The sequence below is a fragment of the Nocardia vaccinii NBRC 15922 genome (genome assembly GCF_001613305.1).
GTDB lineage: Bacteria > Actinomycetota > Actinomycetes > Mycobacteriales > Mycobacteriaceae > Nocardia > Nocardia vaccinii.
Map to the genome: position 1 here is coordinate 171545 of NZ_BDCC01000032.1, position 57671 is coordinate 229215.

General features: G+C 68.9%; 53 protein-coding genes (1 of these 53 cut by a window edge). 25 read left to right on the top strand and 28 right to left on the bottom strand.

Annotated features, from left to right (window positions below; translation table 11 throughout):
- Positions 1-250: 250 nt before the first annotated feature.
- On the top strand, positions 251-820 hold the full coding sequence (locus tag NV1_RS20795) for an LppP/LprE family lipoprotein (RefSeq protein WP_169813363.1): 570 nt from the start codon (positions 251-253) through the stop codon (positions 818-820).
- Positions 821-1070: 250 nt separating this feature from the next.
- On the opposite strand, the gene NV1_RS20800 is transcribed toward NV1_RS20795, so the two are convergent.
- Positions 1071-2192: an NAD(P)H-dependent flavin oxidoreductase gene (locus tag NV1_RS20800; protein WP_067893712.1), complete on the bottom strand. Its 1122-nt coding sequence runs from the start codon at positions 2190-2192 to the stop codon at positions 1071-1073.
- Positions 2193-2559: 367 nt separating this feature from the next.
- Positions 2560-2994 (bottom strand): NUDIX hydrolase, encoded by a 435-nt coding sequence (locus NV1_RS20805; RefSeq protein ID WP_067893714.1) that lies wholly within the window; start codon positions 2992-2994, stop codon positions 2560-2562.
- A 196-nt stretch (positions 2995-3190) separates the two neighbouring features.
- Here NV1_RS20805 and mtnA point away from each other — a divergent pair, with 196 nt between their 5' ends.
- Genes mtnA through mtnC form a run of 3 tightly spaced genes read left to right on the top strand, consistent with a single transcriptional unit; the run spans position 3191 to position 6434 of the window.
- Entirely contained in the window at positions 3191-5185 is a 1995-nt protein-coding gene (mtnA, locus tag NV1_RS42275; protein ID WP_084525569.1) for an S-methyl-5-thioribose-1-phosphate isomerase, read from the top strand.
- Positions 5182-5751 (top strand): 1,2-dihydroxy-3-keto-5-methylthiopentene dioxygenase, encoded by a 570-nt coding sequence (locus NV1_RS20820; protein WP_067893716.1) that lies wholly within the window; start codon positions 5182-5184, stop codon positions 5749-5751. The genes mtnA and NV1_RS20820 overlap by 4 nt, the downstream gene beginning before the upstream one ends.
- Positions 5748-6434: an acireductone synthase gene (gene mtnC, locus NV1_RS20825; protein WP_067893718.1), complete on the top strand. Its 687-nt coding sequence runs from the start codon at positions 5748-5750 to the stop codon at positions 6432-6434. The genes NV1_RS20820 and mtnC overlap by 4 nt, the downstream gene beginning before the upstream one ends.
- Positions 6435-6447: 13 nt before the next feature.
- Here mtnC and NV1_RS20830 read toward each other — a convergent pair whose 3' ends face one another.
- Positions 6448-7041: a GTP-binding protein gene (locus tag NV1_RS20830; protein ID WP_067893720.1), complete on the bottom strand. Its 594-nt coding sequence runs from the start codon at positions 7039-7041 to the stop codon at positions 6448-6450.
- Positions 7038-7457: a roadblock/LC7 domain-containing protein gene (locus NV1_RS20835; protein ID WP_067893722.1), complete on the bottom strand. Its 420-nt coding sequence runs from the start codon at positions 7455-7457 to the stop codon at positions 7038-7040. Before NV1_RS20835 ends, NV1_RS20830 begins: the two co-directional genes overlap by 4 nt.
- Before the next feature lie 164 nt (positions 7458-7621).
- Here NV1_RS20835 and NV1_RS20840 point away from each other — a divergent pair, with 164 nt between their 5' ends.
- Together NV1_RS20840 and NV1_RS20845 are read left to right on the top strand one after the other, a co-directional pair.
- Positions 7622-8251 carry a LysE family translocator gene (locus NV1_RS20840; RefSeq protein ID WP_067893724.1) on the top strand — a complete coding sequence of 210 codons (630 nt, stop codon included), beginning with the start codon at positions 7622-7624 and terminating at the stop codon, positions 8249-8251.
- Between the two features lie 128 nt (positions 8252-8379).
- Entirely contained in the window at positions 8380-9933 is a 1554-nt protein-coding gene (locus tag NV1_RS20845; RefSeq protein ID WP_067893726.1) for a succinic semialdehyde dehydrogenase, read from the top strand.
- 192 nt (positions 9934-10125) lie between these two features.
- Here the strand turns inward: NV1_RS20845 and NV1_RS20850 are convergent, their stop codons facing one another.
- The 3 genes from NV1_RS20850 to NV1_RS20860 all read right to left on the bottom strand — a co-directional run bounded on the left by NV1_RS20850 (position 10126) and on the right by NV1_RS20860 (position 13483).
- Positions 10126-10554, bottom strand: coding sequence for a DUF779 domain-containing protein (locus tag NV1_RS20850; protein WP_067893728.1), 429 nt, complete (start codon positions 10552-10554; stop codon positions 10126-10128).
- Entirely contained in the window at positions 10554-12074 is a 1521-nt protein-coding gene (exaC, locus tag NV1_RS20855) for an acetaldehyde dehydrogenase ExaC (RefSeq protein ID WP_281181863.1), read from the bottom strand. The genes NV1_RS20850 and exaC overlap by 1 nt, the downstream gene beginning before the upstream one ends.
- A 170-nt stretch (positions 12075-12244) precedes the next feature.
- Positions 12245-13483: a sigma-54-dependent transcriptional regulator family protein gene (locus NV1_RS20860; RefSeq protein WP_174557462.1), complete on the bottom strand. Its 1239-nt coding sequence runs from the start codon at positions 13481-13483 to the stop codon at positions 12245-12247.
- A gap of 108 nt (positions 13484-13591) precedes the next feature.
- On the opposite strand from NV1_RS20860, the gene NV1_RS20865 reads away from it, so the two are divergent.
- The gene (locus NV1_RS20865) at positions 13592-14467 is read left to right on the top strand and encodes a TIGR03621 family F420-dependent LLM class oxidoreductase (RefSeq protein ID WP_067893733.1); all 876 of its coding nucleotides are present in this window, start codon (positions 13592-13594) and stop codon (positions 14465-14467) included.
- A gap of 15 nt (positions 14468-14482) precedes the next feature.
- On the opposite strand, the gene NV1_RS20870 is transcribed toward NV1_RS20865, so the two are convergent.
- Positions 14483-14878, bottom strand: coding sequence for a hypothetical protein (locus tag NV1_RS20870; protein WP_245713827.1), 396 nt, complete (start codon positions 14876-14878; stop codon positions 14483-14485).
- Positions 14879-14907: 29 nt separating this feature from the next.
- Here NV1_RS20870 and NV1_RS20875 point away from each other — a divergent pair, with 29 nt between their 5' ends.
- Positions 14908-15645, top strand: a complete 738-nt coding sequence (locus NV1_RS20875) for a M50 family metallopeptidase (RefSeq protein ID WP_084525570.1) — start codon at positions 14908-14910, stop codon at positions 15643-15645.
- 59 nt (positions 15646-15704) lie between these two features.
- Here the strand turns inward: NV1_RS20875 and NV1_RS20880 are convergent, their stop codons facing one another.
- Positions 15705-16520: an SEL1-like repeat protein gene (locus NV1_RS20880; RefSeq protein ID WP_067893737.1), complete on the bottom strand. Its 816-nt coding sequence runs from the start codon at positions 16518-16520 to the stop codon at positions 15705-15707.
- A gap of 254 nt (positions 16521-16774) precedes the next feature.
- Between NV1_RS20880 and NV1_RS20885 the strand changes: the two genes are divergently transcribed.
- Together NV1_RS20885 and NV1_RS20890 are read left to right on the top strand one after the other, a co-directional pair.
- Positions 16775-18277, top strand: coding sequence for an FAD-dependent monooxygenase (locus NV1_RS20885; protein WP_067893916.1), 1503 nt, complete (start codon positions 16775-16777; stop codon positions 18275-18277).
- 122 nt (positions 18278-18399) lie between these two features.
- Positions 18400-18945: a carboxymuconolactone decarboxylase family protein gene (locus NV1_RS20890; protein ID WP_067893739.1), complete on the top strand. Its 546-nt coding sequence runs from the start codon at positions 18400-18402 to the stop codon at positions 18943-18945.
- A gap of 65 nt (positions 18946-19010) precedes the next feature.
- Here NV1_RS20890 and katG read toward each other — a convergent pair whose 3' ends face one another.
- The 3 genes from katG to NV1_RS20905 form a co-directional block, all read right to left on the bottom strand.
- Positions 19011-21242, bottom strand: coding sequence for a catalase/peroxidase HPI (gene katG, locus NV1_RS20895; protein ID WP_067893740.1), 2232 nt, complete (start codon positions 21240-21242; stop codon positions 19011-19013).
- 36 nt (positions 21243-21278) lie between these two features.
- Positions 21279-21698, bottom strand: a complete 420-nt coding sequence (locus tag NV1_RS20900; protein ID WP_373864637.1) for a Fur family transcriptional regulator — start codon at positions 21696-21698, stop codon at positions 21279-21281.
- Positions 21699-22635: 937 nt separating this feature from the next.
- A complete protein-coding gene (locus tag NV1_RS20905; RefSeq protein WP_245713828.1) occupies positions 22636-23202 on the bottom strand; it encodes a hypothetical protein in 567 nt (188 codons plus the stop codon).
- Positions 23203-23378: 176 nt separating this feature from the next.
- Here NV1_RS20905 and NV1_RS20910 point away from each other — a divergent pair, with 176 nt between their 5' ends.
- Positions 23379-24620 carry an alpha/beta hydrolase gene (locus NV1_RS20910; protein WP_245713829.1) on the top strand — a complete coding sequence of 414 codons (1242 nt, stop codon included), beginning with the start codon at positions 23379-23381 and terminating at the stop codon, positions 24618-24620.
- 141 nt (positions 24621-24761) lie between these two features.
- On the opposite strand, the gene NV1_RS20915 is transcribed toward NV1_RS20910, so the two are convergent.
- Positions 24762-26039, bottom strand: coding sequence for an MFS transporter (locus NV1_RS20915; RefSeq protein ID WP_067893747.1), 1278 nt, complete (start codon positions 26037-26039; stop codon positions 24762-24764).
- 544 nt (positions 26040-26583) lie between these two features.
- On the opposite strand from NV1_RS20915, the gene NV1_RS20920 reads away from it, so the two are divergent.
- On the top strand, positions 26584-28455 hold the full coding sequence (locus tag NV1_RS20920; protein ID WP_245713842.1) for an APC family permease: 1872 nt from the start codon (positions 26584-26586) through the stop codon (positions 28453-28455).
- A gap of 153 nt (positions 28456-28608) precedes the next feature.
- On the opposite strand, the gene NV1_RS20925 is transcribed toward NV1_RS20920, so the two are convergent.
- The 6 genes from NV1_RS20925 to NV1_RS20950 all read right to left on the bottom strand — a co-directional run bounded on the left by NV1_RS20925 (position 28609) and on the right by NV1_RS20950 (position 36411).
- Positions 28609-29355, bottom strand: a complete 747-nt coding sequence (locus tag NV1_RS20925) for a class I SAM-dependent methyltransferase (protein ID WP_067893751.1) — start codon at positions 29353-29355, stop codon at positions 28609-28611.
- A gap of 54 nt (positions 29356-29409) precedes the next feature.
- Entirely contained in the window at positions 29410-32403 is a 2994-nt protein-coding gene (locus NV1_RS20930; RefSeq protein WP_067893753.1) for a crotonase/enoyl-CoA hydratase family protein, read from the bottom strand.
- A gap of 377 nt (positions 32404-32780) precedes the next feature.
- Positions 32781-34019: a cysteine--1-D-myo-inosityl 2-amino-2-deoxy-alpha-D-glucopyranoside ligase gene (mshC, locus tag NV1_RS20935; protein WP_067893756.1), complete on the bottom strand. Its 1239-nt coding sequence runs from the start codon at positions 34017-34019 to the stop codon at positions 32781-32783.
- A gap of 158 nt (positions 34020-34177) precedes the next feature.
- Positions 34178-35017: an SCO1664 family protein gene (locus NV1_RS20940; RefSeq protein WP_174557463.1), complete on the bottom strand. Its 840-nt coding sequence runs from the start codon at positions 35015-35017 to the stop codon at positions 34178-34180.
- A 3-nt stretch (positions 35018-35020) separates the two neighbouring features.
- A complete protein-coding gene (locus tag NV1_RS20945; protein ID WP_067893922.1) occupies positions 35021-35605 on the bottom strand; it encodes a DUF3090 domain-containing protein in 585 nt (194 codons plus the stop codon).
- Positions 35606-35634: 29 nt separating this feature from the next.
- Positions 35635-36411: a histidine phosphatase family protein gene (locus NV1_RS20950; protein ID WP_067893760.1), complete on the bottom strand. Its 777-nt coding sequence runs from the start codon at positions 36409-36411 to the stop codon at positions 35635-35637.
- 276 nt (positions 36412-36687) lie between these two features.
- Between NV1_RS20950 and NV1_RS20955 the strand changes: the two genes are divergently transcribed.
- The 4 genes from NV1_RS20955 (at position 36688) to NV1_RS20970 (ending at position 41280) form a co-directional block, all read left to right on the top strand.
- Positions 36688-37647, top strand: a complete 960-nt coding sequence (locus NV1_RS20955; RefSeq protein ID WP_067893925.1) for an aldo/keto reductase — start codon at positions 36688-36690, stop codon at positions 37645-37647.
- Between the two features lie 320 nt (positions 37648-37967).
- Complete coding sequence (locus NV1_RS20960) at positions 37968-39029, top strand: heme/hemin ABC transporter substrate-binding protein (protein WP_067893762.1); 1062 nt, start codon at positions 37968-37970, stop codon at positions 39027-39029.
- Positions 39030-39412: 383 nt separating this feature from the next.
- A complete protein-coding gene (locus tag NV1_RS20965) occupies positions 39413-40435 on the top strand; it encodes a FecCD family ABC transporter permease (protein WP_067893763.1) in 1023 nt (340 codons plus the stop codon).
- The gene (locus tag NV1_RS20970; protein ID WP_084525571.1) at positions 40432-41280 is read left to right on the top strand and encodes a heme ABC transporter ATP-binding protein; all 849 of its coding nucleotides are present in this window, start codon (positions 40432-40434) and stop codon (positions 41278-41280) included. The genes NV1_RS20965 and NV1_RS20970 overlap by 4 nt, the downstream gene beginning before the upstream one ends.
- 18 nt (positions 41281-41298) lie before the next feature.
- Here the strand turns inward: NV1_RS20970 and NV1_RS20975 are convergent, their stop codons facing one another.
- From NV1_RS20975 to NV1_RS20985, 3 genes are all read right to left on the bottom strand, one after another.
- Positions 41299-43470 carry an MMPL family transporter gene (locus tag NV1_RS20975; RefSeq protein WP_245713830.1) on the bottom strand — a complete coding sequence of 724 codons (2172 nt, stop codon included), beginning with the start codon at positions 43468-43470 and terminating at the stop codon, positions 41299-41301.
- A gap of 40 nt (positions 43471-43510) precedes the next feature.
- A complete protein-coding gene (locus NV1_RS20980; RefSeq protein WP_067893931.1) occupies positions 43511-44053 on the bottom strand; it encodes a WKL family lipoprotein in 543 nt (180 codons plus the stop codon).
- A 243-nt stretch (positions 44054-44296) separates the two neighbouring features.
- Entirely contained in the window at positions 44297-44653 is a 357-nt protein-coding gene (locus NV1_RS20985; protein ID WP_067893934.1) for a hypothetical protein, read from the bottom strand.
- Positions 44654-44919: 266 nt separating this feature from the next.
- Between NV1_RS20985 and NV1_RS20990 the strand changes: the two genes are divergently transcribed.
- Genes NV1_RS20990 through NV1_RS21000 form a run of 3 tightly spaced genes read left to right on the top strand, consistent with a single transcriptional unit; the run spans position 44920 to position 47320 of the window.
- Positions 44920-45948, top strand: coding sequence for an NHL repeat-containing protein (locus NV1_RS20990; protein WP_067893767.1), 1029 nt, complete (start codon positions 44920-44922; stop codon positions 45946-45948).
- Positions 45948-46214, top strand: a complete 267-nt coding sequence (locus NV1_RS20995; protein WP_067893769.1) for a DUF5703 family protein — start codon at positions 45948-45950, stop codon at positions 46212-46214. The genes NV1_RS20990 and NV1_RS20995 overlap by 1 nt, the downstream gene beginning before the upstream one ends.
- Positions 46215-46219: 5 nt before the next feature.
- Positions 46220-47320, top strand: a complete 1101-nt coding sequence (locus NV1_RS21000; protein ID WP_067893772.1) for a quinone-dependent dihydroorotate dehydrogenase — start codon at positions 46220-46222, stop codon at positions 47318-47320.
- A gap of 42 nt (positions 47321-47362) precedes the next feature.
- Here NV1_RS21000 and NV1_RS21005 read toward each other — a convergent pair whose 3' ends face one another.
- A complete protein-coding gene (locus NV1_RS21005; RefSeq protein WP_067893774.1) occupies positions 47363-47725 on the bottom strand; it encodes a hypothetical protein in 363 nt (120 codons plus the stop codon).
- Positions 47726-48390: 665 nt separating this feature from the next.
- On the opposite strand from NV1_RS21005, the gene NV1_RS21010 reads away from it, so the two are divergent.
- From NV1_RS21010 to NV1_RS21020, 3 genes are read left to right on the top strand one after another with little or no spacing between them, the layout of a single operon-like run.
- The gene (locus tag NV1_RS21010; RefSeq protein WP_067893937.1) at positions 48391-49845 is read left to right on the top strand and encodes a PfkB family carbohydrate kinase; all 1455 of its coding nucleotides are present in this window, start codon (positions 48391-48393) and stop codon (positions 49843-49845) included.
- Positions 49842-50495, top strand: coding sequence for a GTP cyclohydrolase II (locus NV1_RS21015; RefSeq protein ID WP_245713831.1), 654 nt, complete (start codon positions 49842-49844; stop codon positions 50493-50495). The genes NV1_RS21010 and NV1_RS21015 overlap by 4 nt, the downstream gene beginning before the upstream one ends.
- 17 nt (positions 50496-50512) lie before the next feature.
- Positions 50513-50722: a hypothetical protein gene (locus NV1_RS21020; protein WP_157117180.1), complete on the top strand. Its 210-nt coding sequence runs from the start codon at positions 50513-50515 to the stop codon at positions 50720-50722.
- A gap of 59 nt (positions 50723-50781) precedes the next feature.
- Here NV1_RS21020 and NV1_RS21025 read toward each other — a convergent pair whose 3' ends face one another.
- The gene (locus NV1_RS21025; RefSeq protein WP_067893778.1) at positions 50782-51324 is read right to left on the bottom strand and encodes a YbhB/YbcL family Raf kinase inhibitor-like protein; all 543 of its coding nucleotides are present in this window, start codon (positions 51322-51324) and stop codon (positions 50782-50784) included.
- Between the two features lie 65 nt (positions 51325-51389).
- Positions 51390-52751 carry a M20/M25/M40 family metallo-hydrolase gene (locus tag NV1_RS21030; protein WP_084525572.1) on the bottom strand — a complete coding sequence of 454 codons (1362 nt, stop codon included), beginning with the start codon at positions 52749-52751 and terminating at the stop codon, positions 51390-51392.
- A gap of 380 nt (positions 52752-53131) precedes the next feature.
- Here NV1_RS21030 and NV1_RS21035 point away from each other — a divergent pair, with 380 nt between their 5' ends.
- The 3 genes from NV1_RS21035 (at position 53132) to NV1_RS21045 (ending at position 56200) form a co-directional block, all read left to right on the top strand.
- Positions 53132-54391, top strand: a complete 1260-nt coding sequence (locus NV1_RS21035; protein WP_245713832.1) for a sensor histidine kinase — start codon at positions 53132-53134, stop codon at positions 54389-54391.
- On the top strand, positions 54388-55047 hold the full coding sequence (locus NV1_RS21040) for a response regulator (RefSeq protein ID WP_067893781.1): 660 nt from the start codon (positions 54388-54390) through the stop codon (positions 55045-55047). The genes NV1_RS21035 and NV1_RS21040 overlap by 4 nt, the downstream gene beginning before the upstream one ends.
- 304 nt (positions 55048-55351) lie before the next feature.
- Complete coding sequence (locus NV1_RS21045) at positions 55352-56200, top strand: lysophospholipid acyltransferase family protein (protein ID WP_067893783.1); 849 nt, start codon at positions 55352-55354, stop codon at positions 56198-56200.
- 12 nt (positions 56201-56212) lie between these two features.
- On the opposite strand, the gene NV1_RS21050 is transcribed toward NV1_RS21045, so the two are convergent.
- The 3 genes in view from NV1_RS21050 to NV1_RS21060 are tightly spaced (at most 4 nt apart) and all read right to left on the bottom strand, a layout consistent with a single transcriptional unit that may run on beyond the window.
- Entirely contained in the window at positions 56213-56971 is a 759-nt protein-coding gene (locus NV1_RS21050) for an SDR family oxidoreductase (protein ID WP_067893785.1), read from the bottom strand.
- Between the two features lie 4 nt (positions 56972-56975).
- Positions 56976-57524 carry an alpha/beta-hydrolase N-terminal domain-containing protein gene (locus tag NV1_RS21055; protein WP_067893787.1) on the bottom strand — a complete coding sequence of 183 codons (549 nt, stop codon included), beginning with the start codon at positions 57522-57524 and terminating at the stop codon, positions 56976-56978.
- Positions 57524-57671, bottom strand: the end of a protein-coding gene (locus tag NV1_RS21060; RefSeq protein ID WP_157117181.1) for a hypothetical protein. The gene runs 668 nt beyond the window's last position; only the last 148 of its 816 coding nucleotides appear in the window; its start codon lies off the right edge, out of view; its stop codon occupies positions 57524-57526. Before NV1_RS21060 ends, NV1_RS21055 begins: the two co-directional genes overlap by 1 nt.

A 57671-nucleotide genomic window follows, 5' to 3' on the forward strand; every position in this document is an offset into this window, starting at 1 on the left:
CGAGTGCACCCGAAACGCATGCGGCGCAGTGGGTCTCATGCTCTCGCGGGTATGCGCACGGTCGAAGTGGCCTGCTCGCGGTGGGCTCCGAGGCTGTGCGATCCGAAGAGATCCGCCGCGCCTGCGAGGTGTCGTGGCGCTGGTGCGCCCCGGCGCCATCGGCTCTGTACGGTGTGGATGAGGCGCGGAATACTCTGCGACCGACGGGGTAATGACAACTGCACGCAGAACCGACGGAAGGTCACCGATAGTGTTCCGATCCACCGGCGTCGCCGCCCTTGTCAGTATCGTCTCCGCGGGTCTGCTGGCCGGTTGCGGGAGCAGCGGCAACCCGCAAGCCGATCACGCGGCCACCCCGTCCACTTCTGCTGTGGCGCAGGCGGATCCGCATGCTACGACCGCGGGAGCCCCGCTGATCGAGTGCGGGGTCGATCTGTCCGCGCCGACCGTTCGCGCCGCTATCGCGAAACAGCCCGCCGAACCGGTCACCCATGCGCAGTGGGATACGAATCCGGCCTCGATCGAGGGCAATTTCAATCCGTGCGCCACGTTGTCCACCGCGATCATCACGATCCAGGGCGCGACGGGCAGCTCACCGAATCAGGCACTGATGTTCCACTCGGGGCATTATCTGGGCACCGCGACGTCCAAGGCCTACGGGTTCACCTCCCTGGCCCCGGCCGGGACCACCGATGACACGGTGGCGTTGAACTACAAGACCCCGGGCAGTTGCAACGCCTGCTCCGACGGCACCACCACCCAGGTCAAGTTCCATTGGGACGGAACGCGTGTGGTGATGATCGGCAACCCGCCGCGGTAATCCGGGGCTCGACAGTCCCGAGGGCACGACACTTCCGGTGATTCGACTCTACGGCGCGCCGGTGTACGCCGGCCGGTGAGCGCATCCGAAGGTTGATCGGCTGCAAGCGAATCGGCGTACAGGGCGAGCCGAGAGGGACCTGTTCCAGTGCCGTCAGGGCGCGTCCGCGTCGGGCGTGAGTTCCCCGAATACAGCGAGTGCGCCGCCCCGGCGAGGGGGACGGCGCAATCACGCTGTGCGGGTGGTCGACTCAGCCGTTGTTGAGCTTGTTCAGCCGCTCGCAGGCCTCGAGGTACTCCTCGATGAGCCGCTGCATGACGTCCGCGGTGCGCTCGACCTTGTTCATCAGGCCGACGACCTGGCCGACGGGGTTGAAGTTGACGTCCTTGGCGGCCTCGGGGTAGCGGTGCCCGCGCTTGACCCCGTCCAGGGCGACCATCATCTGCAGCGGCATGGGCAGCGGGTCGGGGTTCGCCGGGTTCTCCCACGCCTCGGTCCAGTCGTTGCGCAGCATCCGCGCGGGCTTGCCGGTCCACGAGCGCGAGCGCACGGTGTCGTGGCTGGTGGCATCGATATAGGACTGCATCTGCGCGGGCGGCACATTGGCCTCCTCGACCGTGAGCCACAGCGAACCGGTCCAGGCGCCGGCCGCGCCCATCGCCATCGCGGCGGCGACCTGACGGCCGTTGCCGATGCCGCCGGCCGCGAGCGCGGGCAGGTCGCCGATCGCGTCGATGACCTGCGGCCACAGCACCAGCGAGGAGATCTCACCACAGTGGCCGCCGCCCTCGGTGCCCTGCACGACGACGAAGTCCAGGCCCGCGCGCTTGTGGTTGAGCGCGTGCTTGACCGAGCCGCACAGCGCTCCGATCAACCGGCCCGAGTCCTGGACCTGCTTGACGATGTCCTCGGGCGGGGTGCCCAGGGCGTTGGCCACGAGCTTTGCCTTGGGGTGGCGCAGGATGACCTCGACCTGCGGGGCGGCGGTGGTGGCGGTCCAGCCCAGCAGCTGGTGGTGGTGCTCGCCCTCGGGCAGGTGCGGGACGTTGTGGTCGTTGAGGAGTTTCTCGGCGAAGTCGCGGTGGCCCTGGGGAACCATCTCGGCGAGTTTGGCTTCCAGCTCGTCGGGGGACAGCCCGTCCGCGCCCTTGCCCTCGTACTTGGAGGGGATGACCAGGTCCACGCCGTAGACGCCCTGTACGTGCTCGTCGAGCCAAGCCAGTTCGACCTCGAGTTCCTCGGCGGTGAATCCGACCGCGCCCAGCACGCCGATCCCGCCGGCGTTGCTCACTGCGGCGGCGACGTCACGGCAGTGGGTGAAGGCGAAGATGGGGACGTCGATGCCCAGTCGTTCGCAGATCTCGGTACGCATGGCGTCAAGTACTCCTCTGGTTTTCCGGCGCTGGAAAGTCTCGCCGCATAACACTAGAACACGTTTCATATTCAGACTAGCGACTCGGAGTACACAAATCGAGAGGGGGATCGGATTACACGCGGTCAAACGCCTCTATAGACTAGTTATCCGCGGATTTCAGGAAACAATCGTGCACTGAAAAGTCTGCACAACTCGTTCTAGTTTGGCCGGTCGCGATGCGGCGCACACGAGTTGAGCGAATCTGTGCGAGGTAACTCCGCGATCGGTCGAAGCCGAATCCGGCCTCGACGATGTTCTTCGCGAACTCGAGGTCCGGTGGCTCGAGCGCGGAGTCGCTGATCGACCGGTGTGCGCCACGGGTGGGTCAATATGTGCGCGCCGGGTACGCGGGCAGCAGGCCGCGGGCGAGAAGATCATCGAACAGCAGCTGATCGACCGGCGGGACGCGATCGCGATCGCGGTAGCTGAACCATGCGATCTCGTCGATCTCACTGGACGGTGCGAGGGTACCGGTGTAGTCGGCGGTGTAGCAGGCCATGCGCACCGAACCCGGTGTGGCCCCAGGCAATTCGGCCTCGTAGGTGCCCACGTGGACGAGCGTGTGCGCCGCCAGCGCGACGGTGAGTTCCTCGTCGATCTCGCGCAGCAGGGTCTGCGAATCGGTTTCCGCGCCTTCGCGTTTGCCGCCCGGGATGTAGAATACGTCCTTGCCGCGCGGGCGAGCGCACAGGATCCGGCCGTCCTGGACCAGCACCCAGGCGACGGTGTCGATGAGCAGCTGGGTCGGCTCGGTGCGCATGCCGAGCACAGTACCGGTCGGCGCACCGCGTGCCGGGTCACGCGTCCCGACCCCGGAACGTCCACACCACCCGGGCCGAGGCAACGCGGGCAGTGGTGATCGGGGCGAGCGCAAACCTGGCGGTGCGTGGGCGGGGGCGGGTTCGATACGGTGACATCGAGGTTGTCGGGTTCAGGTGTGAAGGTGTTCTGCGCGGATGGGTGAAAGTTCGATCTCGTGGGATCGGGACGGGTTGGTCGTCGTCGATCAGCGGGCGTTGCCCAGGCGGCTCGAACTGCTGCGGATCACTACGGTCGATCAGGTCATCGACGCTATCGCCACGCTGGCGGTGCGGGGGGCTCCGGCGATCGGGGTGACCGGCGCGTTCGGGGTGGCGATCGCGGCCCGCGCGCATCCCGGTGACGAGGCGAGAGTGCGGGCCGAGGCGCAGCGGATCGCCGCCGCGCGCCCGACCGCGGTGAATCTGGCCTGGGGCGTGCGGCGTGCGCTGGCACAGCTCCCGCACGGCCCGCGCGCGGTCCTGGCCGAGGCGCGGGCGCTGCTCGAGCAGGACGGGCGGGTCAATCGGGCCGCGGCCGAGCATGCCGCGGATCTGGTGCAGCGGTTGTGCCCGGATCGGCCGTTGCGGGTGCTCACGCACTGCAATACCGGTCGGTTGGCCACGACCGCGTTCGGTACCGCACTGGGCGCGATCCAGGCGCTGGCCGCGCGCGAGGCGATCGAGTCGGTCCTGGTGGGCGAGACGCGCCCGCTGTTGCAGGGCGCGCGGCTGACCGCGTGGGAGCTGGCCGAGGCCGGTATCGCGCATCGGCTCACGATCGATTCCGCGGCGGCGTGGGCGATGGCGACCGGGCAGGTGGACTGTGTGCTGGTGGGCGCGGACCGCATCACCGCCGACGGCTCGGTGGCCAACAAGATCGGCACCTACGCCCTGGCGCTGGCGGCGCGGCGGCATCGCATCCCGTTCGTGGTGGTCGCGCCGGAGTCCACCCGCGATCCGGCGACCGCCACCGGCGCGCAGATCGTGGTGGAGCAACGCGCGGCCGCGGAAATCACCGAGATCGCCGGTGTGCCAACGGCTCCGGCGGGCACCGCGGTGTTCAACCCGGCGTTCGACGTGACGCCGCCGGACCTGATCACCGCCGTGGTCACCGAGAACGGCGTGGTCCATGCCGACGCCACCGTCGGTTGCCCGGTCGGCGCGGACCGCGGCGCAGCGGTCAGCGTCCCGGCCCACGGTGATCTCCCGGGTTCTCGCACTTGCGCTGATGCCGTGGGCGCCGGGAACGACGTGGCGCACACCGGTGAGCCGAACAGCCGCGCGGCCACCCGGTCCCTCGTCGCGCGAGGTGGGGACAAGGGCGCGGAAACTGTCGCGGGACAATCGGTCGTGTGCGGGTCACCTGTGGCAATACCGGGCACCACAGATGGCATCGGCGCGCGAGGCGGGCAGAAGGACTCGGGAACCGTTGCGAGACAACGGTGCGAGTGCGGGTCACCGATGGCGGTACCGGCCATTACGGGCGACATCTCGGCGCGAGACGGGTCGCCGGATGCGGAAACCGTTGCGGGAGTACAGATCGCGGCGATAGCGCGCGGGCTGTACGCGCGGGGCTGGATGCCTGGCACCGCGGGCAACATCTCGGCGCGCCTGGGCGAGTGCGCGTTGATCACCGGTAGCGGGTTGTCCAAGGGCGAGCTGAGCGCGGCCGATATGGTGCGGGTGCGGATCGCCGATTCGACCGCCCTGGCCGGAAAGCGGCGCGCGTCGGCCGAGACCGCCATCCACACCGCGATCTACCGGGCCACCGGAGCCGGCGCGGTGGTGCATGTGCATCCCCCGCATGCCACCGCGGTGTCGATCGGTGCGGGCGAGGGGCCGGATGTGTTGCGGTTCAGCGGCTATGAGCTGATCAAGGGGCTCGGGGCGGCCGATTCGATACAGATGCCGGTATTGTCCAATCATGCCGACGTCGCGCGGATCGGCGCGCAGATCGAACGTCTTCTGCGCGATGATCCGCACAGCCCGCCGGTGTTGTTCATCGCCGGGCACGGCATCACCGCCTGGGGTGCGAGCCTGGCCCAGGCCCGCGATCGGGCCGAATGCCTCGAGGCGATGTGTGAGCTGGTGACGTTGACCGGCCGCCGGGAGATCGGCGTGTCGCCCGGTAGCGAGGAGAACCCGAATTGACTGTGCTGCAGGTGATGTCCGATACCGACGCCGAGCAGGTCGTGTTGCGCACCACCGATCCGGAGGTGATCGGCGCGGAACTCGCGCGCCGGGGCATCGTGTTCGACCGGTGGCCGCTGCCGGCCGATCAGCGGGCCGCGACGGGGGACATTCTGGCCGAATACGCTTCGCGCATCGACGATCTGAACGCCCAGGGCCGCTACCGCCACACCGATGTCGCGCGCATCGCCCCCGATGAGAGCGATCCGGCTTGGCCCGAGACCGCCGCGGCCGCGCGCGGGAAGTTCCTGTCCGAACACCGCCACGCCGAGGACGAGGTGCGTTTCTTCGCCGCCGGCCGCGGTTGCTTCTACCTGCGTCTGGAGGGTGAGGTGGTCGCGGTGGTGTGTGAGGCGGGGGATCTGGTGTCGGTACCGGCGGGCACCCGGCACTGGTTCGATATGGGTGTGCGCCCGGATTTCCTGGCGATCCGGTTCTTCGAGGAGAAGGACGGCTGGGTCGGGGATTTCACCGGTGACCGGATCGGGGAGAGTTTCCCGACGCTGGATGAGCTGCTCGCCGCGTGAGCACCGCGATCGTCCTGGATATCGAGGGCACCACGAGTCCGACCCGCGCGGTGCGGGAGGATCTGTACGGCTACACTCGCGACCGGCTGCCGCGGTGGCTGGCCGAGCATCGCAACGATGCGGCCGCGCCGGTGCTGGCCGGGGTGCGGGAGTTGTCCGGGCGGGCGGACGCGGACACGGGTGCGGTCGCCGAAATCCTGTGTGACTGGCTCGATTCGGATGTCAAGGCCGCGCCGTTGAAGACCGCGCAGGGACTGATCTGCGGGGAGGGATTCCGCACGGGCGCGTTGCACGGGGAGTTCTTCCCCGACGCGCCGGCGGCCATGCGGGCCTGGCATGGCGGCGGCGCGAGGCTGTACGTGTATTCCTCGGGTTCGGTGCGCAATCAACGTGATTGGTTCACCTTCGCCCGCGGCGGGGATCTGTCGGGGCTGATCAGCGACTGGTTCGATCTGGCGAACGCGGGCCCCAAACGTGAGTCCGGTTCATATGCGGCGATCGCCGCGGCGATCGGGATTCGCGCACCGGAGATCCTGTTCGTGTCCGATCATCCCGAGGAGCTCGACGCGGCCGTTGCCGCGGGCTGGCGCGCGGTGGGCGTGACGCGGGCGGGGGAGCCCAATTCCCCGCGCCCGCCGCATCATTGGGTCGGCTCGTTCGCCGAGATCGACCTCGATTCGTAGCCGGGCAGGCCGCTCAGCGCACACCCGCGGCGGTGGCGCGGGCGATGAGATCCTGCACCAGGGTCATCAGCACGGTTTTGCTCGAGCCGCGGTCGCGGGCGTCGCACAGCACGACCGGCACCTGCGGGTCGAGGTCCAGGGCCTCACGGACCTCGTCGGGGGTGTAGACCGGGGCGCGGTCGAAACAGTTGACCGCGACGGTGAACACCAGGCCGCGGCGTTCGAAGTAGTCGATCGCGGCGAAGGAATTCTCCAGCCTGCGGGTGTCGGCGATGACGATCGCGCCCAGGGCGCCGCGCGCCAGCTCGTCCCACAGGAACCAGAATCGGTCCTGTCCGGGGGTGCCGAACAGGTAGAGCACCAGGTTGCGGTCGATGGTGATGCGGCCGAAGTCCAGGGCCACGGTGGTGGTGTCCTTGGCTTCCACTCCCGACAGGTCGTCCACGCCGGTGGACATCTCGGTGATCAATTCCTCGGTGCGCAGCGGTGCGACCTCGCTCAGGGCGCCGACCATGGTGGTCTTGCCGACGCCGAAACCGCCGGCGATGAGGACTTTGACCGAGGCGGCCAGGGCGGGGGCGTCGGGCACGGGGGCGTGGGAGGTCATGAGGATCGCTGCTGTGCGTGCATCGAGCCGCGGGCACCGGTGGACAGGTAGCGGCCGAGGCGTTGCACGGTCAGGTTCATCTCGTAGGCGACCATGCCGAGGTTGGCGTCCTCGGTGGCCTGCAGGGCGATGCACGCGTTGTCCCCGGCCGCGGTGACGAACAGGACCGCGCGATCGAGTTCGAGGACCGCCTGGCGCACCCCGCCGCCGTCGAAGCGGCTCCCGGCGCTGCGTGCGAGGCCGTAGAGGGTGGCGGACATGGCGGCGAAGTGTTCGGCGTCCGCACGGCTCATCGTGGTGGACCGGCCCAGCGCGAGCCCGTCGGTGGAGTGCGCCACCGCGTATCGCACACCGGCGAGGCGGTCCACGAGATCATCCAGTAGCCAGTTGAGATCTCCCGGGTTGGATATGGTCACCCTCGGCCTTCCTGATTCGTGCGATTCGGCACAACATTACCGTTCTGTGACGAGGTTGCGACCGCTGCGGAGACAATGGCCGACAAGGGTCGCGCTCTTGACAGCATTTGTCGAATATGCCTGGGGCGCTGCGATGTTACCGCGATTCGTATACTCGGGCGGTGATGTCGATCGCGCAGGTCTCGGGTGTGGGTGTGGCGATGCTGTTGGGCGCGATGTCCCCGGGCCCGGATTTCCTGATCGTGACGCGCAACGCGATGCTCTCGGGCCGCCGCGCGGGGATGGCCTCGGCGGCCGGGGTCGCGCTCGGGGTGTTCGTGTGGGCGATGCTGAGCGGGCTGGGGGTGGCCGGGTTGCTGGCGGCCTCGGCCGCGGCGTTCACCGTGGTCAAGCTCGCCGGTGCGGTATACCTGTGCTATCTGGGTGCGCGGGCGTTGCTGGCCGCGCGGCGCGGGGCGTACGAGACTGCCGCACAACAGGTTTGCGTGGACCCCGTCGGTGTGCGCGCGGGCTTCCGGCAGGGCCTGTTGAACAATCTGCTCAATCCGAAGGCCGCGGTGTTCTTCGTCGCGCTGTTGCCGCAGTTCCTGCCCGCGTCCCCGGCTCTCTCGGACACCGGCGAGGTCGCCGCGGCGGCCACGGTGGTGACCCTGGGATGGTTCGTGGTGCTCGCGGTGGGTATCGCGACGTTGCGGCGGGTGTTCACCCGCCGCCGGGTCCGGCAGGTGATCGATGCGGCGACCGGCACGCTGCTGGTCGGGCTCGGCGTGCGAATAGCGTTGCAGAGCAACTGAATCCGCGCTCACACCCGCATCCGGCGCCGAACGCGCGGCGATGCGGTGCGGTGAGCGGCGGGATGCCCCGCGCACCGCGCGGTAGATTGTGCATACCGCGCGGTTACTCACAAGTAGGAGGCCTGTTCATGCCCGTACCGGAACCCGCCGAATTCGCCCGCCTGTCCGGATTCGCCGCGGTCGACTCCGCCGGGGTCCACGCGACGCGCACGATCACCGAAGTGTTCACCGGCGCGCCCCTGGGCGAAGTGCCGGTCGGTGCCGCCGACGACGTGACCGCCGCGGCCGAGCGCGCCCGCACCGCCCAAGCCCAGTGGGCCGCGCGCCCGGCCGCCGAGCGCGCCGAAGTCCTGGACAAATACCGCGCGCTGGTGATACAGCAGCGCGAACATCTGATGGACGTGATCCAGGCCGAGACCGGCAAGGCCCGGTGGGCCGCGCAGGAGGAGATCCTGGGCCTGATCTTCGCCGCCCGCTACTTCTCCCGCATCGCCCCCAAACTCCTTGCCCCGCAGCGAGTTCCGGGCGCGTTCCCGCTGCTGAACCGGGCCTCGGTGCACGCCCGGCCCAAGGGCGTGGTCGGAGTGATCGCGCCGTGGAACTATCCGATGCTGCTGTCGATCGGTGACGCGCTGCCCGCGCTCGCGGCCGGGAACGCGGTGATCGTCAAACCCGACAGCCAGACCCCGTACTCGGCGCTGGCGAGCGTGGAACTGCTGTGGCGCGCGGGGTTGCCCCGCGATGTGCTGCAGGTGATCCCGGGGCCCGGCGCGGTGGTGGGCGCCCAGATCGTGCAGTCGTGTGACTATCTGATGTTCACCGGTTCCTCGGAGACCGGGCGCACCCTCGCACGCCAGTGCGGGGAGCGGCTGATCGGGTTCTCCGCCGAATTGGGCGGGAAGAATCCGATGATCGTGGCGCGCGGGGCGGATCTGGCCAAGGCCGCCCGCGCGGCGGTGCGCGCGTGCTTCTCCAACGCCGGGCAACTGTGTATCTCGATCGAACGTCTCTACGTGGACAGCACCGTGGCCGCGGAGTTCACCGACCTGTTCACCGCCGCGGTGCGCGCGGCGACACTGGGTGCGGCATACGACTTCTCCACCGATATCGGCAGCCTCATCTCCGCCGCGCAACTCGAGACGGTCACCAAACATGTCGCCGACGCGGTGTCCAAGGGCGCGACAGTGCTGGCCGGCGGTAACCCGCGCCCCGATCTGGGGCCGCTGTTCTTCGAACCGACGGTGCTGTCCGGGGTGGGCGATCAGATGGAATGCGCCCGCAACGAAACCTTCGGGCCGCTGGTATCGATATACCCGGTCTCGGGTGTCGAGGAGGCCATCGCCCGCGCCAACGACACCGAGTACGGCCTCAACGCCAGCGTCTGGGCCGCGAGCACCGCGGACGGGCAGCGCATCGCCGAGCGCCTGCACGCGGGCACGGTGTGCATCGATGAGGGGTACGCCCCGGCGTGGGGCACCACCGCCGCACCGATGGGCGGGATGGGCATCTCCGGGGTGGGCCGCCGCCACGGTCCCGACGGACTGCTGAAATTCACCGAACCGCAGAGCGTGGTGGCCACCCGCTGGATGAATCTGGATCCGCCGTTCGGGCTGCCGCAGAGCACCTGGCAGCCCGCGCTGATGTCGCTGGCCCGAAGCATCCGGTTCCTGCCGGGCCGCTGAGCGGCCTGGGTGCGCAAGGACCCGCGCACGAACGTTCGCGGGGCCCTTCCCGCGCCCGCCCGGCCCGGGAAGGGGAACAATCCCGGGACCGGACGGGCCGGGCGTGGCCGCCGCACCGGCACCACAGGTGACCGCGCGGCGGCCACGGCGGATTCCGGGCCGGAGTGGACGGCCGGTCCGGAACCACTGGAATCAGGACCGATTCTCGCCGGGCAGTTGCGCGCCCGTGCGCGGCGGGTCGGCGTCGAGCTGTTCGACCTCGGTGTCGGTGAGCAGCCGCGACCGAATCAGGAACCGCACTCCCCCGGGCGCTTCCAGGGAGAACCCGCTGCCCCGCCCGGGCACGACGTCCACGGTCAGGTGAGTGTGCCGCCAGTAGTCGAACTGGTCCGCGCTCATCCAGAACGGCGTGCTCCCGGGCAACTCGCCCAGCAGCACATCGGCCGCACCCACCCGGAACTCCCCGCGCGGATAACACATCGGGGAGCTGCCGTCGCAGCAGCCGCCGGACTGATGGAACATCACCGGACCGTGCCGGGCGACCAACTCGTCCAGCAGCCCGGCCGCGGCGTCGGTTATCCCGATCCGCCGCGCCGCGCCCGCATCGCCCGGATCGGGCATCAGAAGAATCCCTGCTTGTCCGGCGAATAGCTGACCAGCAGATTCTTGGTCTGCTGATAGTGGTCCAGCATCATCTTGTGGTTCTCCCGGCCGATGCCGGACTTCTTGTATCCGCCGAACGCCGCGTGCGCGGGATAGGCGTGATAACAGTTGGTCCACACCCGCCCGGCCTGCAACGCCCGGCCCACCCGGTAAGCGGTGTTCATATCGCGGGTCCACACGCCCGCACCCAGCCCGTACAGGGTGTCGTTGGCGATCCCGATCGCCTCCTCGACGCTGTCGAAGCGCGCCACCGACACCACCGGACCGAAGATCTCCTCCTGGAAGATCCGCATATCGTTGCGGCCCTCGAAGATCGTCGGCTCGATGTAGTAGCCGTTCGGATAGCCCTCCACCTTGCGGGCCTGACCGCCGGTGAGCACCTTCGCGCCCTCCTGACGGCCGATGTCCAAGTAGGACAGGATCTTCTCGTACTGGTCGTTACTGGCTTGCGCGCCGATCATCGTCTCGGTGTCCAGCGGATTGCCGCCGGTGATCGCGCGGGTGCGCTCGATACAGCGGGCGATGAACTCGTCGTAGATCGAGGAATGGATCAACGCCCGCGACGGGCACGTGCACACCTCACCCTGATTCAGCGCGAACATCACGAAGCCCTCGACGGCCTTGTCCAGGAACGCGTCGTCGTGCGCGGCGACGTCGGGCAGGAAGATGTTCGGGCTCTTCCCGCCCAGCTCCAGGGTGACCGGGATGATGTTCTCGCTGGCGTACTGCATGATCAGCCGCCCGGTGGTGGTCTCACCGGTGAACGCGACCTTGGCCACCTTCGGGCTCGAGGCCAGCGGTTTGCCCGCCTCGACGCCGAAACCGTTGACCACGTTGACAACTCCGGGCGGCAGCAGATCGGCGATCAGTTCGATCACCAGCAGCAGCGAGGCCGGGGTCTGCTCGGCCGGTTTGATCACCACACAGTTGCCCGCGGCCAGCGCGGGAGCCAGCTTCCAGGCGGCCATGAGAATCGGGAAGTTCCACGGGATGATCTGCCCGACCACACCGAGCGGCTCGTGGAAGTGATACGCGATGGTGTCCCCGTCGATCTCGGAGATCCCGCCCTCCTGGGCGCGCACCGCACCGGCGAAATACCGGAAGTGATCCACCGTCAACGGCAGATCCGCGGCCAGCGTCTCGCGCACCGACTTGCCGTTCTCCCAGGACTCGGCCACCGCGAGCGGTTCGAGATTCGCTTCGATCTTATCGGCGATCCGGTTGAGCACGTTGGCGCGCTCCCCGGCCGGGGTGGCCGCCCAGCCCGGCGCCGCGGCGTGCGCGGCATCCAGCGCCGCATCGACGTCCGCGGCGGTGGATCTGGCGACCGCGCAGAAGGTTTCGCCGTCGATGGGGGAGGGATTGTCGAAATATCGTCCCTCGACAGGCGCCTTCCACTCCCCGCCGATGAAATTGTCGTAGCGGCGGGCGAATTCGACGATGCTGCCCTCGGTTCCGGGCTTGGCGTAGATCATGATGCTCGCTTCGTGGTCGTCCGTCGCACACGCGAACCCTCCAACGCTCACACGGGGCCGAGACCCGCACGAGCCGACGCGCGTACCACGGAAGTGATCCGGGACGGCGTCAGTGTGGGACACCATGGTTGGCAACAGGTTGGCGCCGCCGGGGGGCTGCGGCGGCGAGGTGTTCAGTCCGTCAGTGCGGCGTGCAGGCGCGCGGTCACCTCCGCGCGGCGCGGATCCCCGGGCCGCAACAGCGCCAGCGCGTGCTCGTGCACCCGCACGTCCTCGGGGCACCGGATGCCGAATTGCACCGGGTGCGCCGCGTACGGGCTCTCGAGCACCGCGGTGCGCACACTCACCGCCAGGGCATCGCGCCACCGCACGATGCCGGGGGTGTCCGATCCGGGCAGCAACGGCCCGCGATACAGCCGCAGCGCCGCGGTGAGGTCCCCGGCGGCCAGAGCGTCGCGCAGGTCCACCGCGTCACACGAGATCGGCCGGGTCAGCAGATAGCGGCGGCTGGCGATCTGTCCGCCGGTCGCGTGGCGCAGATGTGACACATCGGCTTTGAGGGTGCCCGCGCCCACCGGCCGGTCCCCGTAGATCGCGGTCTGCAACCGCTGCGGGGTGAACCCGTCCGGTTCCAGGGCCAGCAGGGTCAGGATCTCGAGCTGGCGAGGCCGCAGCCGCACCGGGCACCCCGCCCGCGACAAATAATTCGCCTCGCCCAGGCACTGCAGGCGCAGATCGGGGTGTTCGACGGGCAGATCCGCCGGCAACTGCGAACGGATCGCCGTCGCGAGCGCGCGCACGGTCGACAGCGCCAGCGGATGGGAGCGTTCCCAGCTGGTGGACAGGTCGATCACCCCGAGGCGGCGCCCGTCGGGGGCGTTGATCGGCGCGCTGTAACACACCCAGCTGTGCAGGGCGGCGATCAGATGTTCGGCGGAGAACACCGTGGCCGGCTGCCCGGTGCACAGCGCCAGCGACATCGCGTTGGTGCCCATGTGCGGCTCGTCCCACCGGCCCCCCGGAGCGAAGTTGAGCTGTTCGGCCCGTTTGCGCAGGACCCGCCCGCCGGACACCCACAAAATCGTGCCGCGCTCATCGGTGACGCACGCGGTGAATCCGGAACCGTCGGTGATGCTGTGCAATTCGTCGGCCAGCGCGGTCACCGGCGCACGCAGCGGCGAATGCGCCCAGCGGGTGCCGATCTCGTCGTCGTCGGCGGGCGCGGCGCGACGGTCGGGATCCACCGTGCTCAGCGAGCGCTGCCAGGACTGGGCCACCTCATTGCGCAACATGGTGCGCCCGGAACTGTTGCGCGGGAGCGGTTCCGGGGCCGGGGCGTGCGGGAGCGCCCAGCGAGCCCACTCCTGTTCCAGGGCGGCGCGCTGCTGGGTGAGAGTGCGCGACTGCGGCATGGTCACCAACCTCGTCGTCGGGCGAAGTCCGGGCGCTGCACCCCATGATTGCGCATACCGCACCCGGTCGCGGCGAAATTGTCGGACCCGGCTGGTACACAGGGAAACATGAGCTCACCGTTCCGGTTCGGCGTGAACATGTTCCTCACCGATTCCAGGAGATCCTGGATCGAAAAGTGCCGCAGGGCAGAGGATTCGGGCTTCGACGTCCTGGGCGTGGCCGATCATCTGGGATTCCTGGCTCCGCTGCCGGCGATGCTGCTGGCCGCCGAGGCGACCGAGCGGGCACAGGTCAATTCCTTCGTGCTCAACGTCCCGTTCTACAACCCGACACTGCTGGCCCGCGAGGTCGCCACCCTCGATCTGCTCACCGACGGCCGCGTCGAACTCGGCCTGGGCGCAGGCTACGTGAAATCCGAATTCGACGCCGCCGCAATCGAATTCCCCAGCGCGGGCCGCCGCGTCGCGCAGGTCGAGCACACCGCGCGCACCCTGCGCGCCACCTTTGCCGACCCGGCTCGGCGCCCCCGCCCGGCCCGCCCGGGCGGACCGCCGCTGCTGATCGCCGGATGGGGAGAGCGAATGCTGCGCGTGGCCGCCGAACACGCCGACGTGGTGGCCTTCACCGGCGGCGGCGCCACCGACAGCGGCCTCATCACCGCCGGCACCCCCGAGGATCTGGACCAGCGCGTCGCGGCCGTGCGCGAACTACTCGGCCCACGCCGCGACACCACCGAATTCAACATCCTCATCCAGCAACTGGCCGCACCGAACGAACGCGCCGCCCTGCTCGACCGTCTGGCCCCCAACCTGCCCGCCGGCGCGGCCGAACGCGCCGAGGAGATCCCGATACTGTTGCTGGGCACCCCCGAGCAGATGGCCGATCAACTCCGCGAACGCCACAAGCGGTACGGGATCAGCTATTTCACCGTCCTGGAACCGAATATGGACACAATGGCCCGAGTCATCGAACTGCTGCGCTGACCGCCGCGCCGAACCCTACTTGTTGAGGAAGATGCCCGCCACGTCGGCGTTCTTGATCGGCGTGGCGGCATTGCGCTGATTGCTGCACAGAAAATTCACCGACACCATCGTCGCATCCACCGTCGTGCCCGCCGGTTCGTGATCATTGTTGGTCTGCTGCTTGATGAACTTCGTGATCGTCATCCGCTGCGTATCCTGATCCTGTTTCACATAATCGCTGCACGCGGTGTCACCACCCTTGTTCAACGCCTTCTGCACATCGCTGCACCCGGTCAGAAGCGTTGCGGCAACACCCATCACACCCACACCGGCAGCCACCCATCGCAGGGACTTCATCACGATCTCCTCTGCCGCACGCCGAGCCGACCCCGGCGATCCCGCCCGCCAGCTTAAAGCGTGCACGCGGTGCACGTCGCGTAACGTACCGCTACCCTACGGCGGTGAGTTCGTCGCGCATCGCCGCACCGCTGTCGGTGTCCTCGGTATCGGATCAGCTGGGCCTGGTCTCCGCGCACCCACCGCTGTGGGTCATCGCCGCCACCGCGGCCGCCGCATTGCTGCTGGTGCTGTACACGCCGGTGTGGCGGATCCTGCGCACCGCGGTCACCATCGCCCACGAAGGCGGGCACGCCCTCGTCGCGGTGCTGACCGGACGAACCCTGCGCGGAGTGCGCCTGCACTCGGACACCTCCGGAGTCACCGTCTCGCGCGGAAAACCCTACGGCCCCGGCATGATCCTGACCACCATGGCCGGATATCCCGCCCCCTCACTGCTGGGCCTGGGATGCGCGGCGCTGCTGGGCATCGGACGCCTGACCCTGATGCTGTGGCTGGTCGTCGCCGCCCTCGCGATACTGCTGCTGTTGATCCGCAACATGTTCGGCCTGCTCGCGGTGATCGTCGCCGGAGCGGCCGTCTTCGCCGTCTCCTGGTACGGCGACGTCGTCGTCCAAGGTGTCTTCGGATACGCGGTGGCCTGGTTCCTGCTGTTCGGGGGCCTGCGCGCGGTCGCGGAACTGCAACGCGTCCACGTCCGCGGCGACGGCTCCGACGCCGACCAACTCGCCCACCTCACCCGCATACCCGCACTGCTGTGGGTGCTGGTGTTCGCCGCGGCGGCACTGGCCTGCCTCATCGGCGGCGGCCGCCTGCTCCTGACCCCCTGGCCGTTCACCTGAGAACCAGCTCCAGCCCCGAACCCTGCGCACCAGGTCCGAGACCGGACAATCACCGCACGCTAGGGCCGCGATCCCTGCCCGGCACAATCGCGCCACCGCCGCGCTTCCCCCGCGCTCCCGTGCCGATCCAGGACCTCGGCCAGCCCGATCATCGCCCGCACGTCGCCATGTTCGGCCGCCGCACGCCACCAGCGCTCGGCCTCGGCGAGCTCACCGTGCCCGAACCGCACCGCCCCCAGGTCGTACGCCGCACCCACATGCCCCAGATCCGCCGCCTGCCCCCACAACACGCACGCCTCATCGGTCTCACCGCGCCCGTGCATCGCCACCCCCAACTCGTACAGCGCCCCGCTGTACCGCGACTCGTGTGTCGGCGCGGCCCGAATCCCCACCTCCACCACCAATTCCGCGAAATCCGGCGCACCCACACCCGTGCTGCACCGCAACACCGCCGCCCCGTCGGGCGACCGATCGACCAACACCCCGTAATTGCCCACCCACGACACCGTCTCACCATCCCCACCCAGCCACACCGGCGTCAACGCGAACCGCGCATCCGGACCCGCCCCACACAATTCGATCTCCACACCACCGCACATCGCCTCGGTCCACACATCCACCCCACGCAAACGCCGCCCCGCCAACGCCACATACCCACTCAACACCGACACCGCGATCCCCACCCCGAACACTCCGGCCGGGGGAGCGGCGCGACGCAACGTCAACGTCAACATCGTCGGATCCGCACCCAACGCCTCGCAGAACATCGACTGCACCACCTGCCCCTGCCACCGCACCGGCTCGGTCCCGCCGTACCGGTCGGCCAGCGACCCACCCGAAACATCCTGCTCGTCATACCGATCCGGCCCGGTCATCGTGCCCGCCGCCTTTCACCGAAGGTGTCCCGGGAAAACTCGCGCGCCATACCGCGATACCCGCACCGGAACGACAAACACCTTGCCCCCGAACATATTCCGGCACCCGCACCGATCCGGACCAGCCGAACGGTATGCGCCGAATGCCCCATCGCATTACCCCGCAATACTATTCACACCTCGCGACCCGCGCCGCGCGAACCGTCCGCGGCCCACGCGAGCCTCACTCGGCGCCCGCGGGCACCGTGGCACCCATGAGCGAAACATTCGACGTCGTCGTCGCCGGAGCCGGACCCGTCGGACTGATGCTCGGCTGCGAACTACGCCTCGCCGGTGCGCACGTCCTGGTCGTGGACCGGCTCCCCGCACCCGACCGCACCATCAAAGCGGGCTCGATCAACATCCCCACCGCACAAGCCTTCGACCGCCGCGGTCTGCTGCCGCAGCTAGCCGAACGCCACCGCGCACACATCGCCCGGCTCGCACCCGCCCCGGCCGGGGCGGCGGCCCCCAGGCCCGTGGGCCACTTCGCCGGAATCTGGGTCGACCACAACGACATCGACGAGAGCGACCCCGCCTTCGCCGAACTCGGCCCCGCCCGGGAAGCCACCATCGTCCCGCAACAGGCCATCGAGGAAATCCTCACCGCCCACGCGACCGAACTCGGCATCCCGATCCGCCGCGACACCGAACTCACCGGCTTCACCGACGACAGCGACAGCGTCACCGTCTGGCTCGGCGACACCGTCGTACGCGCGGGCTGGCTCGTCGGCTGCGACGGCGGGCGCAGCACCATGCGCAAACTCGCCGGATTCGACTTCCCCGGCGTCGACCCGCTCATCACCGGACACCAGGCCATCGTCGAGATGCGCGGCGCGCAAGCCCTCCAGCGCGGCTGGAACTGCACCGACACCGGCATCTACGTGCACGGGCCGATGCCCGGTCGCATCCTCACCGTCCAACTCGACGGACCACCCGCCGACCGCACCGCCCCCGTCACCGCCGCCGAACTCCAGCACGCCCTGCGCGCGGTATCGGGAGTCCCGGTCGAGATCACCGCCGTGCACTCGGCCACCCGCTTCACCGACAACACTCGCCAGGTCACCGGCTACCGCAAAGGCCGCCTTCTGCTGGCCGGGGACGCCGCACACGTGCATTCCCCGTTCGGCGGACAGGGCCTGAACCTGGGCATCGGCGACGCGGTCAACCTCGGCTGGAAACTCGGCGCCGTCATCGCCGGGCACGCACCCGCCGGCCTGCTGGACACCTACACCGCCGAACGTCATCCGATCGGGGAGTGGGTGCTGCACTGGTCCCGCGCCCAGGTCGCCATCATGCGCACCGATCCGCACAGCCGCGCCATGCGCGCGGTCACCGCCGAACTCCTGGCCACCCGCGACGGCGCCACCACCCTGCTGAAGCAGATCTCCGGCATCACCCACCGCTACGACCTCGGTGACGCACACCCCTTGCTCGGCACCGTCATCCGCGATATCGCCCTCGCCGACGGCACCCGCCCGGCCGAACACTGCACCGATGGAAAGGCCCTGCTGCTCGACCTCGCCGACACCCCCGGTGTGCGCGAGATCGCCGCACCCTGGCATCGCATCGTCCGCGTCGTCACGGCCAAACCTGCTGAACCACAAGCTCTTTCGGGCGTTCTGGTGCGACCGGACGGAATCGTCGCCTGGGCCGCCGCCGACGGCGTCACCGGCCTGCGCGAAGCCCTGACCCGCTGGTTCGGCACCCCCGCCTGATGCCCGATCGACACGCGGCTCGCCCGATACGGCATCGACCACCCCGGCCTACTACATAATGTAGTGGAACCGCGCTCGGTGAACCCCACCACACGCGCACACCACAGGGGAGACACAGCCACATGCGAGCCACAACCCGAACCCTGCACTACGCGCAAGCCCTCGCCGCCGCCCGCCGCCACCGCACCGACCTGCTCGGCTGGCTCATCCGCAGACCCTGGCTCCTGTTCGGCACCGGCACCTACGAAACCGCGCTCCTGCTCAGCAACCGACTCGACCCCCGCCTCAAAGAACTCGCCGAACTCAAAACCGCCAGCCTCATCGGCTGCGAATTCTGCCTCGACATCGGCTCCGCACTCGCACACTCCAGCGGCCTGACCGAACGACAACTCACCGACCTGCCGACCTACACCACCAGCGACGCCTACAGCCACCTGGAAAAACTCGTCCTCACCCTCGCTGAAGCGATGACCCGCACACCCACCACACTCGACCTGGAAGACCTGCGCACCCGCCTGCTGGCCACCCTGTCCAAAGCCCAATACGCCGAACTCGCCGCCACCATCGGCTGGGAAAACCAACGCGCCCGCCTCAACCAAGCCCTCGGCGTACGCCCCACCGGCATGGCCGACGGCAAGGCCTGCGCCCTGCCCCAACGACCCGCATAACAGGGGAGAGGCACACACAGCGGTGCCCCCGGACCACATCGGCCCGGGGGCACCACCACACCGGATCAGACCAGATCGAAACGGTCCAGATCCATCACCTTCACCCACGCCGCGACGAAATCGTCGACGAACTTACGCTTCGAATCATCCTCCGCGTACAGCTCGGTCAACGCCCGCAACTGCGAATTCGAACCGAACACCAGATCCACCCGGGTACCGGTCCACTTCAACTCACCACTGGCACGATCCTTACCCAGATAGGTGCCGTCATCAGCAGGCGACGGCTCCCACGCGGTACCCATATCCGTCAGATTCACGAAGAAATCCGTGGACAGCACACCCGGGCGATCGGTCAGCACACCGTGCGAGGACTTCTGGTAATTCGCCCCCAGCACCCGCAGACCGCCGAGCAGCACCGTCATCTCCGGCGCACTCAACGTCAGCAGATTCGCCTTGTCGATCAGCATGTACTCCGCCAAGGAACGGTTGCCCTTACCCAGATAGTTCCGGAAACCATCCGCCGGATACTCCAGCGCCGCGAAGGACTCCACATCGGTCTGCTCCTGCGTGGCATCGGTACGCCCCGGCGTGAACGGCACCTCGACCTCGAAACCGCCATCCTTGGCGGCCTTCTCCACCGCGGCCGAACCCGCCAGCACCACCAGATCCGCGAACGAGATCTTCTTCCCGCCCGACTGCGCGGCGTTGAACGAATCCTGGATGCCCTCCAGCACCCGAACCACCTGAGCCAGCTCGTCGGGCTCGTTGACCTCCCAGCCCGCCTGCGGCTGCAGACGAATCCGCCCGCCGTTCGCACCACCACGCTTGTCACTGCCGCGGAACGACGACGCCGCCGCCCACGCTGTCGAAACCAGCTGCGCCACAGTCAGATCCGACTCCAGCACCTTCGCCTTCAACGCCGCCACATCCGCCGCGTCCACCAGCTCGTGATCCACCGCCGGAATCGGGTCCTGCCACAGCAGAACCTCCGAAGGCACCTGCGAACCCAGATACCGCACCACCGGACCCATATCGCGGTGCGTCAACTTGTACCAGGCCTTGGCGAAATCATCCGCCAACTCCTGCGGGTTCTCCAACCACCGCCGCGTGATCTGCTCGTAGATCGGATCGAACCGCAACGCCAGATCCGTGGTCAACATCGTCGGCGTATGCGTCTTGCCCTCGACATGCGCATCCGGCACGGTGCCCGCACCGCCGCCGTTCACCGGAATCCACTGCCACGCACCAGCGGGAGACTTCTCCAACTCCCACTCGTACCCGTACAGAATCTCCAGGAACGTGTTGTCCCACTTCGTCGGCGTCGTGGTCCAGATGCCCTCCAGACCGGAGGTCACCGCATCCTTGCCCACGCCGGTGCCGTTACCGTTCTTCCAACCCAGACCCATCTGCTCCAGCGGAGCGGCCTCCGGCTCCGGACCGACCAGATCCGCGTTGCCGTTGCCGTGGGTCTTACCGAACGTGTGACCACCCACGATCAGCGCCGCGGTCTCCACATCGTTCATCGCCATCCGCGCGAACGTCTCACGGATATCCACCGCAGCCCGCTGCGGATCCGGATTGCCGTTCGGGCCTTCCGGATTCACATAGATCAGACCCATCTGCACCGCGGCCAGCGGATTCTCCAGATCCCGCTCACCGGTGTACCGCTCATCACCCAGCCAGATACGCTCCGGGCCCCAGTACACGTCCTCCTCGGGCTCCCACTGATCCTCGCGGCCGCCACCGAAACCGAAGGTCTGGAAACCCATATCCTCCAGCGCGACATTGCCCGCGTACACGATCAGATCCGCCCACGACAGATTCTTGCCGTACTTCTTCTTCACCGGCCACAACAACCGGCGCGCCTTGTCCAGGCTCGCATTGTCCGGCCAGCTGTTCAACGGCGCGAACCGCTGCATACCCGCACCGGCTCCACCACGGCCGTCATTGACGCGGTAGGTACCCGCGGCATGCCAGGCCATCCGGACGAACAGCGGGCCATAGTGACCGAAATCGGCCGGCCACCAGTCCTGCGAGGTGTGCATGACATCGACGATGTCCTGCTTGACCGCCGCCAGATCCAGGGTCTTGAACGCCGCGGCGTAGTCGAAGCCCTCGTCCATGGGGTTCGCCACGGCCGGGTTCTTCTGCAGGATCTTCAAATTGAGCTGCTCGGGCCACCAGTCCCGGTTACTGCCGCCTTCCGACGGGTGCTTCAGCCGGCCGTGCACCACGGGGCAACCGCCCGCAGCGGGTTCGGTATTCGCCTCTGCAATAGGCGGGTGTTCCTCAGCCACGGTGTTCCTTTCGAGAGTGGGTAATTCGGGCTTTCTTCAGATTCGAGATTGCGAACTGTGCTGGGCTGCAAAGCAATCGGGGCACAGACCCCAATACACGACCTCGGCCTCGTCCAGGACGAAACCGTTGGTGTCCGATGCGGTCAGGCAGGGCGTCTCACCGACGGCGCAGTCGACATCGGCGATGACCCCGCAAGAGCGGCACACGACGTGATGATGGTTGTCGCCGACCCGGGTCTCGTAGCGGGCCACCGACCCCATCGGCTGGATACGTCGAAGCAGACCCGCCGCCGTGAGCGCGCGCAACACGTCGTAGACGGCCTGATGGGAGACCGTCCCGAGCGTCTCGCGCACTCGGTTCAGGATCGAGTCGGTATCCGAATGGGGACGCTCGTGCACCGCGGCCAGAACCGCGATCCGCGGGGCGGTCACCCGCAGAGCGGCACCGCGCAACATGCGCTCGAACTCTGCTGTAGTGGACACACTCAAGATTATGACTCATTCAAGTCTAGAGAGGTAGGGGTTCGCGAAAATTCACAGCTTTCGCTCGAACATCCCCACCCCGAACTGTGACGCCCGTCTCCGAATCATGATCAATGTCGCAGAGGTTACCGATCTTGTGCGCCCACGTCCGGATTATCGACAGCCCGGAGATGAACAATCGGAGGCGCATGGACCTACGTCGGAACAGGCTGGCGCCGCATGCTCGGCAACCTGTCGCGCAGGTTCTTCAGGCCCGCGCTGAGGCCGGGGGAGATGGCCGCGTCAGCACCGCGATCGTCGGAGCAGCAGAACGCGTGGCGGGCAGATTCGCCGGCGTCCGGGATCTTTGCGGGAGCTTTGGTAACCGCATCATCCGACCGGAGCGATTCCGGCCGACGCACAAGCCTTTTCACGGTATGGCGGGAAAAGGTTCCGCCGCCAGGAGGGGTGATCCCAGCGGAGGGGGATCGACCGTCGAGAAGGTTCAGGTCGCACCCTTCGGTTCGAACAACCTTACTTGACATAATGTCAATTATCGGCGCAATAACATGGGCGTTCGGAGCAGGTAAGGATGTTGTTGCGCAACGGATCCGGCGCCTCCGGCTCGACGCTCAGCGCCGGCCCGCTCCGAGCTCGCAGCTGCCCCGCGGTTCACTGTCACGTTCGTGGATGTCGAAAAATACTGAGTAACAGAATTTTTCGTCGATTCGATCTTGAATCGGAATTTTTCCGATCGGATCTTGATGAGCCTCGCAGCGACCTGCCCTACCCCTTCCCCTGCAGCAGCCCATCAATTCGTCACAGTGACGAATTGATAGGCGGTTGGGGGCCTCGCACAATCATCGTCAACCGTGTAGATACCAATGAGGGCGGACCCGCGGGTCCGCCCTCATTCGCTTCGAAACGCAGATCAGCTCGGCGACTTGGTCAGATCGCCGTTCTCGTTCTCGGTGATCTCAACACCCTGCCCCTTGGAGCTACTCTCGGTCTGGCTGATCAGGGTGTTCAGCCCGTCCACGCCGGAGCTGTCACCGCTCTTGAGTTTGTCGAAGGCCGATTGCACGGTGTCGCCGAGTTTGCCCAGCGGCGCCGAGATCGTTTTGCACAGTGTGGGATTGGCCTTCGCGTCGGCCAGCGCCAGGCGGACCTCACGTTTGACGAACAACGCCGCCAGACCGCCCTTGACGAATGCGGTGACGCGGCCCTTGGCGCCCTTCTTGAAGGTGCCGGCCTTCATCGGCTTGTACAGCCACCGGTGGAACGCGCCGAAGGCCAGGCCGGTGTGTGCGACGAATTTGGTCTTGGCGAAGGCGGTGGTGTTCGAGGTCGGGCAGGTGGTGTCCTCCGACTGCGCGTCGGCGGCGGTGCCGGTCGGGTCCGCCGGGATCGACTGGTCCGTGCCACTACTGGGCGCGCTCGACGACGAGCTCTTGCAACCACCGACCAGGACCACCACCGGAATCAGTAAGAGAACCACTATTCGCATCAAACGACTCACGCCACACTCCCGATATCCGAACTGATGTATCTCGGCGTACACTACCCGAGCAATCGCTCGGCAATCCAGTGCTTCCGGACGCTTCGGTCCTGGAATCGATACTCGCCCTGCATAACTCGCGTAAGTGTCGCTCGCCTCGAGGAGCATTGCCAAGCATGGGAGGCGTGTTCTGGGAACGAGCACAACTTCGGTGCGAGTTGTGGACCGGCGTAATTGCGCTGTTGTTCAATCGGATCCATATTCAGGTGGGCGAGCTCCAGGGCGGCAGGATGCGCGGTTCATTGCGTTCGGATCGGAGTGCGATGCTGTTCGCGCGGATGTCACGGAGTGTCCTTGCGGTAACCGCTGCGGTGGCTGTCGCGTTGGTGGCCAACGACGTTGCGGTGCCCGCGTCGGCCACGGCTGATCCCGGGGCGCCGACATCGCCGAGTGCCCAGGACGGTTCGCACATCAGTGGCATCCGGCGGGTGTCCGACCGGGTACTCGATGTGGGTGTGTATTCGGCCGCGATGGCCACTGGGACTCGGGTGCGGGTGTTGCGGGCAGCGGCCCCCGATCGTCCGGCGCCGACGCTGTATCTGCTCAACGGCGCGAACGGCGGCTCGGACGGCAGCTGGATCCAGGGCCCCGATCTGGTGAAGTTTTTCCGTGACAAGCAGGTCAACGTCGTGATCCCGTTCGGCGGCGCGGGCAGTTATTTCGCCGATTGGCGTGCGGACGATCCGATTCTGGGGCGTCAGCGCTGGGCGACTCTGTTGACTCGCGAGTTGCCGCCGATCATCGACGCGGCATTTCATGGCAGCGGTGCGAATGCCATCGCGGGTGTCTCGATGGCGGGCACGTCGGTATTTCAGCTGGCGATGGATACACCGGGGCTGTATCGGGCGATCGGTTCCTACAGCGGTTGTGTGCGAACCAGTAACCCGATGGGGCAGGCCATGGTGCAGGCGGTCGTGGCTCAGGAGCACGGTAACGCGGTGAACATGTGGGGTCCGCCGAGCGATCCGGCGTGGGCGGCGAACGATCCGTATCTGCACGCGAACCGGTTGCGCGGTACGGCTATCTACGTTTCCACCGGCAGCGGTGTGCTGGGTCCGCACGATACTCTCGACGGTGCTCACGGTGACGCGGTTCAGTTGTTGTATCAGGTGCTTTTCGGTGCGCCGCTGGAGTCGGTGACCAATATGTGCACCCATCAGTTGCAGGATCGCCTGCGGCAGTTGAGGCTTCCCGCGATGTTCGATTTCCGCGCGACGGGCACTCATTCCTGGACCTATTGGCAGGAGGATCTGCACCGCTCCTGGCCGGTGTTCGAGGCGGCGCTGACCGCACCGGGTGCGGCGGAGACCTCGGCGAACCGAGTCGTCATCGGTGATAACTATCGTGGTCACCGATGACCGCGGGTGCCTTGTTGGCCGAACGTCCCGCCGCGCAGGGGTTTTCGTCACGGTTCGCCGGGTGGATGTGGGGTTGGGAGCGGTTGCACTCCCCTGGTTCGGCCGTGTTCCGCGGTGTTGCGGAACACGGCCGGGTGAGGGTCAGGCGGTTTTCTGCTGCTCTTGCGTCGCGATGACGGGGATTTCGCCGCTGACGGGGACGTCGGTGCCGCGCAGGGAGGCGCCGACGGTTTCGCGCAGGAACAGCCAGGCGATCAGGCCCAGGACGCAGGAGCCGACCATGAAGTAGGCCGGGAACAGGTCCCAGTGGGTGAGGTCGATGACCCATTGGCTGATCAGGGGGGCGGTGCCGCCGAAGAGCGCGGTGGACAGGTTGTAGGACAGGGCGAATCCGGCGTAGCGGACGTGGGTGGGGAAGATGGCGGGGAAGGTCGCGGAGATGGTGGACAGCTGTGGGACGTACAGCAGGCCCAGGACGATGAATCCGGTGATGGCCCAGCCGACTCCCTTGCCCATGAGCCAGTACATGGGTATGGACAGCACGCCGAGTCCGACCAGGGAGATCAGCCACATGGGCCGGCGGCCGATGCGGTCGGACAGTCCGCCCGCGAGTGGGAGCACCAGTGCCATGACGAGCTGTCCGATCAGGACCATGGCGGTGGTTTGGGTGTCGCTGACGCCGATGGTGCCGTGCAGGTAGGTGGGCATGTAGGCGAGCAGGGTGTAGTTGACGACGTTGAGTGCGATGACCAGGCCGCCGAGGGTGAGCAGTTCGCGGCGGTAGTCGGTGATCAGTTTGATCAGGCCGCCCTTGGGGTGTTCGTGTTCGGCGACTTCGGTGAAGACCGGGGATTCGTCGAGTCTGCTGCGCAGGTACCAGCCGACGAGACCGAGCGGGATGGCGACCAGGAACGGTATACGCCAGCCCCACTGTTGCATTTGGTGTTCGCTGAGCATGACCTGCATGAGCAGCACGATGGCCGAGCCGCCGATGAAGCCGCTCAGGGTGCCGAATTCCAGGAAGCTGCCGAGGAATCCGCGGCGTTTGTCGTCGACGGATTCGGCGAGGTAGGTCGCCGCGCCGCCGTATTCGCCGCCGGTGGAGAAGCCCTGGATGACGCGCAGGACGATCAGGAGGATGGGGGCCGCGACGCCGATGCTGTCGTGGCTGGGGATCACGCCGATGAGGCCGGTGACGGTGGCCATGAGCAGGATGGTGACGGCCAGGACGGCTTTGCGTCCGATGCGGTCGCCGAGGGGGCCCCACCACATGCCGCCGATGGGGCGTAGCACGAAGGAGATGGCGAAGCCCAGTAGGGTGCCGATGGTGCCGAGGGCGCCGGGGAAGAAGGCGTGGGTGAGGTAGGTGGCGGTGGCGGCGTAGACGCCGTAGTCGTACCACTCGGTGGCGTTGCCCATTGCCGCTGCGGCCACGGAACGTCGTTGTTGCGGTTGTGAGTCGCCGTTCGTCACGCGCGAGCTCCTCTCCCCGTGGTGTTGAAGCACCGCGCTGTCGCAGTGCGGAAAACTGATGTCGCCATGCGGGTTACAGAATGGCAACGAATGCCTCGTTTACCCGGTTCGGCACGGCGGCAAACGGAGAGACATGTCGAGAACGTGGCTATGCACACCGGGCGACCAGTGACTATATCGAATTTTGTGATGGTCGTCACACTTGCTCATTCTGGCACGATTGGCTAGGAACGATCGCTGCCGGACGGTGTGCGCGACCCCTGCCGATCCGCGGTGCGATTCGGACGGATACGCCGACCAGGCCGTAACGGCACGTAGCGCCGGGCCGCGTAGATTGACCCCGACGATGCCGAGTTACCGGGTTTCCCGGATGGACGCTCCCTAGGGGGACCACGACGTGACCACGACCGACCAACGGCCGCGATCCGGATTCAGAACCTGGTTGCTCGAGGGGGCGAACGAAGACCGGTACTCCCGGCATCCCGGGCCCATGGTCAAGCAGGCCGAGGAGGCTCATCAGCGGTCATGGTGGAAGGTGATGTGCCTGACCGGCGTCGACTACTTCTCCACCCTCGGCTATCAGCCGGGTATCGCCGCGGTCGCCGCGGGTGTGCTGTCCCCGATGGCCACACTGGTGCTGGTGGCATTGACGTTGCTGGGCGCGCTGCCGGTGTATCGGCGGGTGGCGCGGGAGAGCCCGCACGGCGGCGGATCGCTGGCGATGTTCACCGATGTGCTGCCGCGCTGGACCGGCAAGGTGTTCATTCTGGTGCTGCTGGGATTCGCGGCGACCGACTTCGTGATCACCATGACGCTGTCCGCGGCCGACGGCGCGGCCCACATCGTGGAGAATCCGCTGGTCCCGCACTGGCTCACGGGCCACGCGATGCTGATCACGCTGGTGCTGCTGGCTTTCTTGGCGGCGATCTTCCTCAAGGGGTTCGCCGAGGCGATCAGTACCGCGGTCGTGCTGGTCGGGGTGTATCTGGCGCTGAACGTGGTAGTGGCGGTGGTCGGCCTGTGGCATGTGTTCACCGCCTCGGGCCTGGTGGTGGACTGGACGCACGCGCTGACCGCCCAGCACGGCAGCATCTTCGCGATGGTGGGCGTCTCGCTGCTGGTGTTCCCGAAACTGGCGCTGGGACTCTCGGGTTTCGAGACCGGTGTCGCGGTCATGCCGCAGATCAAGGCGGCTCCCGGCGAACCCGAAGCAGACCCGCAGACCCGGATCGCCGGAGCGCGCAAACTGCTCACCACCGCGGCGTTGATCATGAGCGGATTCCTGATCGTCACCAGCTTCATCACCGTGGTGCTCATCCCGGAGAAGGAGTTCCGGAGCGGCGGGTCGGCCAACGGGCGGGCGCTGGCGTATCTGGCGCACCACTATCTGGGTGACGGGTTCGGCACCGTCTACGACATTTCCACGATCGCGATCCTGTGGTTCGCGGGCGCCTCGGCGATGGCAGGTCTGCTGAACCTGGTGCCGCGCTATCTGCCCCGGTACGGCATGGCGCCGGAGTGGGCGCGCACCACACGGCCGCTGGTGTTGGTGTTCGCGGTGATCGCGTTCGGTATCACCTGGTATTTCGATGCCGACGTGGACGCCCAGGGCGGCGCGTACGCCACCGGTGTGCTGGTGCTGATCACCTCGGCCGCGGTGGCGGTGACGCTCTCGGCCGCGCGCAAACGCGAGGCCGGCAAGGTGATCGGGTTCGGGGTCGTCTCGGCGGTGTTCGTGTACACCACGATTTTGAACATCTTCGAAAAGCCCGAGGGTGTGCAGTTGGCCTCACTGTTCATTGTGGCGATCATCGTGGTGTCGTTCGTCTCCCGGGCCCGGCGCGCGTTCGAATTGCGGGCGATCGAGGTCGACTTCGACGACAAGGCCGCGTGGTTGATCGACAAGATCGCCTCGAGCGGCACGATCCGCATCGTCACCCACGATCTCGAGGGGGTGGAGGATCGTGAACCGGGCGAGTATCGGGAGAAGGAGGCCGAGCAGCGGCTCGAGAGCCATATTCCCGCCCAGGCGCCGATCCTGTTCCTCGAGGTGATCGTGCGCGACGCCTCGGAATTCTCCACCGATCTGCACGTGCGGGCGGTGGAGTTGGACTGTTACAAGATCCTGTCGGTTGAGGCCGCGGCGATCCCGAACTCGATCGCGGCGATTCTGCTGGCGATCCGCGACCGGACCGGTCTGAACCCGCACGTGTATTTCGAATGGACCGAGGGCAATCCGATCACGAACCTGCTCAAGTTCCTGTTCGTCGGCGAGGGGGAGGTCGCGCCGGTCACCCGTGAGATTCTGCGGCGCGCGGTGCCCGATCCGCATCAGCGCCCGCACGTGCACGTGGACAGCTGACCCGCTCCCCCGCGCCGATTCCGCTGCGCCGCTGGGCTTGCAGACCGGTCGCGGTTCGGCACAGCATGCCTCTGCGCGAGATACGAACGGCGCGTTGCGCCGCGGTGCAGCCAGCGACGCACCCGCCGAGGCAGCTCACCGGGCGCGGACCACTCAGCGGGGCAGGCGGTCGGTGCGCCAGCACTGGGAGGTCAGCGGAATGTCCAGGGTCGGGGCGCCCGCGGCCTGGGTCTCGAGCAGTTCCCGCACGTGGGTCAGGCGGGCGCGGGTGTGCTCGTAGTCCGCGACGATGAACTGGCTGTAGGTGCCGAGCCAGGCGACGATCTCGTCGAGGGTCATGGTGCGGGTGAAGGTGAACGAGGCGGTGTCCACTCGGCCGAACGGGCTGTGTTCGGGCAGGGTGAAGCGGAACCGGCTGGCCAGGTGTTCCCGGGCGGGTTGTTCCTCGCGGCCGCGGTCGGCTTCGAAGATCCAGTCCACGGTGCGGTCGCGGCTGGTCCACAGCACACCCAGCCGCCCGCCCGCGCGCAACACCCGGGCGATCTCCGGGACCGCGACCGGATGGTCGAACCAATGCCAGGCCGCGGAGACGAAGACCGCGTCCACGCTCGCGTCCGGCATCGGGATGGCCTCCGCGCGACCGTCGAGCACCCGCACCTGTGGTGAGCGTCGCGCGAGGACCGCGCGCATGCGCTCGTCGGGTTCGACCGCGATGACCTCGGGAACGCGCGCGGCCAGTGCCCGGGTGAACAGGCCCGTCCCGGCGGCCAGGTCCAGTGCGGTGCCGCAGCCGGGTGGGATCAGCCAGTCCAGGGCTTTTTCCGGCGGTCCGGGCCGCATCCGGTCGTAGTCCTGGGCGATCGAACCGAAGCAGGTCGCTCGTTCACGTTGTGCGGTCATGGAACTGACGCTAGTGGGCGTAGCTGCGTGGTTCCCGCACGTGGCGTTCGTGTTTCAGCGCCCCTGCCATACGGGGGGCCGCTTCTGTGCGAAGGCGAGCACGCCCTCGCCCGCATCGCGGGAGGACAGGGCGGGCGCGGCGAGTTCGCCCTGACGGGTGAACCCCTCGTCGACGGACCAGTCGGCGGATTCGTCGATGATGCGTTTGCTCGCCTGGATGCTCAGCGGGGCGTTCACCGCGATGCGCTCGGCCAACGCCAGGGCCGCGTCCAGTGCGTGGCCGGGTTCGGTGAGCTCGTTGACCAGGCCCAGTTCCGCGGCGCGGGCAGCGCTGATCGGGTCCCCGGTCAGGGCCAGTTCCATCGCGATCGCGCGCGGAACGCGCTGGGCCAGGCGCAGCACGCCGCCGCCGGCGGCGACCAGGCCGCGTTTGACCTCCGGGATGCCGAAGGTCGAATCCTGCGCGGCGACAACCAGATCCGCGGCCAATGCCAGCTCGCAACCACCGGCCAGAGCAGGACCTTCCACAGCGGCGATGAGCGGTTTGGTGGGTGGTTTGGCGGTGATGCCCAGCGGGCCGCGTCTCTCGGTCATCGGCACCTCGCCCGCTGCGGCGGCTTTGAGATCCATTCCGGCGCTGAAGTATCCGCCCGCGCCGGTGATGATCGCGACCTGTGCGGTGGGGTCGGCTTCGAAGGCGTCCAGGGCGCGTTCGATCCCCAGCGCGGTGGCCAGGTTCACCGCGTTGCGCACCTGCGGGCGGTTGAGGGTGATGATGGTGACCGGCCCACTGCGTTCGACCAGCACCGGTGCCGGGGGCGGCGGGGGCAGTTCGGTGCGTTCGCGGGCCTGCACGCTGATCTGCCCGTCGGTGACCGTCACCGGCAGGCCGAGCAGATCGCTGTCGAGGAGTTCATCGATCAGCTCGGATTGTGTGCTGCGCAGCAGGATTCGCGCGCCGTCGGGTGCGATGAGGCTCACCACCGCGGCTTCGGGTTCGCCGTCGCGGCCGTAGGGCACGGTGTACGCCTCGATCACCGCGGGGCCCTGGTGCCGGCTGCGGGCCGGGCGTGCGGGCGGGTTGTCGATGACAGGGGTCAGGTGCCGGTAGCGGGTGTGCGGCGGGGTCGCGGAGTAGATGCCCAGGGCGTGTTTGGTGACGTACCAGCCCAGCGATGTGGACAGCCCGTAGGATTGCGGGTCCGCGCGCAGGGCGGTGACCAGGGAGGCGACGGCGTGGCCGCCGTAGTTGTTGCCGGGGCCGCCGCCGAAGGTGAGCCCGCCGGTGACCGACAGCGGGCGTTCGGGGTTGTCCAGGGGCAGGCCCAGTTCTCGTGCGGCGATCTGCACCGCCACCGGGAAGCACGCGTACAGGTCGACGTGGGCCAGATCGTCCACGCCGATGCCCGCGTGGGCGAGCGCGGCCGCGCCGAGGGTCCGGATGGCCGGGGAGGCGGCCAGTTCGGCGCGTTCGCTGGTGAACCATTCGTCGTGGCCGGAGGCTCCCGCGTGCAGGAATACCCATTTGTCCTGCGCGATTCCGGCTTCCTGGGCGGCCGCGGCGCTGGTGAGGATGATGCCGCTGGCCATGTCGACCTGCAGGTTGGCGCATTCGAGTTTGGTGTAGGGGGTGGAGATGATGCGGTTGTCCGCGGTGGGCGTGGCGATCTGCTCGGCGGTGAATTCGGTGCGCTGCCAGGCGAATTCATTGGCCGCGCCGATGGCGGAGAACCCGGACCACAGGCGCGCGACGGCGTCGGCGTGTTCGGTGGGGTTGCGGCCGAGGCGATGCCGGTTGGCCGATTCCAGCAGTGCGTACATGTTGATCGGGGCGATGAGCCCGGCCTCGGTTTCCGCGGCGTTGTTGGCGGGCTTGTCGATGCCGGCGGTGCGGGTCGGGGTGGTCGCGATGTCCTGGGCGGGCCAGCCCGGATCGATTCCGGCGCGTTGGGCCGCGGCCTGGGTGGCGCCGGCCTCGGTGCCGGTGACCAGCACGATGTCGTATTCGCCTGCCGCGATCGCCGCGGCGGCCTCGTTGATCACCAGCTGTCCGCCGTCGCCGCCGAAGGTGCTGGACTGCACGGTGTCCACCGTGCCCGCGCCGAGGCGTTCGGCGACCATCGCTCCCAGATCGCGGTACTGCCATGAGGCGCATGCCACCGCGTACACCGCGTCGGCGGCACGCAACACGGACTCGCCCGCACCGGTGTCCGCCGCGGCGCGGCGCAGCGCCTGCACCGCGAGCTGGGCCGGATCGCCGTACTGCGGGTCGGGGGTGCGCTGTACGACTTGGCCCACACCCACCAGGACCGGTGTCGAGGGATCCAGTTCGACACCGGATGCGGTGTGCAGCACGGGCTCTCGCGCGGGCTTGCTGTGCAGAGGTCCGGCTGCGGCGATCGCGGCGGTGAGCCGGTCGAGCGATTCCCGCATCGCCTCGCCCAGGCTGCGGACCACCGATCCGCCCAGTGGGCCCTCCACGGGTGGTCCGGCAGCACCGGCGTCGAAATCGACGACGGTCTGCTCGCCGCTGCCCGAGACGGTGATCCAATAGCCCAGCCGCACCTGTTGCGGGGCTTGGCCGCGCAGTTCGAAGCCGCGGTCCCCGGCCGCGGTGACGGTCCAGGCGATGTCCACCGGCAACCCCATGATCTGGGCCTGCTGGGTGAACTGTGCGCCCTCGCGGACGAGGCCGGGCGGGTCGCCGCGCCAGCCGCCGTGCAGCACGAACCAGTCCCCGAGCCGGTTCAGATCACGCAGATACGCTGCGACGGTATCGACGGGGGCGTCCAGGAGTTGGTCGGCGTGGGCGGTCTTGGTGAAGTCGCTCAATCCGGCCGGGGCCAGGCGTTCGCGCCGCTCCTCGGCCGAGGGTGAGCTGGGTGGTGGTGTGGTCGGGGACGGTTCGGGGGCCGGTGTTTTCCTGCTCGCCACCATTCCCGCGACCAGTTCACGGGCGATCCGCGGATTCTTGCGGACCATCGCGGCCAATTCCCCGCCCGCGCGCAGTTGTTTACGCACCGAACGGATTCGATCGACACCGGACACAGCTCACACCGTCCTATCTCCTCAATCCGGTACGAGACTATTCGACCGTGTTCGCGCCCGCCCGCCCCGGCTACGGTCGGGCATCGCGCATCGACGCTGAACCCGGATCCGATGACCACGCCGGAGCATCGCCTGGCGCGGGCGAATGCGTGTGCTCATCCGTGGCGGCGCACTGTTTCCACGTGGTGAGCCGCCGACATCCAGGGCGGGGGAACCGCCGGGCGATCGGCCCGTGCGAGCGCCCCTGGCAATGCCGCATGGCACACGACAGGGAATCCGCTGTGGCACACGAGCCGGTGGCCGGCTCTTCTGTCGGCCGGCTCGATCGGTGCGCCGCCGCTGAGCGGATCGGGACGGCGGTCGAGCGGGAACCGAGCTCAGAGCGTGATGCCCAGCAGCGCGTCCACCGCGGTGGCGATCGCGGCGGGCGCGGCGGCGTCCGGGCCGCCGTATTCGAGCGCTTCGCGGGCCCAGTTGTCCACCGCGGCAAGAGCTTTGGGGGTGTCCAGGTCGTCGGCCAGATGCAAGCGCAGCCGGGCGACGGTATCGGTGGCGTCCGGGCCCGAACTCAGCGCCGCCGCGCGCTTCCAGGTGTCCAGCCGCGAGAGCGCCCGGGCCAGAACCGGATCGGACCATTCGCGATCCTGCCGGTAGTGCCCGGCGAACAAGCCCAGCCGGATCGCGGCGGGATCCACGCCCGTGCGGCGCAACCGGGAGACGAACACCAGATTGCCGCGTGATTTGGACATCTTCTCCCCGTCCAGGGCGATCAGGCCCGCGTGCACGTAATGCCGGGCGAAGCGCCGGCCCGCCACCAGCGCCTCGGCATGCGCGGCGGAGTACTCGTGATGCGGGTAGATCAGATCGCGGCCCCCGCCCTGAATGTCGAATTCGGGGCCGATGCGGTTCAAAGCGATTGCCGCGCATTCGATATGCCAGCCCGGACGGCCCTCCCCGAACGGTGCGGGCCACGACGGCTCTCCCGGCCGCGCCGCGCGCCACAGCAGCGCATCGATCGGGTCGTGCTTACCGGGCCGGGTGGGGTCACCGCCGCGCTCGGCGAACAGCTGGTCCATCGTGGCACGGTCGTATCCGGACTCGTAGCCGAACTGTTCGGTGGCGTCGTGGCGGAAGTACACGTCCGGGTACTGCGCGTCGGGCACCACATACGCCGCGCCCGAGGCCAGCAGCTTGTCGACCAGTTCCACGACCTCGCCGACCGATTCGATCGCGCCGATGTATTCGCGCGGCGGCAGCACCCGCAGCGCGGTCATATCCTCGCGGAACAGGGCGATCTCGCGGCTGCCCAGCTCACGCCAGTCCACCCCGTCGCGGTCGGCACGTTCGAACAGCGGATCGTCCACATCGGTCACGTTCTGCACGTAGTGCACCTCGTGCCCGCCATCGCGCAGCACCCGGTTGACCAGATCGAAGGTCAGGTAGGTCGCCGCATGGCCAAGATGGGTCGCATCGTAGGGGGTGATGCCGCACACGTACATCGTGGCGGTGGGGCCGGGGGTGATCGGGCGCACCTGCGCGTCGGCGGTGTCGAACAACCGCAACGGCGGTCCGGATCCGGGGACGGTCGGGACAGCGATATCGGACCAGGACTGCATGATTCGAGAGTAAAGGTTTCAGCGGCCCGCGCGCCCGCCGCCCCCACGCACCCGCGTCGCGCCTGCCTCGCGGGCACCGGCGCTCACCTGCGCCGGGGCAGCCGATGCCGTTCCGCAACCGTTGCAATCTCGCAGGACCGAAACCGGCCCGGCGCGGTTCAGAACGCGGGCCAGGGAATCGGGCGTGAGGTGCGCGGCAGCGGCATCACCGGATCATCGCGCAGCCGCCGCCCGCGCGCGAGCAGTGCGTCGATCTCCTCGTCGGTGATGTGTTCGGCCAGCGCATCGCCGATCGCGCCCGGCGCCGCCTCGACGAAGGCGGTGATGTCGGTGATCAGCTCCTGGTCCACCGGTTCGCCGGCCCACCCCCACAGCACCGTGCGCAATTTCGGCTCGGTGTGCAGACAGATCCCGTGATCGACCCCGTAGACGGCGCCGTCCAGGCCCTCGAGGGCGTGCCCGCCCTTGCGGTCGGCGTTGTTCAACAGCACATCCAGGACCGCCATGCGTTGCAGTCGCGGATCGTCCGCATGCACCAGCGACACCTCCGCACCCGCGCCGTCGACCGCGCGCAGCACCTCCCGGAACCCCTCGGGCACCACGCCGGCGGGCACCAGATCCACCAGATCCAGCCGGTCACCCCGTTCGCGGTGGTTGCCCACCGACTCCACCCAGCGCTGCACCATGCCCGGCCCCAGCGGGCCTTCCCGCAGAATCGTCTCCGGGATCACCATCCAGCCCAGCGCCCGGGACACCAGATAGGAGGCGACCTCCCGACCCGCGAGGGTGCCGTCCGGGAAATCCCACAGCGGGCGCTCCCCGCGCACCGGTTTGTACACCACGCGCACACCCGCATCCGATGCCGGTTCGCGCACCGTGCCATCGGGGCCGATCTCGCACACCAGGGTCAGATTGCTGGCCGTGCTGACCCGGCCGATCACAGCCAGATCACCGGCGTAGAACGGGTCGCAGCCGCGCTCACCGGTCCCGGTACTCACCACTCAGTCCTCGAGGTCGGCAGCACCGAAGATCCCGCCGCGCTTGTAGCCGTTGGTGCGCACACACATATGCCCCTTCGTGGACAGCGGCTCCCCGCACAGCGGACACGGCGGCCGCCCGGCGGCGATCACCCGTGCCGACCGCAGCGCGAACTCCCGTGCCTGCGAAGGCGTCAGGAACACTCGCACCGCGTCGGGGCCCTCCTCGGTGTCGTCCAGCACCACCGACTCGTCCACCTCGGTCTCGGTGATCGCCAGCAACTCGACCACCACCGCGTTGGCATCCGCGTCCCAGCCCAAGCCCATCGTGCCGACCCGGAATTCGGCATCGATCGGGGTCTGCAGGGGGCCGGTGTCGTTCACATCGTCCGCCTGGGGCGGCACACTCGCGCCGAATCGGCGCGCCACCTCGTCCAGTAGCAGACCCATTCGATCGGCTAGCACCTTGACCTGCTGCTTCTCCAACAGCACGCTGACCACCCGCGGTTCCTCGACGGCCTGCAGATAGAAAGAGCGATCGCCCGGTTCACCGACGGTCCCGGCGACGAAACGATCGGGGGTGCGAAACACGTGGATTGCTCTGCTCATCTGCACCTCCTGAAACCACACTGCACTACTTACTCCAAAGAGTCGGCGCGTTGCGCATTCCCATTATCCGCGTCGGTGATGCGCTCGCCCGCCACAGCACCACCGCTTCCGGCCGGACCGGGGCCGACCTCGCCGCCCGGGACCGGGCCCGCCGGTTCGCGCGAACGCTGCTCCGGAGGTGTCGCCAGCGCCGACAGGTCGGCGCCGGTGTCGTTGCTGCGCCACACCGACGGACCGGCCGGGGTGTACCGGACGACGCTGAGCGAGGCCGGTTCCACCACCAGGCGCTGGAATCCGTCCAGGTGGATGCCGAAGGCGTCGGCGAGCACCGATTTGATCACGTCGCCGTGCGTGCACGCCACCCACAGCGCGTCGCGGCCGTGCAGTTCGGCGAACCGGCGATCGTGCTCGCGGATCGCGGCCACGGCCCGGTACTGCACATCGGCCAGGCCCTCGCCGCCGGGGAACACCGCACCCGAGGCGTTGCGCTGCACCACCGCCCACAGCGGCTCCTTCACCAGATCGGCCAGCTTGCGGCCGGTCCAGTCGCCGTAATCGACCTCCACGAGGCGTTCCTCGGACACCGGTTCCAGGGCGAGCTTCTCCGCCAGCGGGGCCACGGTGCGAGCGCAGCGCAGCAGCGGAGAGACCACGATGTGCTCGATAGGCAAGGGGGCCAAGCGTTCCGCGAGTGCGCGGGCCTGTTCACCGCCGCGTTCGGTGAGCTCCACTCCGGGAGTGCGCCCGGACAGGGTGTGAGCCGTATTCGAGGTCGACACCCCGTGCCGGAGCAGGATCACCGTCATGCCCCCAGCCTAGGCGATTACACCGTTGCGGCCACGCGGCGAGCGGCACACGCACCCGATCTTGATTACGCTCAGCGCGAATCCGGTTCGGGTCACGGCGAATTCGCTGCTCCGGGCATGTGCCGGGGGATCATCGTGCTCGCCGGGCCCGGGATCGGGGTGCGCGCGCGGCGGGCAGCGTCGCATCGATCACTCCGGCGGTTCGCCGTGCCTTGGCCGTATCCGAACGGGTTGTGGCCCTAGGCTCTTGGGTGTGACGGAAGTATGCGCACGGTGATGGAACAGCGGGCGGTCGGGCGCAGCGGCCTGCGGGTCTCCCGGATCGGCCTGGCCACCCACACCTGGGGCAGGGAGACCGATCCCGACGACGCGGCGGTGCAGTTGGTGGCGTTCGTCGAGGCCGGCGGCACGCTGCTGGACACCTCCCCCGCCTACGGGAGCGGCACGGCGCAGCGCATCCTGGGCGAGCTGATCGGTGAACTGGTGCCCCGGCACGATCTGGTGATCAGCGGATGCGCCGGGATCACCCCGGTGCCGGTCACCGATCCGGACGGCGCCCCGGCCGCGGAGCCGCGCTGGCGGGTGGACGCCTCGCGGCGCACCCTGTTGCGCCAACTCGACCAGACCCTCACCGAACTGGGCACCGACCATCTGGACATCTGGAGTGTGGCCGCGTGGGACCCGCACACTCCGCTGGACGAGATCACCGCCACCGTCCAGGACGCGGTGCAATCGGGCAAGGTCCGCTACGGCGGAGTGCGCGGCCTGGATGCCTGGCAACTGGCCACCATGGCGTGCGCCGCGCCGATCACCGTCGCGCAGACCCCGTACTCGCTGCTCGCACGCGGTGTCGAACACGACATCGTGCCCGCGGCCCAGCATCACGGCGTCGGGCTCATCGCGACCACACCCCTGGCGTGGGGCATCCTGACCGGCAAATACCGGGATGGGGTGCCCGCCGATTCGCGCGGCGCGGACGAGACCAGCGGCGCGCAGATCCGCGAGCGCCTCGACGAGCACGCCGACCGGGTGGTGGACGCGCTGGTCACCGCCGCCGACGGCATGGGCACCTCCCCGCTGGCCGTGGCGCTGGCCTGGGTGCGTGACCGGCCGGGGGTGGCCTCGCTGATCGTGGGAGCACGCGATATGGGTCAGCTCACCGGTGTGCTGGCCGCCGAGACCCTGGAGCTGCCGCGTGCGATCGCCTCGGCCCTGGACGATGTCAGCAGTATCTGACCCAGCCGCGCGTCCGCGGGTCACGGCCGGTGCCTCGGAGGAGCGACCGGCAGCCGTGCACGGCCCACGCTGCGCCTCGGTCTGCCGCCACTACTGGTGGTGCAATCACCCGCACGGCGCGAGGATGACCCGAACCCGGTCGTCCGGGACCGCTGGTGCGCGCATGCCGTACCGGGAAGGTCCCGGCTCGCGACCGTACTCTCGGGTGGCAAGTGGTCCGCGTGCCTGCACCCGCACAGGTCGGCCGTAGCCCGATTCGCACCCGGCGCGGCGGACGGGCCGGCGCCCGGTGCGCGCGGGCACCACTTAGGCTTGCCTACATGAGCTGCCTCGCCCGGGTCCGATCGTCCCGCATCGCTTCCGCGCGGCCGGTGCGCCGCATCGCGCTGGCCGTATTCACCGTCGCGACGGTCACGACGGTCGGCGCGTGCGGGCCCTCCGGCGGGAACGGCAGCGCCGCGCAGCACGGTCCGGCCACCGCGACGCTCGCCGACCCCAACCCGGTGCCGATCGGGCCCGCGCCGCATCCAGCGTTACCGGTGACAGTGCACTCTTTCGACGGATCCTCGGTGACCGTCACCGACGCCGCCCGCATCGTCGCGGTCGACCAGTACGGCACCCTCGCCCAGACCGTGTGGGCGCTGGGCCTGGGCGCGAATCTGGTCGGCCGCTCCACCGCCGCGGCGTTCCCAGCGGCCAAGGACGTGCCCAGCGTGGCGGGTGGCAGCGGCAGCATCAACATCGAAGCCGTTGCCGCGCAACGGCCCACGGTCTTTCTCACCGATACCGTCAGCGCCACGCCCACCATGCGCGATCAGCTCAGAGCGCTCGGTATCACCGTGGTCTACTTCGATCCCGCACGCACCCTGGCCGGGGTCGGACCACAGATCCAGGCCGTGGCCGCCGCCCTGGGCGTGCCGCAGGCCGGCGCCGCCCTGGCCCAGCGCACCCAGCGCGAGATCGACGCCGCGACCGCTGCTGTGCCGAAACAGAATCCGGCGCCCGAGATCGCGTTCCTGTATCTGCGCAGCACCGCGATCACCATGATGGCCGGGCCGGCGTTCGGTTCACACGCGCTGATCACCGCCCTGGGTGGCGCCGACGCCGGGCAGGCCGCCGGGATCACCGAACCGTTCGTGCCGATCACCAGCGAATCGATGATCAGCGCGAATCCCGATGTGTTCCTGGTCATGACGGACGGCCTGCAATCGATCGGCGGCGCGGACGGCCTGACCGAGATCCCCGGCGTCGCCCAGACCAACGCCGGTAGGAACAAACGCGTCATCGATATGGCCGACTCGGTGCTGCTGAGCTTCGGCCCCAACACCGGCCGCATCCTCGCCGCTCTGTCCCGGGCCCTCTACGGCACCCGCCCCGCATGAGCGAGCCCACCCCGCAGGACATTTCACGGTGCCGCCCCACCGGCGCCGGCGCGGTGCCCGACGTCCCCGTATCGGCAATCGATGCAGACACGCAACCACCGCATCGAAGCCCGCACAGCGGCGTATCCCCCGCTGAAACACCCGATCCGGACTCGGCTCCGGAACCCGGCCGGGCACATGAACCGCAGGTCCCGCCCGGTAGCACCGCATCCTCGGGTGCACACGAACCGGCGCACACCGCCGACACCCCGGCACGGCGGCAATCCGTTCCGGCGGCGCCACCACGCAATGACGCTCACGCGCAACGGGATTCGAACACAGCGTCCGCGCCTACCGGCGAGGGCGGTGTCGATCCCGGGACGCGACGGTCTCGGCGCTCACGGGTGACGGTCGCGTTCGTGGTGTCCATCGCGCTGTTGGTGGGGTTGGCGTTGGTGTCCGCGGCGATCGGGCAGGTGCCCACGACGCCGTGGGAGGTCGCCGGGACGGTGCTGCACCGGATCGGGCTGGATTGGGGGCCGTTGCCGCATCATCCGGCCGGGCAGGTGACGTTGCTGCAGGTGCGTTTCCCGCGGGTGGTGTTGGCGCTGCTGGTGGGGGCCGCACTGGCCACGGCGGGTGCGTTGTTGCAGGGGGTGTTCGCCAATCCGCTGGCCGAACCGGGGGTGATCGGGGTATCGGCGGGGGCGGCGGTCGGCGCCGGAGTGGTGATCGTGGTCGGGGGCGCGTTCGCCGCGGCATGGTCGGTGGCCGCGGGCGCGTTCGTGGCCGGACTGGGCACGACGCTGCTGGTGTATCTGCTCTCGCGCTCGGGGGGACGCACCGAGACGGTGACCTTGGTGCTCACCGGTGTGGCGGTCAACGCGTTCGCCGGTGGGCTGATGTCGTTCCTGCTGTTCACCGCCTCGAACGCGGCGCGCGATCAGATCGTGTTCTGGCAGCTGGGCAGCCTCAACGGCGCGACCTGGCAGTCGGTGGCCGTGGTCGCGCCGCTGACCGGCGCGGGTGTGCTGGCCGCGATTCTGATGGCGCCGCGGCTGGATCTGCTCGCGCTCGGTGAGGCCGCGGCGCGGCATCTGGGTGTGGATGTGGAACGGTTGCGGCGCAACGTCGTTCTGGTCGTGGCCGTGCTGGCGACGGCGGGCGTGGCATTCACCGGGATCATCCTGTTCGTAGGGCTGATCGTGCCGCATGTGGTGCGCATGCTCGTGGGACCGGCGCATCGGGTGCTGATCCCGCTCTCGGCGATCCTGGGCGCGGTGGTGCTGCTGGCCGCCGATATCGGCGCCCGCGATCTGGTCACCAACGCGGACCTGCCGCTGGGCATGCTCACCTCCCTGGTCGGCGGCCCGTTCTTCTTCTGGCTGCTGCGCCGCACCCGCGCCCGATCGGGAGGCTGGGCATGAGCGGGGTGTCCCGGGCGCTCACCCGGATTCTCGCGCGCACCCACGCGATTCCCGAGGACCCGCCCCCGGGCACGGTCACCCTGCGCGGCACAGAGGTGAGCGTGGACCGCGGCAGCGGACGGCGAGTATTGGACCGGGTGAGCCTGGACGTGGTCGCCGGGCGGATCCTGGCGCTGGTCGGTCCGAACGGCGCGGGCAAGTCCACGCTGTTGGCGGCCCTGGCCGGAGAACTCGAACTCGCCACCGGCACAGTCGAACTCGACGGCCGCGAGCTGGCGCACTGGACCGTGGCGGATATGGCGCGCCGCCGCGCGGTCCTGCCGCAGACACACAACGTCGGGTTTCCGTTCACCGCCCGCGAGGTCGTCACCATGGGCCGAGCCCCATGGGCGCGCACCCCGCGCCAGGGCGAGGACCTGGCGGCCGTCGAGGCGGCCATGGCCGCCACCGACGTCACCCACCTCGCCCAGCGTCCGTTCCCGGCGCTGTCCGGTGGTGAACGCGCCCGCGTGGCGCTGGCGCGCGTGCTGGCCCAGCGCACCACCACCTTGCTGTTGGACGAACCCACCGCCGCCCTGGATCTGGGCCATCAGGAAGCGGTCCTGCACCTGGCCCGCGAGCGCGCCGCCGCGGGAGCCGCGGTCGTGGTGGTACTGCACGATCTCGGTATCGCCGCGGCCTACGCCGACAGCGTCGCGGTATTGCGGGACGCCCGCCTGGCCGCGTCCGGCCCGCCGCGCGAGGTGCTGACCACCGCACTGCTCACCCGCGTCTACCAGCATCCGGTGGAGGTCATCGACCATCCGGTCACCGGCGCGCAACTGGTACTGCCGCTGCGCCGCTGACCCGGTTCGGCGAAAAGGTCAGCGCCACACCAGTTTCAGCACCGCCGGGGTCAGCAGCAGCCGGATCACCGTGGCATCGAGGATCAGCGCGGCGATCATCCCGTACGCGATGTATTTCATCAGCACCAGATCCGAGAAGCCGAACGCGCCGGTGACCACGATCAGGATCGCCGCGGCCGAGGTGATCACCCCGCCGGTGTGGGCGATGCCGTAGCGGATCGCCTCACGCGGCGGCGCGCCACCCGCACGGGCCTCGGTCATCCGCGATTGCAGGAAAACCTCGTAGTCGGTGGACAGCCCGAACAGCACCGTCACGATCAGCACCAGCACCGCGAACATCAGCGGCCCCGGGGTGAAGCGGAACAGCCCCGCGCCGTGGCCCTCGACGAAGATCCAGGTCAGCACGCCCAGCGTCGCGCCCAGACTCAACGCGCTCATCACGACGGCTTTCACCGCCAGGATCAGCGAGCGGAACGCCGCGTACATCAGCGCGAGCGCCGCGCAGATCAGAATCGCCGCCAGCAGCGGCAGCCCGCCGATCAGCCCGCGGATGCTGTCGAGTTCGAGCGCCGGGACACCCGCGACCATCACCCGCACACCGGGTGGATGCGGGATCGCGCGCAGGGTGTCGATCGCCGCGTCGGGATGCTGCTGGTCCACCAGCCCGGCCGAGAGCACGTTGACACCGTGGGTGGTCGGCGCGGACGGTTCGAACGGCCCGGTCAGTCCCGGCGCGAAATTGGCCTGGAACCGGATGTCGGAGAGCTGCTGCGGATTCGCGCCCACCACCACGAGCTTGAGCGGTTGGGTGCGGAAGTCCGGAAACAGCCGGTCGAAATCCTCCTGCGCCACCCGCGCCGGATTGTCCGAGGCCAGATACCGTTCGCTCAATCCGCCGAATTCGATGTGCCGGAACGGGATCAGCAACACCAGCAGCCCCAGCACCACCGGTACGATCACCCGCACCGGGCGGCGCATCGCGAACAACGCCAGATCGGAGAAGAATCCCTGCCCGCGCCGGTCGCGCAACGTGGTAGAGATCTCCACCGGCTCAGCGCTACGCACACTGGCCAGCCGATGCCAGCCCCACAGGTCGATCCTGGTCCCGACGATGCTCAGCAGCGCCGGAAGCGCCGTCACCGACAACACCGCGGCCAGCAGCACCGCGCTGATCCCGCCGTAGGGCACCGACCGCAGCACCTGATGCGGATAGATGAACAACGCGCCCAGGCTCACCGCGATGATCGCCGCGGAGAACAACACCGTGCGCCCCGCGGTCGCCACGGTGCGGGCGGTGGCCTCCTCCACGGTCTGCCCGGCGGCCAGCTCTTCACGGAAGCGGGTCACCGCGAACAGCCCGTAATCGATCGCCAACCCCAGACTCACCAATGTCACCACGGCGCTGGCGAACACGTTCACATCGATCACATCGGTCAGCCCCCGGATGATGCCCTGGGTGCCCAGCACGGTCATCGCGCCGATCAGCACCGGCAGCAACGCACCCACCACACCGCCGAACACGAAGAACAGCAGGATAGCCACCAGCGGCAGCGCGATCAGCTCCGCGCGCCGAATATCGTGCTGCATCCCCAGATTGATGCCCTCGACCACCGGTTGCAGCCCGGCCAGTTGCACTGTCGTGCCGCCGGGTCCTGCGCCGGCCGCGCCCGCGCCGAGCCGGTCCTCGATGGCCAGGTAGTTGTTCACCGTCTGGGTGTCCTGGCCGCGCAACCCGATACTGGCGAAGGCGTGGGTGCGCGTGGCGTCGGCGAATGTGCCCATCATCGGGCCGTCGAAATAGCTGTCGATCTTCTTGATCCGGTCCGGATACCGGGCGTGCAGGTTCGCCAGCGCGGTGGTGATCGCGCCGTGTACGGCCGGATCGTCCACGGTGCGTCCCGGCGGGGCGGTGTACAGGACGATCACGTCGGCGTCGGTGTCGCGCCCGAACGTCTGATCGGCCAGTTGGGAGGCGATGACCGATTCGCTGTGGTCGTCGAACCAGCCGCCCTGGGTCAGGCGCGGTCCCAGATCGCGCCCGCAGAATCCGGAGACCGCGACCAACGCGACGAACACCGCCAGCACCGGATAGCGGTGCCGGTACACGAACCGGCCCCACCACAGCGACAACTCCCGGAACCGGCCCTGCTCGATGCGCGCGGGCTCGGTACCGGCTCGATGTTCGGTCACCGTGCGGCTCAATCGTTTTCCCGTTCCGTCCCGGCCCGGATCAGCCGCAGGCCGGGGTCTGGTAGTCCGCCGAGCGCAGGATGCCGCACAGGTCGGTGCGCGAGATCTTCCACGTGCCGTCCAGATCGATGAAGTGCATGACGGTGGTGCGCACGTTCTCCCCGGTGCCGTCCTTGTCCAGGCGCAGGGTCGCGGTCAGGGTGCCGTCGTGATTGTCGAACACCGGATCCACCACCCCGTACACCGCGTTCGGATGTTCGTGCAGCGCCTTGTACATATCGGGGATGGCCGACCGGAACGCCGCGCCGTCCTGGATCAGGTTGGTGCGGTCACTGTCCGGCAGCGACGGGTCCAGGGCGCGCTTGAGCTGGGTGTCCAGCTGCGCGGCAGTCGGAATCGGGGGCCGGTTCGCCGAACTCACGGCCGCGGCCTGCGCGGAGGAGGTCAGCGCGGCGTACGCCGAGGATCGGGCCGCGGCCACCGACGCCTCGTCCGGGTCGCTGCTGCACGCGGCGGTCAGCACGGCCAGCGCGATCAACGCACCGCCGATCGCTGCGCCCCGGGTTGTTCCTCGCACTGCCATCGCCATCCTCACGGCCTCGAAGTTAACCGTACTTCTCACTGTCCCACCAGTCCGTCATGCGGATATGCCATCAGCTGCGGCTCGGCCCCGGGCGAGCGTTCACCACCCCAAGGTAGGTGAACCACACCGGCGGCGGGCACGCGGGAGGGCCGGTGTGTTCGCGGCCCGCCGTGGCGCGGCTGCGTTCCGCGGCGGTGCGGGCCGCCGCCGGAGGATGGACCGGATATGTTGTGGCCCAGGCGATCACATGCTGTCGATGACGGCGCTCAGGCGCAGCAGCAGCGCATGGACCGTGGTCGTTTCGCGCGGGGCGTCGGGGATTACCGGCACCGCGTCCGGGATCAGATCGTGCACCATGGCGATCACGCTGCGCTCGTCGTCCAGGTCGATATCGGTGACCCGGGCTCGCGCGACGGCGATCACATCCTCCGGGCCGGGGACCTGCGCGCCGGAGTCGGTGCGGTAGATCTCGAGCCGCAGTGTGGCGCGCACGGTGCGGAACGCGAACGAGCGGCCGTCCTCGGTGGTGCCGAACCCGTGCGCGAACGCGCCGACGGTGATGTCCTCCACGGAAAAACCGCAACCTGGGTTTGTGCTCAACCGAGTCTCCTGATCAGGCCGTATGCGCTCGTCCACCGTAACGTCGAGTATCGACGAACCCGAGCCGCCGCGTATTCCCGGCGTGCCCGCGACGCGCCCACTCGTGCGGAACCACCCCGGCGAGCCGGTCCGGTCCGCGATCATGGTCAGATAAGAAAGCCCGCATGAGCGGGCCGGGGCCATCGGCGGGCGCCGCGCGGGCCGGCGAACGGTGCCGCGGCGGTGCCGCGGATCGCCCCGGTGGCAGGTGAGAAGGAGTTCGGAGTATGCGTGCTCGCGGTGTGAGCCGATCGGTGTGCGCGGCCGCGCTGGCCGCGGTCGCGGCGGCGGCACTGGCGAGTGGCTGCGCCCGGCATTCCGGCAGCGGTGATACCGCATCCACCGCCGCGCCCGCCGGCGCCGCGGTCGCACCGGTTCAGCACACCGCCCCCGCGGGCACGGTCGTCGCGTCCGGGCCCATCGCCGCACTGCTGGCCGAACCGGCCAGCGGCGATCTCGTGCTGCTGGACCGCGACGGTGTCACCGTACGCATCCAGGACCCCACCGGCAGCACCCCCGAACGCACCCTGACCCTGCCCGCCCGCGCGACCGCCCTCGTACCCGGACCGGCCGGGCAAATCCTGGCCGCCGCCGGGCGAGCGGTGCTGCACATCGACGTGGCCGCGGCCACCGTGCACACCACCGCGGTGGACGGCCAGGTCCGCGCGGTCGCCCAGCGCCCCGACGGCACCGAGGCCGCCGCCCTGGCCGACGGGCGGTTGCTCATCCTGGCCGCGGACGGGCACGTGATACACACGATCAACGGGATGAGCGGCGACGAGATCGCGGCCCCCGGCAGCGCGGTCGCGGTGCTCGACCGTGCCCGCACCACCCTGACCCAGGCCGATATCGCCCACGCGCGCCCCGGCCTGGCCCTGCGCACCGGGCAGGGCGCGACCAACCTGGTCACCGATCACTTCGGGCGGATACTGGTCACCGACACCGCGGGCGGGGCGCTGCTGGTGTACACCGCCGATCCGCTGGCGATGCATCAGATGTTCCCGCTGAGCTCCGCGCCCTACGCACTGGCCTATGATCAGCGATCCGAGACGGTGTGGGTCACCCTCACCGGCAGCAATCAGATCGCCGGGTTCGACCTGTCGACGGGTATACCGGTGGAAGTGGGTCGCTACCCGACGGTGCGCCAGCCGAACTCGGTGACGGTCGACTCCCGCACCGGCGATCTGTTCGTGGGGTCCGCGACCGGCGACGGTCTGCAGCGGATCGGCGCGGACGAGAGGAAGAGAGGGCAGTGATGGCTCGGGCCTCTGCGCACCGTTCACCCGCCAGGCGGTCGATCCCGGCGAGCTGGGAGGAGATCAGCGACGACGGGGAATGGGAATACGTGCCGCTGCGATTACCTCCCGAGGTCAATCGGGTGACCGCATCGATCCGGCTGTCCATCCATGCCGAATACGGCGGCTGGGAACTCTCGCGAGTCCGCGCGTACACCGACGGCAGCCGCCGTGTGCTGTTGCGGCGGCGCAAGACCTCCCTCCCGGTGCCGGAACCGGGGATGTGAGCCGCATGTATTCGCTGCTGCGGCGCCTGATGTTCCTGTTGCCCCCCGAAACGATCCACCACTGGGCGTTCGTCGCGATGTGCCTGGCGACCCGGTTCGCACCCACCCGCGCGGTGCTCGCGCGCCTGACGGTCACCGACGATCCGATCCTGAGCACCACCGCGTTCGGGGTGCGGTTCCCTGCGCCGGTGGGCCTGGCCGCCGGGTTCGACAAGAACGCCGAAGGCGTGAATGCCTGGGGCCCACTGGGTTTCGGCTTCGCGGAGGTCGGCACCGTCACCGCGCAGGCGCAGCCGGGCAACCCCGCCCCACGGCTGTTCCGGCTGCCCGCGGACCATGCGCTGATCAACCGGATGGGATTCAACAATCAGGGCGCGGCCGCGGCGGCACAGCGACTGCGCCACCGGCGGCCCGGCGGGGTGCCGATCGGCGCCAACATCGGCAAGACCAAGCTCGTGCCCGCCGAGCGCGCCGCCGAGGACTACGTCACCAGCGCCCGGCTGCTGGGCCCGCTCGCGGATTTCGTCGTGGTCAACGTCAGCTCGCCGAACACCCCGGGCCTGCGTGATCTGCAGGCGGTCGAATCGCTGCGCCCGCTGCTGGTCGCGGTCCTGGACTGCCTCGCCGAGACCGGCGGCGAACCCCGCGTGCCGGTGCTGGTGAAGATCGCCCCCGACCTGTCGGACGAGGACATCGACGCGGTCGCCGATCTGGCCGTGGAACTGGGCCTGGCCGGGATCGTGGCCACCAACACCACCGTCGGACGCGACGGTTTGCGCACCCCCGCCGAGCAGGTCGCCGCGATGGGCGCGGGCGGGCTGTCCGGCCCGCCGGTCGCCGAGCGCGCCCTCGAGGTGCTGCGCCGCCTCTACGCGCGGGTCGGCGACCGGCTGGTACTGATCTCGGTCGGCGGCATCGAGACCGCCGATCAGGCGTACGAGCGCATCCTGGCCGGTGCGACCCTGCTGCAGGGCTACACCGGATTCATCTACGGCGGACCGCTGTGGACCCGGCACCTGCATCGGGGCCTGGCCGCGCGGCTGCGCGCGGACGGCTACGCCGACATCGCCGAAGCGGTCGGCGCGGGCCACACCGCGCACACCTGAGTCCGGCAGGCACCGCGGGATCTCGCACCGGCAGAACCTCTCTCACCGGCTCGGTGTCATCCACCCCGACAGCACCGGCTCGGCCTCACGCGGGGTGCGAGTACCCGAATGCCGCCGCAACCGCTCGAACATCCGGCGCGCCAGCAGCAGCACCGCATGCTCGTATCGCACCCCGAGGGTGGCCGAATGCACGGACACCTGCCGATGAGCCTCCATATCGTGCACTACGGCCGGGTCGCTGAGCAGCTCGTCCATCTCCATGCCCGCAAGGGCCTGCTCGAAGGTGAGCCGGTGATCGGGCAGCCAGCTCAGCCGCCAGACCGCCGTGCCCGCCGCGGCCACCCGCCACGCGTGCTCGGGGGTGCGGTCACTGGTCATCGTCCAGGGGGTCGTCTCGATGGTCACGAGGTTCTCCTCTCGTGTGCCGCCGGGCAGAGCGGATGCTGCACCGGGAAGGGCTACCCACACCGTCGGCTCGGGGCGCCGAGGATGTGTCGTGTAGGTGGTCCGCGACGCTGATCAGCGCCCGGGGCGCACCATCGCGGCGAGGGTGCGCGTCCTCGCGGTGGCGTGGTCCGCCACTCCGAGGACCGGTGATCGGATGACGAGCCGCCCCCGCGGGCGGCAATCCGGTTCCGACTCCCCGGCGAACGTGCGCACCGGGGGGATCACCGACCAACGATCGATCGCCGAAACCGAGGATCGTGCCGGTTCCCGTCGTGCGAGCCAAATCGAAACGGCCTGTGCGGGAACGGATACCGCAATACCGGCATCGAGACGGCCTAGAGATGGGCACTGACCGTGACCGCGTCGGACTCGCCGTCGACCCGGATCGACCGTCGCCGACGGATACACCGCCTGGGTCGAATCGCTCCCAGCATGATGACCTCCCCGGAGCAGAGGCGCTCGAGATCGCCGATTGCATTATGGCACTTGCCGTTCCACAGCGGCAAATGTCGCGATAAGTTGGGAATTGCCGGAATCGACCGCCGATAAACCGGCAATCGCCGGTTCGTCGGTCGGTTTGCGATCGGAGAGCCCCGCGCACCGGAACGGAGGTGGTCGGCCCCATGGCCGGAAACGACGCGGCGATCGAGGCCGTGCGCAATGTGCTGTCCCGGCTGCGCAAACGCCGCGGCCTGCGCTCGAATCGCCTGGACAGCACCGAGATCGACGCCGCCGCCCTGCTGGGACTGCGCGTCATCGGCCTGTACGCGGACCGTCTCGGGCTGCGGCGCCAGGACGCGGTCGTCCCGGTCATCCGCGAGATGGTCCGGCGCATGCCCCCGACCGATCGCCTCATCGCCGATGCCGAACTGGCTCTCGGCCTGCTCGATGACGCCACCGCCGGCCGGATCGACACCGCCGGCCTCTACGCCGAGGATCTCGGCGCGCGCCGGGACTACCTGTGCGCGCACTGGCGGCGACTGCACGAGGCGGTGCGAGCCGAGACGATCCCGCCCGCGCCGACGGTCAGCCAGTTGCGCAGAAACCCCGAACACCGCGCATTCGCCGAGCTCGCCCGCCTGCTGGTGGAGGGCACCACCTACGGATCGCATCCGCCCGACGTCGCCGCGGACCCGGCCGATCCCCAGGTTCGCGGCCGGGTCACCGTCGTGGGCGACGCGGTGATCGACCACCTCTACCGGGTCGAGCGCATCCCGCAGGGGCACGGTACCGTCACCGGCAGTTTCATCGCCCACCCCGGCGGAAAGGGGCTCGCGCGGGCGGTGGCGCTGGCCCGCCTCGGCATCGAGGTCCATCTGATGGCCGCCGTCGGCGACGACGAGGCGGGCCGCCGGATCCTGGATTTCCTGCACGAACAGCAGGTCCGCACCGATCTGATCAAGATCCTCCCGAACGCCCCGACCCCGGTCACCGCCGTGATCGTGGCCCCCTCGGGCGAGCAGGCCACCATCGCCTGCAAGACCGACCCCGCCACCCTGAGCGCCGACGATCTCACCACCATGGCCACACACCGGGCCCTGAACAGCGCGGACGCGGTGTTGATGAGTTTCGAACAGCCCGTGCCCATCCTCGAGCACGTCCTGGCCACCCTCGGCGCACTCGAACCCCGCCCCACCCTGATCGTGCACGCCGCACCCCCGGTGACCCGCCCCGAACGGCTCTACCCGCATCTGCGCGTGGTGGACTACCTCATCGGCACCAGCGACGAGCTGAGCAGGCTGACCGGCACCATCGAAGCCGCCTGGCAATTGCGCATGCACGGGGTGCAAACCGTCTGCACGATCGACGATTTCGGTTGTTCGGTGCGTTCGGACCGGCTGACCGTGGACATCCCGCCGTTCCCGACATTGCTCACCGGCTCGCCCGGTGCTCATGCGGCGTTCTCCGCTGCGCTGGCGTATCGTCTGCTGCGGTCGCGGCGGCCCGCCGATACAGGCGACTTCACCTGGGCGACAGCCGCGATGGTAGCCACGCAGTCGCTCGATGATGTTCCCAGCGCCATGCCGCCGGCCGACCGGATCGACCACATCGTGAAACTCGCTTCGGAGGAACGTTGACCACTGCCCTGCCCCCGTCCCTCGGCTCGGCCGGGGACACCGAGCACACCTTCAGCCGCGGGGGCCGTGAAATGCCGTTACAGGTGCGCGAGATCGGCGGCGCCACCGACCACGGCCACATCCTCGTCTTCGGCCGACCGGCCGAGAATTGCCTGGTCCGTATCCATTCACGCTGCCTGTACGGGGAGTCGCTGGGCTCGGACGACTGCGACTGCGGCCCAGAACTCGACAAAACCCTGGACCTGATCCAGGACGCCGGCGCCGGCGTGCTGGTCTACCTCGAGCAGGAAGGCCGCGGCCTGGGACTGCTGGCCAAGGCCCGCGGCTACCGGCACAGCGAACAATCCGGCGCGGACACCTTCACCAGCTACGAGGCGCTGGGCTATCCCGCCGACGCACGCACCTACACCGCGGCCGCCGAAAGCCTCTACAAACTCCTGGTGAACCTCGGCATCGGCAGAATCCAACTGCTCACCAACAACCCGGCCAAGGCCGCCGCGGTCACCGACACCGGCCTCGCGGTCACCGTCCTCCCGCTGCGCACCACGGTCCTGAGCGAACGCGCCGGCAACTACCTCGAGGCCAAACGCCGCCAGCGCCACCACTGGATCCCCACCGACAACGCCCCTTGGGCGCCGGACCTGTCCTGACGATCGCGGGAACCGTGATGAGCGTCGAACGCACAGACACCACCGAGGATCCGGATCGGCGGTCGACCTCCACCAGGACCGCGCTCATCGACATGCTCGTCGTCATGGCGGCACTCACCGCCGTGGTCGTGCTCGTGGTCGTGGGACATTCCACCGCCGCGGTCATCGCCGCCGCGGGGGGATTCGTCCTGTTCATCACCCACGCGTGGCGTCGCACGCGCCGATAGTCCGGCCGAATGCACTGTGGCCCCGCACATTACGTGCGGGGCCACGGTATCGGGCGTAATCAGCCCTGGATCTCGAACGTCCCGACGATCTGCGCGCGGGCGATGGCGTGCGAGAACAGGTTGAAGCCCAGGAAAGCGGGAGTCGCGTCCGCGCCCACTCCCAGGCTCTCCACATCCACCGCGTGCACGGTGATGAAATACCGGTGGTAACCGTGCCCGGCCGGAGGCGCCGCGCCGACGAATCCGGCGAAACCGCCGTCGTTGCGCAACTGCACCGCCCCGGCCGGCAGCGTGCCGCCGGAGCTGCCCGCGCCGCTGTCCAGCGAGGTGACCGCGGCCGGGATGTCGGCCACGACCCAGTGCCAGAAACCCGAGGCGGTCGGGGCGTCCGGATCGAAGACGGTCACCGCGAAACTCTTGGTCTCGGCCGGAAAACCCGACCACGACAGCTGCGGGGACACATCCTTGCCACCGGGAACGCCGAACGCGCCACTGGCCTGCTCGATCGCGAACGCGTTGCCGTCGGTCACATCGGCCGAGGTCAGCTCGAACGTCGGCAGTTGCGGCAGCGATGCGTACGGGTTGTAGGAATAGTCGGGCACGAGGCTGTCCTTTCGTCGTCGAGGTCCACGCCGGGCCACAACCGGCCCGGCCCACCCTCGAATCGTCAGCTGTTCAGCAGGAAGTGTTCCAAAACCTTGGTACCGAACTCCAGTGCGGGCACCGGGACCCGCTCGTCGACGCCGTGGAACAGCGCCGAGAAGTCCAGTTCGGGCGGCAATCGCAGCGGCGCGAAACCGAAGCAGCGAATTCCCAAGCGCGCGAACGCTTTCGCATCGGTGCCGCCGGAGAGCATATACGGCACCGTACGCCCGTTCGGATCGTGCGCGAGCACCGCGGCATTCATCGCGTCGACCAGATGCCCGTCGAACGTCGTTTCGTAGGAATCGAGTTCGGTGATCCACTCGCGCTCGACATCCGGGCCGATCAGCTCGTCGACCTCGCGTTCGAACGCGGCCTGGCGGCCCGGCACCACCCGGCAGTCCACCACCGCCTCCGCGGTCTGCGGGATGACGTTGGCCTTGTATCCGGCCTGCAGCATCGTCGGATTGGCGGTATCGCGCAGGGTCGCGCCGATGATCCGCGAGATCGTGCCCAGCTTGGCCAGCTGACCCTCGATATCGGGGCTGTCGGGATCGAATTGCAGACCCGACTCCTCCGATACCGCGGCCAGGAATTCCGCGACCGAATCCGACAGCACCAGCGGGAAGGTGTGCTTACCCAGCCGCGCCACCGCATCGGCCAGGATCGTGACCGCGTTGTCCTCGTGCAGAAACGACCCGTGTCCGGCACGAGCCTTGGCGCGCAAGCGCATCCAGCCCAGCCCCTTCTCCGCGGTCTCCACCAGATACAGCCGCCGTTCGGTGCCGTCCGGGCGCGGCACGGTCAACGAGAACCCGCCCACCTCGCCGACGGCCTCGGTGACGCCGTCGAACAGATCGGGACGGTTGTCCGCGAGCCACTGCGAACCCCAGCGCCCGCCGTTCTCCTCATCGGCCAAGAACGCGAACACCAGATCCCGCGGCGGGACCGTGCCCTCGATCTTGAACTGCCGCGCCACGGCCAGCGTCATGCCGACCATATCCTTCATATCGATCGCGCCGCGGCCCCACACGTAACCGTCGCGCACCGCACCGGAGAACGGGTGCACACTCCAATCCGAGGCCTCCGCGGGCACCACATCCAGATGACCGTGGATCATCAGCGCCCCCCGGCTCGGGTCCGCGCCCCGCAGACGGGCGAAGACGTTACCGCGGCCCGGCGCCCCCGATTCCACGTATTCGGTGATGTAGCCGGCCTGCTGCAACTGATCGGCCACCCATTCCGCGCACTCGCGCTCCCCCTTGGTCGTGGCCAGATCCCCGGTATTGGAGGTGTCGAACCTGATCAGCGAACTGACCAGATCCACCACCTCCGATACCGCGCGGGAAGTCGATTCCGATCGCCTGTCTTCACCAGTTGCGGACACGTCCCCTTCCTACCATTGCCGCAGCCCCCGGCCACGCCTTGCCCGCAGCTCGCGCGTAATCCCCCGCGCCGCGCACGCGGTACCGCATCGCGGGCGGCTGTCCGCGCGGTCACGATCAACGGACCGGGACCGGTGCCGGGCACCGCAGTCCACGCACAGGTAACGGGTCCGAACCCTCCCGAATCCGGCTGATCCACGTATTGCATTGCACCGCAACAGGTTCACCCAGCCCGTCCCGCTCTCGCAAATGCGACCGAACCCGGTGCCAGCGGTTGGGCACATGGTGTGTCGCGGGTCGGTGGACGCTCGCCCCGCCGGGGGACCCGGTATCCCTCGCTCGCGGGACGATCGGGCCGTGGCCTGCGGGTATCGTCCCTGAGGTGTTCACCGGACCGGCATATCCGCCCGACGCGCGGCTGCCGCACCTGTTCGCCTCGGCGCGCGATGTCAATACCGCCGAGGGCGGTGACCTGGCCGGGATCCTGCGATCGCTGTCCCGGCAGTCGATACTGGTGGCCGTCGCCACCGCGATCCTGGACACGGTCATCATCACGATGTCCGGAATCTTCACCGTCGCACCGGTTCCCGCCACCGCGGTGACGGTCCTGATCGTCGCCGCGGACCTGGCCTTCGCCGCCGCACCCCGCACCGCCGCGGTGGTGGCCGTCGCGCAGGTGGCGCTGCGGCTGGCCGGTGCCGCGCTATTGCACGGGCACGGGCTGCCGGTGCGCATCGGGGACGTCGGTTTCCTCATCGCCGGATACCGGGCCGGTGCGTGGCTGTCCGGGCGCGCCTCACTGATCATCGTGCCGCTGCTGGGTGCGGGCGCGTGCGGTAGCGCACTGATCGCCAACGGTCCCGCCGCGCACGACTGGCGTCTGCTGGCCATCACGGCGGTTTCCACCGGCGTGCTGCCGTGGCTGGTCGGCCGATACACCACTGCCCGCGGCGCCTATATCGCCGAACTCGAACAGCGCGAACGGCTTCGGCGTCACGAACAGCGCGCCGCGCTGGACCGCGCGCTGGCCGACGAACGCGAGGCGATCGCCCGCGACCTGCACGACGTGATCTCCCACCACGTCAGCGCCATCGGCATCCATGCCGGCGCCGCGCGGCTGGCGCTCACGGCCGGCGCGGCCCCGGACGACGCGGCGACCAGATCCCTGGCCGCGGTCGAGGCGAGCAGCCGCGCGGCGATGGTGGATCTGCGCCGTCAGCTCGATCTGTTACACGGCCGCGACGAGGCCGGACGACGCCAACCCGGACTCGCCGATATCGAGGAACTGGCCGCACACGTGCGCGAGACCGGACTGGACCTTGCGATCCACACCCGCGGCTCGGGCACACCGCTGCCCGAATCGCTGGATGTGACCGTGTACCGGATCGTGCAGGAGATGCTCACCAACGCGCTGCGCCACGGCGACGGCCGCGCCGACCTCACGGTGGACGAGCGCAGCGACCGGGTACTGATCTGCGAAACCAATCCGGTCGCTGCGCAGCCGGATACGGCGCATTCGCTGCATCGAGGCCTGGACGGGATCCGGCGTCGCGCCGAATTGTTCGGCGGCACGGTCGATTACGGGATCGACGACCGAAACCGTTGGCGCATCACGGTATCGCTACCTCTGGGAGGCACATGAACACCCCGATCCGGGTCCTGATCGCCGATGACCACGCCATGTTCCGGTCCGGGCTGCGCGCTGTGATGCAGGCCCATCCGGAAACCGAATGCGTGGCCGACGTCGGTGATGGGCGCTCGGCCGTGGCCGAGGTATCCCGGCTGCGACCGGATGTGGCGATCCTGGACGTGCGCATGCCGAAACTCGACGGACTGGCCGCCACCGAGGCGATCGTCGCGGCCGGCGGCACCCGCGTACTGGTGCTGACCACCTACGACAGCGAGGCGAGTCTGGCGCGGGCATTACAGGCCGGGGCCAGCGGATTCCTGCTCAAGACCCTGCCGCCGGAGGAGTTGATCGCCGCGGTGCGCATCGCCGCGCGCGGTGACGCGGTGATCGACCCGTCGATGACCCGGCGCCTGGCCGGGCGGTTCGCCGGCACGCTCACCGACCCGGCCGAGCCGCCCGAGGTCGCAACGCTCACCGCCCGGGAGAAGGAGGTACTGCTGCTGCTCGCTGATGCCCGCAGCAACAGCGAGATCGCCGCGGCGCTGCATGTCGGCGAGGAGACGGTGAAAACGCACGTCTCCCGGGTTCTGGCCAAGCTCGGCGTGCGCGATCGGATTCACGCGGTGGTGTACGCCCACCAGAACGGGTTGGTGCGTCCCGCTCCTTGATGTCCGGGACAGTCATCACAGTGGGATAACCCACATTGCTCAGTCATCCGCTACCAAGCAAATGCTTGTCTTGCTACCGTCGGAAATGCAGGAGGACGGCCGCGGCGATCGATGACGATCGCGGAGCGCGCGCCACATCGGACCGCGTGATACGCGGCCCATTCGGGGAATATCAACGGGGATGAGACCGAGGGCAGAGTCACTGCCGCTCGATGATGGCCGCGGCCCACGCACCCCGGACGTCACGTCGGCGCGCTCGCCATGCTGCCGTTACTCCTGACGACCCGACAACACAGGAAGGCATATGAACACCCCTACAACACTCCCCGATCCCGACCACCCGCTGATCCTCGCCGGGCGGGCGTACACGAAATATTTCACTCCACGTGTCACCGGTCTGGAGAATCTCCCCACCTCGGGCCCGGCCCTGATCATCGGCAACCACTCCTCGATCTACTGGGCGCCGGAGGTATGGATCACCTTCATGGCCATGCTCGACCACCGCAAGGGCGAGCCCAGTTTCGGCGTCGCGCACGACATTCTTTTGCGCACACCGATTCTCGGGGAGAGCCTGCAGAGCATCGGTGTGCTTCCGGCGTGCCGGGAGGCGGCCATCAACGCGGTCAAGGACGGCGGGGCGGTGCTGGTGTATCCCGGCGGCGACTGGGAGGCATGCCGACCGTGGACCGAGCGCGGCAAGGTCGATTTCGCCGGGCGCCGCGGATTCGTACGCCTGGCCTTGGAACTGGGCATCCCGGTGATCCCCGCGGTCGCCGACGGCGGTCACGACGCGATCTTCGTGCTGAGCCGCGGCGCACGCGCCGCACGACTGCTGGGACTGGACAAACTGTTCCGCACCAAGGTCTTCCCCTTCACCCTGGGCCTGCCCTTCGGTGTCGCGCCGGTCCTGCCGCAGGTGCCGCTACCCGCATCGGTGCGAGTGAGCTTCCTGCCGCCGCTGCAATGGTCCACCGAGCCCGGCGACCACTGCGACGAGGCCACGGTCGATCGCTGCTACGAGCAGACTCTCTCGACCATGCAGGCCGAACTCGACCGGCTGCGCGCCGAGACGCCGAATCCGGTCACCAGCGGTATCCGCACCCACCTCGCCGGACTGCCCGGCCCGCTGTCCGCGCTGGCCGGATTCCTCTGACCCGCCGGTCGCTCAGCCGCGCCCGATATAGGGCATGCCCGTCGCCATCACCGTCAGGAACGGCACGGCGGTATCCAGCGGAAGGGCGATCGTCTGGACGACGAGCCGGGCCACATCGGCCGCGTCGATGGTGGGTTCGGGCCGCACCGTGCCGTCGGCCTGCAAGGCTCCCGCGGCGATTCCCGCGGTCAGATCCGTCGCCGCATTACCGATGTCGATCTGACCGACCGCGATGCCGTGGGCACGGCCCTCGAGGGCCAGCGCCTTGGTCAGTCCGGTCACCGCGTGCTTGCTGGCGGTATAGGCCACCGCGTAGGGCCGCGGCACGTGCGCGGAGATCGAGCCGTTGTTGATGATCCGCCCGCCTGCGGGGTCCTGTCGGCGCATCAGCCCGAACGCTTCCTGTGCGCACAGGAACGAGCCGGTCAGATTCGTATCGATCACCCGGCGCCACTGCGCGTGTTCGACCTGCTCGATCGGCTGCGTCGGACCGAACAGTCCGGCATTGTTGATCAGCACGTCCAGACGGGACCAGCGACGTTCGATGTGCTCGAACAGCTCCCGCACCGATTCGGCGTCGGTGACATCGGCGGTGACGGCCTCGGCCGACCCAGGACCCGGTGCGGCCGAGACGGTCTCGGCGAGCGTCGCGGCCGTGCGACCCGCCGCGACGACGTGATGTCCCGCCGCGCTCGACGCGACGGTGACCGCGCGGCCCAGACCGGACCCCGCGCCGGTGACGAGAATGATCTTGCGGTCGGACACGGCCACGAGACTAACCCGATACCTGCCCGGAGACCGCGGGCTGCGGCTCGGCCGGTGTGGCGTCGATCCGGTCGTCCCCGGCGGCGGGAACCTCCGGCAGCGCAGGCGTGGGCAACTGGGCCGGCAGACGCCGATCGGCGCCGCTCATCTTGCGCATCACCCAGCGCAGCCCCCGGGACGCTCCCACCAGGATTGCCGCGAGTACGGCGGTGCCCACCGCGGCCCGCAGCCAGTACACCGGGCCGATCGGCGCCATTCCCATGTCCGCGCGCAGCCCGCTCTGCCAATGTGAGGCGTTCACCGTCGCGGCGATCACCGCGAACCCGCACAGCAGCAACACCGGCACCCGATGGTGCCCCCACCGCGCCTCGACGTCGATACCGCGGCGCCGCAACACGATTCGCCCCAGCCCGGCGATCCCGATCGCCACGGCGACCAGGACACCGGTGAGCACCGCCTGGGTGGGCGAGGTCCGCGGCAGGACCGCGGGCAGCAGCGATACGACCGCGGCGATCGTCACCGCCACGATGGTGCCCACCCGGGGACGTATCCGGCTCATCACGCCACCACCTTGCGGCTCCAGCGGCGATATCCGATCGCGGCCACCACCAGCAACAGCAGTACGCCGAACACCGTCACGGCGGCCGGGCCGCCGATATGCCAGAGCTGATGATCGAAGGTCTTGCCGGACAATTGCGTACCGAAC

Coding starts and splice junctions, on each gene's coding strand:
- NV1_RS20800 (WP_067893712.1), bottom strand. CDS start 2,192: ATGCGTACCGAGATCTGCGAACGACTGGGCATCGACGTCCCCATCTTC.
- NV1_RS20805 (WP_067893714.1), bottom strand. CDS start 2,994: ATGCGCACCGAGCCGACCCAGCTGCTCATCGACACCGTCGCCTGGGTG.
- mtnA (WP_084525569.1), top strand. CDS start 3,191: ATGGGTGAAAGTTCGATCTCGTGGGATCGGGACGGGTTGGTCGTCGTC.
- NV1_RS20830 (WP_067893720.1), bottom strand. CDS start 7,041: ATGACCTCCCACGCCCCCGTGCCCGACGCCCCCGCCCTGGCCGCCTCG.
- NV1_RS20840 (WP_067893724.1), top strand. CDS start 7,622: ATGTCGATCGCGCAGGTCTCGGGTGTGGGTGTGGCGATGCTGTTGGGC.
- NV1_RS20845 (WP_067893726.1), top strand. CDS start 8,380: ATGCCCGTACCGGAACCCGCCGAATTCGCCCGCCTGTCCGGATTCGCC.
- NV1_RS20850 (WP_067893728.1), bottom strand. CDS start 10,554: ATGCCCGATCCGGGCGATGCGGGCGCGGCGCGGCGGATCGGGATAACC.
- NV1_RS20860 (WP_174557462.1), bottom strand. CDS start 13,483: ATGCCGCAGTCGCGCACTCTCACCCAGCAGCGCGCCGCCCTGGAACAG.
- NV1_RS20865 (WP_067893733.1), top strand. CDS start 13,592: ATGAGCTCACCGTTCCGGTTCGGCGTGAACATGTTCCTCACCGATTCC.
- NV1_RS20880 (WP_067893737.1), bottom strand. CDS start 16,520: ATGACCGGGCCGGATCGGTATGACGAGCAGGATGTTTCGGGTGGGTCG.
- NV1_RS20885 (WP_067893916.1), top strand. CDS start 16,775: ATGAGCGAAACATTCGACGTCGTCGTCGCCGGAGCCGGACCCGTCGGA.
- NV1_RS20890 (WP_067893739.1), top strand. CDS start 18,400: ATGCGAGCCACAACCCGAACCCTGCACTACGCGCAAGCCCTCGCCGCC.
- NV1_RS20900 (WP_373864637.1), bottom strand. CDS start 21,698: ATGTTGCGCGGTGCCGCTCTGCGGGTGACCGCCCCGCGGATCGCGGTT.
- NV1_RS20910 (WP_245713829.1), top strand. CDS start 23,379: ATGGGAGGCGTGTTCTGGGAACGAGCACAACTTCGGTGCGAGTTGTGG.
- NV1_RS20915 (WP_067893747.1), bottom strand. CDS start 26,039: ATGGGCAACGCCACCGAGTGGTACGACTACGGCGTCTACGCCGCCACC.
- NV1_RS20920 (WP_245713842.1), top strand. CDS start 26,584: ATGGTCAAGCAGGCCGAGGAGGCTCATCAGCGGTCATGGTGGAAGGTG.
- NV1_RS20925 (WP_067893751.1), bottom strand. CDS start 29,355: ATGACCGCACAACGTGAACGAGCGACCTGCTTCGGTTCGATCGCCCAG.
- mshC (WP_067893756.1), bottom strand. CDS start 34,019: ATGCAGTCCTGGTCCGATATCGCTGTCCCGACCGTCCCCGGATCCGGA.
- NV1_RS20945 (WP_067893922.1), bottom strand. CDS start 35,605: ATGAGCAGAGCAATCCACGTGTTTCGCACCCCCGATCGTTTCGTCGCC.
- NV1_RS20950 (WP_067893760.1), bottom strand. CDS start 36,411: ATGACGGTGATCCTGCTCCGGCACGGGGTGTCGACCTCGAATACGGCT.
- NV1_RS20955 (WP_067893925.1), top strand. CDS start 36,688: ATGGAACAGCGGGCGGTCGGGCGCAGCGGCCTGCGGGTCTCCCGGATC.
- NV1_RS20960 (WP_067893762.1), top strand. CDS start 37,968: ATGAGCTGCCTCGCCCGGGTCCGATCGTCCCGCATCGCTTCCGCGCGG.
- NV1_RS20970 (WP_084525571.1), top strand. CDS start 40,432: ATGAGCGGGGTGTCCCGGGCGCTCACCCGGATTCTCGCGCGCACCCAC.
- NV1_RS20980 (WP_067893931.1), bottom strand. CDS start 44,053: ATGGCAGTGCGAGGAACAACCCGGGGCGCAGCGATCGGCGGTGCGTTG.
- NV1_RS20990 (WP_067893767.1), top strand. CDS start 44,920: ATGCGTGCTCGCGGTGTGAGCCGATCGGTGTGCGCGGCCGCGCTGGCC.
- NV1_RS20995 (WP_067893769.1), top strand. CDS start 45,948: ATGGCTCGGGCCTCTGCGCACCGTTCACCCGCCAGGCGGTCGATCCCG.
- NV1_RS21000 (WP_067893772.1), top strand. CDS start 46,220: ATGTATTCGCTGCTGCGGCGCCTGATGTTCCTGTTGCCCCCCGAAACG.
- NV1_RS21010 (WP_067893937.1), top strand. CDS start 48,391: ATGGCCGGAAACGACGCGGCGATCGAGGCCGTGCGCAATGTGCTGTCC.
- NV1_RS21020 (WP_157117180.1), top strand. CDS start 50,513: ATGAGCGTCGAACGCACAGACACCACCGAGGATCCGGATCGGCGGTCG.
- NV1_RS21040 (WP_067893781.1), top strand. CDS start 54,388: ATGAACACCCCGATCCGGGTCCTGATCGCCGATGACCACGCCATGTTC.
- NV1_RS21045 (WP_067893783.1), top strand. CDS start 55,352: ATGAACACCCCTACAACACTCCCCGATCCCGACCACCCGCTGATCCTC.
- NV1_RS21055 (WP_067893787.1), bottom strand. CDS start 57,524: ATGAGCCGGATACGTCCCCGGGTGGGCACCATCGTGGCGGTGACGATC.